This is a genomic window from Nonomuraea mangrovi, from assembly GCF_042681425.1.
GTDB classification, from domain to species: Bacteria; Actinomycetota; Actinomycetes; order Streptosporangiales; family Streptosporangiaceae; genus Nonomuraea; species Nonomuraea mangrovi.
The window spans coordinates 417,327-473,528 of record NZ_JBHUFV010000003.1 but is presented as its reverse complement, the minus strand read 5'-3'; the positions used below and the strand labels follow the sequence as shown (position 1 = coordinate 473,528).

The following is a 56,202-nucleotide window of genomic DNA, read 5'->3' as shown; positions in this document are numbered from 1 at the left end:
GCCAGGACCGACCCGCGCCGCCGCGCCCGCGCCGCCATCGAGATCTACCTCGACCTCATCTCGGCCAACCTCAACCTCTACCGGTTCCTGTTCCACCGGGCCAGCGCCGAGGACACCAGCGTCCGATCCCACATGACGGCGCTGGTGCGCGGTCTCGGCGAGGAACTGGGAGGGGTGCTGGCGGACGAGGAGGTCGTGGCCGACCCCGTGCGCGCGCAGATCCTCGGCCACGCCTTCGTCGGCATGGTCCAGACGACCGGCGACTGGTGGCTCGAACACCCGGAGGTCGAGCGCGCGCAGGTGGTGGACGGGCTGGTCGACGTGATCGTGGCCGCCTTCACCCCGCGGAGCGCGGCCGTCTCCCGCGCGCGACGGACCTGAGCGGCCTGGAGACCGGCCTGTCCCGGGCGGCGGGGGCGGGCCTTGCACGCAGGAGTTCGAGCAGGTCCCACTCGGTCTCGCAGACGCGTCTGCCGATCGCCGCCAGCTCCACCGAACGCGTCGACCCGCCCAGATGGCGCATGGCCTGCGTGACGCAGATGATCCCCCACTTCAGCACGCCGAACATCTCCCACCAGCGCAACGCGTCCCTGTCGACGCGGTGACCTGAGGCCCGCTCGTAGGCGGCGAGCAGGTCGTCGTACTCGCCGAACCCGCCGACGGGCGGTCGCGCGCCGAACCGCCACGCCTTCACGCACAGCCAGCCCAGGTCCTCCACCGGGTCGCCCACGTGGGCCAGTTCCCAGTCCAGCACCGCCCTGAGGCCCTCGGGCCCGACGATGAGATTGCCGTTGCGGAAGTCGCCGTGCACGACGGTGGTCCTGGAGCCGCCGGGCCTGGTGCGGGCCAGCTCGCGGAAGGCGAGCTCGAAGACCGGGTGCGGTTGCCCGGTGAGATCGAGCACCTCCCGCCACGCGGCCAGCGGGTCATCCGGTACGGCCCCGGCCACCGTCTGATCCACGGAAGGGTCCACGGCGTCGAGCGGCATCCTGTGCACCGCCGCGAGCGCCTGCCCGCACTGGGCGGCCAGCTTGGGCCTGGCCTCCCTGTAGAGGTCGTCGCGCAGGATCCTCCTGGGAATCGTCTCGCCCTCGATCCTGCGCATCACCAGGTACGGCCCGGCCGCCGCGACCACCTCGGGCACCGGCACGCCGGCCGCCGCGGCCGCCCGCAGCAGCCGCGCCTCGTCGAGCGGCCCGAGCCCCAGCCCGCCCGCACCCTCCCGAGGCGCGACCGCCGGCCCCTCCGCGGGAGAGAGGACCGTCCCCGCGGTGGCGGGGGAGAGCCGGATGACCAGCTCGTGCAGCCGTCCCGCCGGGTCGCGCACGTCCACCGCCCACATCGCCCTCGACGCCCCGCCCGACAGCCGGGCACGCGCGGGGATCTCGCACCCCCGCCCGAACACCTCCGCCACGATCTGCGCGATCATCGAAGCCCGAACTCCCAGGTCCCCCCGCTCGTGTAGGCCCCCAGGATCCGCCGCCCCACCGAGTCGACGTGCACCTCGTCCGGCCCGTCGTAGATCCGGCCTGCCCTGGCGTGCCGGTACATCCTGTCCAGCGGCGTGTCAGGGGTCAGGCCCGCCGCGCCGTACACCTGGATGGCCCTGTCGATCACGTTGTGCAGCATCCGCGCGCCCACCACCTTGATCGCCCCGATCTCCACGCGCGCGTCCTCGCCCGCGTCCAGCGCGTGCGCCGCGTGCAGCGTCAGCAGCCGCGCCGACTGGATCTCGGCGTAGGAGTCGAAGACATGCCGGCGCATCAGCTGCTTGCGCGCCAGCGGCTCGCCGAAGGCCGACCGCGTGTGCAGGCGCCCGCACATCAGGTCGAAGGCCCGCTGCGCCTGCCCCAGCCAGCGCATGCAGTGGAAGATCCGCCCTGGGCCGAGCCGCCGCTGCGCGATCACGAAACCGTGCCCGCGCGGCCCGAGCAGGCTGGCCGCGGGTACCCGCACGTCGTCGTAGCGGACCTCGCAGTGCCCGCCCGACAGTCCGAGCACCGGAGTCTCGCGCACGATCGTGTACCCGGGGGTGTCCGTCGGCACCAGGATCATCGAGAACGCCAGGTGCGGCGGCGCGCCCTCAGGCTCGGTCCTGCACATCACGGTCGTGTACGCCGCCCGCGACGCGCCCGTGGTGAACCACTTGTGCCCGTTGATCACCCACTCGTCGCCGTCGAGCACCGCCTCGGTGCGCAGCTGGGTCGGGTCGCTGCTGGACACCAGCGGCTCGGTCATCGCGAAGCTCGGCCAGATCTCGCCGCGCACCAGCGGCTCCAGGTACCGCTCCCGCTGCTCGGAGGAGGCGTGCTCGTGCAGCATCAGCGAGTCCTGCAGGGTGAAGGTGCCGAGCACCAGCTGCCCGAACTCGCTGCGCCCCTGCACCTCGTTGACGTAGACGTAGTCCAGGAACGGAAGCCCGCCGCCGCCGAGCTCGCGGGGGTGCCCGAGCGCCCAGAGGCCCTCCTTCTTCGCCTCCCGCTGCAGCCGCGCCAGTAGCGAGCCGTCGTCGTTCAGCAGGCCGGGCTCGGCGGGCTCCACCCGCTCGGTCATGAACGCGTGGACGGCGTCGCGAACCCGCCTGACGCTGTCGGGCACGGCGAAGCTCATGGCAGGATCACAACCGAAATTCGTTGCTCGGTCAATAAGGGGTTCCTTATGAGTGCTCCGCACGACCTGCCCACGGCCGCTCAGCTCGTCGCGGCCGTCCGCGAGTTCCTGCAGGCGGACGTGCTGCCCGCGGTGGAGGGACGGGTGCGCTTCCACACCAGAGTGGCGATCAACGTCCTCGGCATGGTCGAGCGCGAGATCGAGCTCGGGCCCTCGCAGGCCGCCTCCCACGCCGAACGCCTGGCGTCGCTGGGCGTCGCCGACGACGCCGAGCTGGCCAGGGCGGTCCGCGAGGGCGACCTCGAAGGCGACCCCGAAGGCGGAGCGCTGCTCGACGTGCTCGCCGAGATCGTGCGGGACAAGCTGGCCGTGGCCAATCCCGGGCACGCTGAGTAGCCCGATACTCAGGCGCGAACGGCCCGTGTGGCGCACGCTGTCACCATGAACGTGGGCGGGTTCAGAGCGGCGCGAGCGCGCGCGGCCGTGGCGGAGGGGGCCGCGCAGGCGGCGAGGTTCGCGCAGACCGGCGACATCAGGGCACTGGAACGGGCGGCGGCGGCCCTGCGCAGGGCGCTCGCGCTCACCCCCGAGAACGACCCCGGCTTTCCCGAGCGGCTGTCGGATCTGGGGGACATCCTGTCCAGGACCTTCGACTCCACGGATGACAGGGCGCTGCTGGACGAGGCGCTCGCCCTGCAGGCCAGGGCGGTCAGGGCCGCTCCTCCAGGCCATCCGGCGGCGGGCAGGGCGCGCACGAGCAGGGGCATCGTCCTGATGAACGACTTCCGCGTCGGCGGCCCGCCCGAGCACCTCGACCAGGCGGCCGATCTGTTCGGCGAGGCGGTCGCGCTGCTGCCCGACGGCGACCCGCTCGCCGTCCTCGCGCTCAGCAACCACGCGGAGGCCCACAGGCAGCGCTACGTCCGCGACGGCGAGGTGGCCGACCTGCGCGAACACGCCGTGAAGCTGCGCGCGGTGGTGGCCGCCACCCCTGCGGACGACTCCTACTTCCTGTTCAGGACCGCCAAGCTCGCCGCCGCGCTCGTGCTGGTCTCCGACGAGCCGGGCGCGCGGGAGGAACTCGGGCGTGCTCTCGACACCATCCGCGCGGGACTGCCCGGAGTCCCCGAACCGATGCGCAGGGAGATCCATCTGATCGCGGGCGCCCTCCTGTACGGCGAGCCGCCCTCACTCGACGAAGAGCAACTGGCGGCGATGCGCGAGATCTTCGGGTCGCTACGGCAGCAGGGCACCACGGGAGCGGGGCTGCGCGCCGCCGTACTCGGCGATCTGGGGAGCGGGATCGTCGCGCAGGCCATGGAGTCGGGCAGGATCGAGGACGTCGACGGCGCGATCGCCATGCTGCGCGACGCGCTCGCCGAGGCTCCGCAGGGACATCCAGGCAGGCCCGCGCTCCTGACGAACCTCGGCAGGATGCTGGGCCAGCGGATGGAGTGGTCGGGCGAGCTGGGCGGCGTGGACGAGGTGATCGCCGTGCTCGACCAGGCGGTGGACGCCGCGCCCGCCGATCATCCCGAGCGCGGCCTCTACCTGGCCAACCTCGGCAACGCGCTGGCGCTGAAGCACGGTGCCGAAGGCGGCGACGCCCTGCTGAGGCGGCTGACGGACGTCTACCGGCAGGCCGTCGAGCGGACCGCGTCCGACCACCCCGAGCGCGCCATCGCGCTGACCGGGCTGGCCGCCGCCCGGTTCGCCGCCTACGAGCGATGGGGCAGGCGCGCCGACCTCGACGCCTCCGTCGAGGGCGACAGGGCCGCCGTTGACGCCACGCCGGCCGACCACGCCTACCGGCCGCTGTACCTGGCCAACCTCGGCACCGCTCTCGGCCGCAGGCACGAGATGACCGGCTCGGTCGCCGACCTGGACGAGGCGATCGCCGTCATGCGCGAGTGCGTGGCCCTCACCCCGCCGATGCACCCGCACAGGGGCGGGTGGACGTCGGCGCTGGCGACCGTGCTGGTCATGCGGTTCGACAGGACGGGGGAGCGGGAGGCGCTGGAGGAGGCGATCGGCGCCTACCGGCGCGCACTCGAACTGGCGCCCAAGGGCCATGTGCACCGCCACATGATCCTCACCAACCTCGGCAGGGCGCTGACCAGGCAGGACACGCCTGAGGCGCTGCAAGAGGCGGTCGAGGTGACGCGGGCGGCCGCCGCCGCGGCCCCCGCCGCCAACACGGGGGCGGCGATCGGGCTGGCCACCGCGCTCCTGCTGCTGTTCGTGCAGCTGGAGGACGCCACGCTGACGGCCGACGAGCGGCGGGCGCTCACGCTGTCGCTGCTGCGGGACGACGAGCCGCCGTCGGTGCAGGGCCTGGTCGCCAGGCGCAGGCTCCAGCGGACCGAGCTGCTCGACGAGGCCGTCGCCATCCTTCAGGAGCTCGTCCGAAAGGCGCCCGCGGGGACGCGGGCCAGGGCCAGGGCGGCAGGACAGCTCGGCATGGCGCTGCGCCTGCGTTCGCTGCTGACCGGCAAGGGCAGACAGCTCGATCGGGCCGTGCGCGCGCTGCGCGAGGCCGTCGACGGCGCGGTGGAGGACGAGCCCGTGCTGTCGATATCGCGGCTGCACCTGGCCGAGGCGCTGGCCGACAGATGGGAACGTTCGGGCGACGAACGCGACAGGGCCGAGGCGGTCGAGCAGTTCGCCGCGTCCGCCGCCGTCGCCACCGCCGCCCCCGCGTGGCGGGCGGGCGTGGCCATGCGGTGGGGCGCGTTCGTGGCCGAGCACGAGGGCCCCGCCGCCGCGGCCGACGCCTTCGCCACGGCGGTCGGGCTGCTCGACGCGGCGGCATGGCGCGGCATGGCGCGGCAGGACCAGGAGCGGGCGCTGGCCGAGTTCCAGGGGCTCGCCGCTGACGCCGCCGCCTGCGCGATCGCCGCAGGTCGGCCCGAGCGCGCGGTCGAACTGCTCGAGCAGGGCAGGGGAGTGCTGCTCGCCCAGATCATCGACGCGCGCCCGGTCCATGACGAGCTCGAGCGCCGCGCTCCGTCGCTGGCCGCCAGGCTCGTGGAGATCCAGGACGGACTCGACACCGTGGAGGACCTCGACAGGCGTCACGTGCTCGCCCGCGAGCGGGAGGAGACGCTCGCCGAGATCAGGGCGCTGCCGGGGCTGGCCGACTTCCTGCTCCCCCCGCCCTTCGCGAGGCTGCGCGCCGCCGCGCAGGACGGTCCCGTGGTCGTGGTGAACGTCAGCGACCACCGCTGCGACGCCCTCGTCGTCACCGCCGAAGGCGTCGGGCTCGTCCCGCTGCCAGGCCTGCGCGCGCAAGCCGTGGCCGAGACCGCCGCGGCCTTCGTCGAGGCGCTCGACGCCTACGCCCACGACGACGACCCCGACCCAGGCCTCCTCGACCGCGTCCCCGCCACCCTCGACTGGCTCGCCGAACGGGTCGGCCGCCCCGTCCTGGCCGCCCTCGGCCTGCACGCGCAGCCGCAGGGCGCCTGGCCCCGCCTGTGGTGGTGCCCCACGGGCGCACTGTCGCTGCTCCCGCTGCACGCGGTCGCGCTCGACGTCGCCGTCTCCTCCTACACCCCGACCCTGCGCGCCCTCGCGCACGCCCGCGAGGATGCGGGGCCGCACGCCGAGGGCCGCCCGCTGCTGGTCGCGCTGCCGAGCACGCCGGGCGAGGACGACCTGCCGGGCGCCGAGCGCGAGGGCGAGGCGGTACGGCGGATGCTGAGGGACACGCTCCCCCTGGTCGGGGCCGACGCGGTGCGCGCCGCCGTCCTCGACGCCCTGCCCTCCAGCCCGTGGGTGCACTTCGCCTGCCACGCCGAGCAGGATCCCGCCGCGCCGTCGGAGGGGCGGCTGGTGCTGCACGACGGCCCGCTGACGGTCAGGGAGCTGGCCGCCACCCGCCTCGACAGGGCCGAGTTCGCCTTCCTCAGCGGGTGCGAGACCTCGCGTGGCGGCGACCTGCTGGCCGACGAGTGCGTGAGCCTGGCGGCGACCGTGCAGCTGGCCGGGTACCCCAGCGTGATCGGCACGCTGTGGCCGATCGCCGACCTGCACGCTCCGGGCCTGGTGGAGGACGTCTACGCGATGATGACCTCGGGCGGCACCCGCGAACCCGACCCGCGCGCGGCAGCGCTCGGACTCCACCTGGCCGTCAGGGCGCTGCGCGAGCGCCATCCCGACGCCCCCGTCCTGTGGGCGCCGTTCACCCACATCGGCCCATGAAGGTCAGCGGGGCCTGACCAGGTACGGCCCCGCGCCGAAGAAGCCCAGGCCGAAGGCGGGCACGGCCACCGTCCACGTCAGCCAGACCGGCGCCGCGGCGCCCGCGACGAGATGGGCGAGCGTCGCGCAGGCCACCCACGCCAGGGCCGCGCACGCCAGCCCGCCGAACACCCGCACCGCCACCGCGGCCCCGCGACCCTGGTCGGCGGCCCGCCAGAGCGTCACGGTGGCCAGCAGCAACGCCAGCGATCCCAGCATCGCGATCACGGCGGGCGTGACGGGACCCGGCAGCGGCACCCGGTACTCGAACGCCTGGACGGCGGCCAGCACCATCAGCACCGAGCCGATCACGGCGGTCTGCAGCAGGTCGATCCGCTCGCGTCGCCGCTGCACCGCCTCCTCCCTGCGCTGGAGCCGTTCGCGCCGGTCCTGCACGGCCTCGTCGGCCGCCTGGATCGCCTCGGCGAGCGCGTCGCGCACCCGCTCCCGGGTCGCCTCCAGGTACAGCAGGTCGTCGGCCAGCCGCTGCTCCAGCCATCCGGCCAGCTCCAGGTCGCCGCGGAGCGGTCCAGGCTCGCGCTCGAGCCCTGCGGCGGCCTGGCGCATGTTCGCGGCGGCGATCTGCACGGTCCGCTCCATCTCGCGCGTCTTGGTCACGGCGAGCGTGAGACCGTCCGGTCCCGCCAGCAGCGACGACAGGCGCCTGCGCGCGGACACCAGATCGTCGGCCGCGGCGGCGCCGCAGGGACGGCGTCTCAGCGTCTCGTCGGCCAGCCCGAGCAGGCGGTCGGCGTCGAAGCCCTCACGCGTCCTCAGCTGGTGCCTGACCTTGGCCGCGTGCAGCAGGTGCGCGGCCAGAGGGGGGAAGTCGTCGGTGCCGCGCGACCACAGCCACGCGTCCGACGCGGCCCGCTGCTCGTCCGCGGCGACCACGAAGAACCTGCGCAGCGCCCGCGCTTCGGCGCCTGCCTCCTCCATGAGCACCGTGTGCACGCCGGCCGTCAGGCGCACGCCCTCGGCGGCGAAGCCGTCGGGAACCTCGTCGACGGGGGTGTCCAGGCTAGGAGCCACGCAGGTCAGCAGGCGGGCCTCGCCCAGCGCCCACGCCGAGGTGTCACCCGCCACCTCCGCCCACCGCGCCTCCAGCTCGGCCCAGCCGGTCCCGTCCTGGGGCGGCGGCGCCAGCGCCACCAGTAACGCCAGTACGTCGTGCCGGTGCCACACCACCGCCTGGACGATCTCCGACCGCGACCTCGACTGCCGCGCCGCCAGCACGCGGGCGCGGGGCGGACCCGCCAGCCGTGGCTCGTCCAGCCGCAGTTCGTACGGCCCGAGCTCGGGGATCGACCAGGTCATGCCGAGCCGGTCACCGAGGTCGCGCCACAGCCTCTCCAGCGGCCCGGCGGACTGGCCTGCGGGCGCGAACAGGTGGACGACCAGCGCCCGCTCATCCATCCTGCGCGGGCTCCTCGTCCTCATCCGCGCCGAAGGTGAGGATCAGCCGGTTCAGCCGCTCCCTGGTCTCCTCGGGGGCGGGCACCCGCGGCGGGTCGCCGTATCTGGTGCTGATGCGCACGGGTCCGATCAGCGCCAGCTCCCGTACGGCCCGCGCGAGCCGCTCCCGATCCCCGGCCCGCAACGCCTCCTCCATCGCGCCGAGCGCCGTGTCCACGCGCGCCCACCGGGCTTCGGAGAGCCGGTATCGGGCGATGGCCCGCAGCGTCGTCACCACGCTCGCCCGGTTCATGGTCGCCATCGTAGAGCCGTAGATCGTCTGACTCCAGACGAACGCGTGAGGCGGCCACGGATCACGTGGCCGCCTCACCTGTCGCTCACGCGGAGAAGGATCAGTGGGAGCCGGACAGGTCCAGGTCCTTGACCCGCGGGTCGCCCTCGTCGGCGAAGTACTCCGAGGGGGAGGTGGCGTCCTCGCCGTCGGCCACCTTGGCCGCGCGCAGGATCAGCGTGGCCACCGCGGCGACCACGAGGTTGACGGTCAGCGCGATCGCACCCGCGTAGATCGTCATCGTGGTGTCGAAGCCGAAGTTCTTCAGCGGGAACGCCGACCCGCCGAAGTGCAGCTTGCCGTTGGCCGGGTTCGGGATGAGGTAGAGCATCCACATGCCGGCCGCGAGGCCCGTCGCCCAGCCGGCGATGAGGCCGCCCTTGTGGAACCACCGGGTGTAGAGACCCAGCGCCACCGAGGGCAGCGTCTGCAGGATGATCACGCCGCCGATGAGCTGGAGGTCGATGGAGAACTGCGGGTCGAGCAGCAGGATGCACAGCACCGCGCCCACCTTGACGACCAGCGAGACCAGTTTGGAGACCTTGGCCTCCTGCGCGTCGGAGGCGTTCTTGTTGATGTACTCCTTGTAGATGTTGCGGGTGAACAGGTTCGCCGCCGCGATCGACATGATCGCCGCGGGCACCAGCGCGCCGATGCCGATCGCCGCGTAGGCCACGCCGGTGAACCAGTCGGGGAACATCTGGTCGAACAGCACGGGCACGATCGTGTTGGTGTCGGGCTTGCCGGTGGCGGGGTTGACGACCGGCTTGGTGTTCGCCGCGATCGCCATGAAGCCGAGCAGGGCGATCAGGCCGAGCAGGAAGCTGTAGGCGGGCAGCGCCGACATGTTCCGCTTGATGACGTTGCGGTTCTTGGAGGCCAGCACGCCGGTGAGGCTGTGCGGGTAGAGGAACAGCGCCAGCGCCGAGCCGAAGGCCAGCGTGATGTACTGCAGCTGGTTGGCGCCGGTGAGCAGGATGCCGTCGTTCTGCGCCGGGGTCTTGGCGAACTTGGCCGCCGCGGCGTCGAAGATGCTGCCCCAGCCGCCGAGCTTGGCGGGGATGTAGATGACCGCCGCCAGGATCACGACGTAGATCAGCGTGTCCTTGACGAAGGCGATGAGCGCCGGCGCCCGCAGGCCCGACTGGTAGGTGTAGGCGGCCAGGATCGCGAACGCGATGATGATCGGCAGGTGTCCTGTGATGCCCATGGCCTTCAGCACCGCCTCGATGCCGACCAGCTGCAGCGCGATGTAGGGCATGGTGGCGATGAGGCCGGTGATGGCGATCAGCAGCGCCAGCGTCGGGGAGCCGAACCGCGCCCTGACGAAGTCGGCGGGTGTGACGAAGCCGTGCACGTGCGACACCGACCACATGCGCGCCAGCACGAGGAAGACCAGCGGGTAGACCACCACCGTGTACGGCAGGGCGTAGAAGCCGAGCGCTCCGGCGCCGAAGACCAGGGCGGGCACGGCCACGAAGGTGTAGGCGGTGTAGAGGTCGCCGCCCACCAGGAACCAGGTGATCCAGGTCCCGAAGTTGCGCCCGCCGAGGCCCCACTCGTGCAGGCTCTCGATGTTGTCGGGCCTGCGCCACCTGGCGGCCACGAAGCCCATGCCGCTGACCACCAGGAACAGCGCGACGAAGACGACCAGCTCGGTCGTGTGCCCGGTCACTTGGTCATCCTGTAGACGATGGTCGTGCAGGTCACGCCGACGAGGATGAAGGCCAGCTGGAGCCAGTAGAACAGCGGGAAGCCCGCCACCCTCGGCCCGTCGGAGTTGAACAGGAACGTCAGCAGCGGCAGCACGATCGGCACGAACAGCAGCCAGTTCCATGGACTGCGGTCGGTGCGCTTCTGCCCGGATTCGGGGGTGACCAAGAGATCCTCCGGAACGTGAGTAAGATTCCCGCACACTAACGTTTCCCAGTAATTAATCCCAATTACTGAGACATTACGGTTTGGCCTAAACTGGGCCGTCTCACCATGTGGACACGGCGAGGTCCAGGTCGGTGACCGGTGATCGCCCCCGTCGGCGGTGTGCCGATCGGGGCGGCTCGCGCGCGGCCGTCGGGAGCCTTCGCCGCCCTGGCCGCGAGCGTGACGGCGACCGCGGCGACCAGGTCGCGCGGCGTCCGCGGGATGATCACGCGGGTGGGCACCGGCTTGACGGGCGGGGTGAACGGCGCCGCGCCGACGGTCGCGACGCCGCGGCTGACGAAGGCGGGCCGGAGCCGGCAGGGCCGCGGTGATCCGGACGGCCGGGGTCGGCCGGCGTCGGAGCGGAACGTCAGGAGAAGGACGGGGTGACAGCCGATACCAGTGGCTGCGATCGCGGTTGTCGCCGGGCAATGCCTTCTCCCTTCCGTTGCCCGGCACTGTAAATATGTAACTGTTTCGGTCAGGTCTCCTTTCGCCGAACGGTAGAGTCCCCGCGCCGAACGGTCAGCTCGTCGGCGATGTCGCGGGTGCCGTACCCCTCGGGGGCGGGAACCTCGGTGATCGGATCGGGGCGGTCGTCGAACTCCAGCCGCAGCGCCCTGGCCATGGTCGCGTGCATCTCGTACAGACAGGTCACGTAGGTCAGCTCGAGGATCTGCCCGTCGGGCAGGTGCCTCTTCAGTACCGCGAAGACCTCGTCGTGCACACGGCCGCCGTCGAGCACCAGGCCGTCGGTGTAGGCGAGCACGGCCCGCTCCAGCTCGTCGAACACGTCGCTGACCTGCCAGTGCGCGACCGCGCGCACCTTCTCCTCCGGCACGCCGAGCGCGCGCATCTGCTTGCAGTGCTGGGAGTAGACGAACTGCGACTGCCGCGCCCATCCGGCCCTGGTCTGGCCCAGCTCGCGCAGCACCGGGTCCAGCTTCGACTCGCGATAGAGCTGGAAGCCCTTCACGCAGTGCCGGAAGATCGCCGGTTCCTGCGCGAACACCGTCCACCAGTCGCCGGGCGAGCCGGTCGCGGTGCCCTCGGGCGTCAGCAGCCGGTCGTAGAAGAAGGCCACGACCTCGTCGCTCACCTCGTCGCGAGGCACCTGGCGAAGGCGCGGCATCAGACCGTCCTGTCGGCGGCGGTCTTCGGCTCGTGCCGTACGTCGCCCGGGCGGTCGAGCTCGCGCAGCCAGCAGGCGAACTCGATGAGGACCCCGTCGGGGTCCTTGAAGTAGATGGACCTGACGAACACGCCCTCGTGCACGTCGGGAGCGACGCCGAACTCGCTGTCGTCGTGGTTGAGCAGCACGCCGACGTCGACGCCCTTGGCGACCAGCCGGTCCCTGTACTCCTCGATCTTCTCCGGCGGCACGTCGAAGGCGAGATGGTTCATCGACCCGACGGCCGACAGCAGCTCGCCCCTGTCCGGCAGGTTCTTCGGCGCGGAGACGCCCGGAACCCCGTCGGGCGCGTCGGGGAACCAGAAGAACGCCAGCGCGTTGCCGCCGCCGCAGTCGAAGAAGAAGTGCTGCCCCCACCCCATGGGCAGCTCGATCGTCTTGATCAGCGGCATGCCGAGGACGCCGGAGTAGAAGTCGACGGTCTGCTTCATGTCCGAGCAGACCAGCGCGACGTGGTTGACGCCGCGGAGCTCGAATTCGCTGTTCATAGTAATCAACTACTTATCACAGGGGGGCTCGCCGAAAACATGACAGAAGGTGTCGGGCTTTCGCGCGACGATCGTTCCATGAACGGAAAAGTCGCGCTGGTCACGGGCGCCACAAGGGGAACGGGCAGGGGCATCGCCGTCCAGCTGGGAGCGGTCGGCGCCACGGTCTACTGCACAGGACGCAGCACCCGCGAGCGGCGCTCGGAGATGGACAGGGCCGAGACGATCGAGGAGACCGCCGAGCTGGTCACCGAGGCCGGCGGCAAGGGCGTCGCCGTACGGACCGACCACCTGGACCCCGCCCAGGTCAAGGAGCTGGTCGAGCGGATCGATCGCGAGCAGGGCCGGCTCGACGTGCTGGTCAACGACATCTGGGGCGCCGAAGGGCTGTGGGCCTGGGACACCCCGGTGTGGGAGCACGATCTGGACAACGGGCTGAAGCTGTTGCGACTGGCGATCGACACCCACCTCATCACCAGCCACCACGCGCTGCCGCTGCTGATCCGCAGGCCCGGCGGGCTCGTCGTCGAGGTCACCGACGGCACGGCGGACTACAACAGGACCCACTACCGCAACTCGATCTTCTACGACCTGGCCAAGAGCGCGGTGAACAGGCTGGCCTTCGCGCAGTCGCACGAGCTGCGCCCGCACGATTGCGCCGCGGTGGCGATCACGCCGGGCTTCCTGCGCTCGGAGATGATGTTGGAGAACTTCGGCGTCACGGAGGAGAACTGGCGTGATGGGGCCAGGGTCCATGAGGATTTCGTGCTGTCCGAAACTCCGGCTTTCACCGGCAGGGCCGTGGCCGCCATGGCCGCCGACCCCGACGTGATGCGCTGGTCGGGCTCCTCGGTATCCAGCGGAGAGCTGGCCAAGGAGTACGGCTTCACCGACCTGGACGGCAGCAGGCCCGACGTGTGGCGCTGGATCGTCGAGGTCCGCGAGGCCGGCATGACCGCCGACCCCGCCGACTTCCGCTAGCCGGAGGCGGACGGGTTCGGGTCGCCGAGCCCGTACAGGGCCGACAGCCGGCCCGCCGCCTTCGTCATGAGCTCGCGCAGCTCGGCCGGTTCGAGCACCTCGGCCTCGGGACCGAAGGCCAGGACCTGGGTGTAGGCGACGCCCAGCGACTCGACCGCCAGCACCACCGTGCCGTCCTCGGTGGCCGACGCCTGCGCCTCGGCCACCGCGGCGGGGTCGGCCACGTGCCGCAGCATCCGCAGTCCCGTCGGGGACAGGCGCAGCGTGATCCGGGTTCTGAGCAGGGAGCGGGTGAACTGCTCCGACCGCTCGCCCCAGAAGGCGGCCAGGTCGAAGGTGGGGTCGCGCTCGAAGCGGGCGCCCGTCTCGACGCTCACGTCGGTGAAGCGGTCCACCCGGTAGACCAGCAGGCGCTCGCCCGCGCGGCCCGCCAGGTACCAGACACCCGCCTTCAGCACCAGCCCGTACGGCTCGACGGCGCGTTCGGCCCCCTTGTACCTCGCGGTCACCGGATGGTCGCCCCACACCGCCCTGGCCAGCGGCGTGAGCGACGCGGGGGGAGGGGTGTCGCTGGCGAACCAGCCCGGAGCGTCCAGATGGAAGCGCTGGGCGGCGGTGGAGGGCGCGTCGCGCAGGCCCGGCGCGAGCGCGGCGGCGGCCTTCAGCCTGGCGGCGGCGGCGACGTCGCGCAGGCCCATGTCCCGCAGCGCGTCGGGCACGCCCGACAGGAACAGCGCCTCGGCCTCGGCCCTGTCGAGCCCGGTCAGCCTGGTGCGGTACCCGTCGATCAGGCGGTAGCCGCCCGCCCTTCCCCTGTCGGCGTAGACGGGGATGCCGGCCTCCGACAGGGCCAGCACGTCACGGTGGATGGTGCGCTCGGAGACCTCGAGCTCCTGCGCCAGCTCGGCGGCCGTCATCCCGCCCCGTCCCTGGAGCAGGAGCACCAACGACATCAACCGGGCGGCACGCACGCCCCGACTCTACCGACCGGACCCGTCCCCGGCGCGGTCGCGGGAAGGGGCCCGCGCCTGACTCAGGCGCTCACGAGCGGCAGGAGGAGAGCGGAAGGGCGCTCGGGATCGTGGAAGACCTCCACGTCGGCGGGCACCATGGGCCCGTCGAGCCCCAGCGGGTCGCCCGTGCCGGGGTTGCGGGCGATCGTCGGGTAGGCGCCGCTCGCCACGTGCACCCTGATCCGGTGCCCCCTGGCGAACCGGTGCGCGATCGGCCACAGGTCCACCGTCACCTTCCTGATCTCGCCGGAGCCGCCGGGCGCCGGCCGCCGCACGCCCTCGCAGACGTTCATCGACCGCCCGTCGGGATGGACGTCGCACACCCGCACCACCACGTCGACGTGCGGCGTGCTCGACCTGACGTACAGCTCGGCCGACACCGGCCCGATCGCCTCGGTGTCCTCGCGCAGGACCGGCGAGGTGTAGACGAGCACGTCCCTGCGCGCCTCCAGCCTGCGCTGGTCGCGCGGCCTGGAGTCGGCCAGCAGGACGGGGCCGCCCAGCACGGGCGTCGGATGGTCGGGGTGGTAGCGGTAGCCGTCGGGCGCGGACTCCAGCGGACCCTCGGGCCCGAGGCCGAACGCGCGCTGCAGGTGCCACCGCCGGGCGCGCATGCCCGGCACCGGCCAGTCGGGGTAGTCACGCCACTGCTTCGCTCCCGTCACGAACAGCCGCACGGGCGAGTCCCGCAGCCCCGACGGGTCGCCCAGCAGGTGCGCCTTGAACCAGGCGAGCGCCTCGGCCCTGGTCGCCGGCCCGTGCCTGACGTCGATGTGCCACCACGGCCCGATCGTCAGGTACGGCCGCCGCCCGGCCGCCCGCATCGCCAGATAGTCGCGCAGCTGCCACGGCAGGAACACGTCGTACCAGCCGCCCAGCATGGTGACCGCCGCCTCCACCTCCCCGACCGCCGCCGAGAAGTCCCGTCTGTCCCAGTACGGGACGGCCGGGTCGGCGTGATGCGCGAGGAGGTCCCGGTAGAACGGCAGCGCCTGCCCGGCCGAGACCAGGTCGAGCTCGGCCACGGGCCGCCCCGACAGCACCGCCCTTCTGGTCATCCGCGGCGCGGTCCACACCGAGGCGCCGCCGAACCTGCGCGACATGCCGTTGGTCAGCGTGGTCCAGCTCAGGGCCGACTCCAGCGCGAACGCCCCGCCCACGTAGGCGGCGTCCCTGAACTGGGAGGCGGTGATCTGCGTGGCCATCGCCTTCAGCTCGGGCCCGACGTAGGGCGCGATCGCCCATTGTGTGTAGCCGAGGTAGGAGGGCCCGTGCATCGCGAACGTCCCCGGATACCACTCCTGGCGGCGCATCCACTCGACGGTCGCCATGCCGTCGTCGTGCTCGTCGCCGAGCGGGTCGAGCATCCCGCCGGAGCCGAACCCGCCCCTGCAGCTCTGGATCACGACCTGGAAGCCGTGCCGGGCGAACCCGCGACCGTAGGCGAGCCCGAACAGCCCGCGCCTGCCGTACGGCGAGCGGATCAGGATCACCGGCGCCCGGTCCGCTCCGATCGGCTCGTACCTGTCGGCGAGCAGCGTCACCCCGTCGGTCATGGGGACGGGCAGGTCCCTGTGAGCTCGAACTCGCATTACTTACCAGTAACAGACGACACCGAGTCAGGACAACGTGACCCCTGTCACGAACATGACCTGCGTCGCGGCCCCCTTTGTGACAGTCGTCCCGGACCCGCCGGCTACGGTCGCGTAAGGTGATCGCCGCTTGGCAAACTATCCGGTCATGGGACGAATCACTTCGTATGTCGCTTTGGGGGACAGCTTCACCGAAGGGCTTGAGGACCCCGCCGACGTGGGGTACAGGGGATGGGCAGACCGGCTGGCCGAGCACATCGAGGCCGAACAGCCCGGCCTGCGGTACGCCAACCTGGCCGTCCGCGGCCGTCTGATCGACGAGATCGTCGGCGACCAGGTGCCGCAGGCCGTCGCGCTCCGCCCCGACCTCGTGTCGCTGTGCGCGGGAGGCAACGACATCCTGCGCCCGGGCGGCGGGCCCGAGGTGGTCGCGGCCAGGCTGGAGGAGGGCGTGGCGACGCTGAAGGCGGCGGGAGCCAAGGTGATGCTGTTCACCGGCTTCGACCTGCGCCAGGTGCCGGTCATGCGGCTGGCGCACAGCAAGATCGAGATCTTCAACCTGCACATCCACGACATCGCCCGCCGCCACGACGCCTTCCTGGTCGACATGTGGCCGATGGCGGTGCTGCGCGACAGGCGGGCATGGAACGAGGACAGGCTGCACCTGTCGCCCGACGGCCACCGCAGGGTGGCGCTGCACGCCGCCGAGGTGATCGGGCTGACGGTCGCCGAGGACTGGCGCGAGCCGTACCCGCCGCTGCTGCCGCCGCAGTGGACGGACGCCCGCAAGGACGACCTGCGCTGGGCCAGGCAGTTCCTCGGCCCCTGGATCAGCAGGCGCATCCACGGGCGCTCCTCGGGCGACGGCGTCGACCCGAAGCGACCCCAGCTGGCCCCGCTGGACACGGCATCCTGACCGGCGGCTTTCCCGGGGCGGCGCGCCAGAGTGTCGCGTTGCATGATCTCCGATGCGGCGGCTACGCTTGCGGCATGCGAATCCGCTTGCAGCTTCAGTGGTGGCGCCGCTCCTAGGCGGCGCGAGATTCGCATTCCTCAACGGACGGCCGCCCCGGAAGGCGGCCTTTCGCGTCTCCGCCCCCGGGGCTCATGAGCTAGCAAGGGGCTTTGAGTGGAGACGAGCGGATATACCACCGCTGGTGGCGTCAGCGTCGAGCGTGAGGTACGTGAGGTGCCCGAGGCGGCCCTCGAGGAGATCGTGACCGCGCTGGGCGAGCGGCGCGGCGGCGCGTTCTCCTCCGGCATGGACTACCCGGGTCGCTACAGCCGATGGGCGTTCGGCTACGTCGATCCTTGCATCGAGCTCGTGGCCAGGGGCCGCACGATCGCGGCGCGCGCGCTCAACGAGCGCGGCAGGGTCGTGCTCCCCGCGCTGGCCTCCTGCCTGCTGGCGGCGGGCAAACCCGTCTCCCCGCCGACCGACACCCACGTCGAGGTGCACATCGCCGAGCCGGGCGCCGACCCCGGCGAGGTGCTGCCCGAGGAGATGCGCAGCCGCCGCCCCACAGTGTTCACCGCCATCCGCGAGGTCATCGCCGCCTTCAAGGGGGAGGACCCGCACCTGGGCCTGTACGGCGCGTTCGGCTACGACCTCGCCTTCCAGTTCGAGCCGATCCGCCACGAACTGGAACGCCCGGCCGACCAGCGCGACCTGGTCCTCCACCTGCCCGACAGGATCGTCGTCATCGACCGCCAGCGCGAGACGTGCGTGGAGTACCGCTACGAGTTCACCGTGGACGGCGTCTCCACCAGGGGTCTGGAGCGCACCGGCGAGAGCTTCCCGCAGGTCGTCCCCACCGAGATCCCGAAGGACCCGGAGAAGGGCGCCTACGCGACGGTCGTGGCGGCGGCCAAGGAGAGGTTCAAGCGCGGCGACCTGTTCGAGGTCGTGCCCGGCCAGGTCTTCCACGCCACCTGCACCGACCCGTCGGCCTTCTACCGCAGCCTGCGCCACTCCAACCCCGCCCCGTACGAGTTCATCATCAACCTCGGCGACGGCGAGCACCTGGTCGGCGCCTCGCCCGAGATGTACGTCCGCGTCAACGGCGACAGGGTCGAGACCTGCCCCATCTCCGGCACCATCGCCCGCGGCTCCAACCCCGTCGAGGACGCCGAGGCCATCCGCACCCTCCTGTCCAGCGTCAAGGAGGAGTCGGAGCTGACGATGTGCACCGACGTCGACCGCAACGACAAGTCGCGCATCTGCGTCCCCGGCAGCGTGCAGGTGATCGGCCGCCGCCAGATCGAGCTCTACTCCCGTCTGATCCACACCGTCGACCACATCGAGGGCCGCCTGCGCCCCGAGTTCGACGCCCTCGACGCCTTCCTCACCCACATGTGGGCCGTCACCGTCACCGGTGCGCCCAAGACGTGGGCGATGCAGTTCATCGAGGACCACGAGGCCACCACCCGCAGGTGGTACGGCGGAGCGATCGGCTTCATCGGCTTCGACGGCTCCATGAACACCGGCCTGACCCTGCGCACCGCCCAGATCAAGCACGGCGTGGCCACCGTCAGGGCAGGGGCGACCCTGCTGTTCGACTCCGACCCCGAGTCCGAGGAGCGCGAGACCGAGCTCAAGGCCAGCGCCCTGCTCGGCGCCCTGGCCGCGGTCAACCAGCCGTCCTCGGTGGCGCAGGCGCCGGTGCGGGAGCAGCCGGGACAGGGGATGAAGGTCCTGCTCGTCGACCACGAGGACTCCTTCGTCAACACCCTGGCCGACTACTTCCGCCAGGAGGGGGCCGACGTCGTCACCCTGCGCCACGGCTTCCCCGCGGGGATGATCGACAGGATCGCCCCCGACCTGGTGGTCCTGTCCCCCGGGCCGGGATGGCCGTCCGACTTCGGCATGTCCGCCCTCATCGACGAGGTGTACGGCAGGGGCCTGCCGGTCTTCGGCGTCTGCCTCGGCCTGCAGGCCATGGTCGAGCAGGCGGGCGGCACGCTCGAACTGCTCGACTACCCCGAGCACGGCAAGCGCGGCCACGTCTCCAGGCTCGGCGACAGCGCCCTGCTCGAAGGGCTGCCGGCCGAGTTCGTCGCGGCCCGCTACCACTCGCTGCACGCCAAGCGGCCAGGCGTGGTCGGGTTCACCGCCACCGCGCTCACACCCGACGGCAACGTGATGGCGATCGAGGACGTGGCCAACCGGCGCTTCGCCGTCCAGTTCCACCCCGAGTCGATCCTGACGGCCGAGGGCGCGGCGGGTGCGAAGATCATCGCCAACGTCCTCCGGCTGGCCCGAAGGTCCTGACCTGCGGGGACCCCGGCGGCCGCGCCCGCCGGGGTCCCCGCCGCGTGATCGGCCCGTCGCCGGCCTCGTGGTCTGATGCGCCGGCGGACCCGCCCCGGCTTCGGTCCCGCTCCGACGGGCTTCTCGATCAAGAGCAGGGAAAGATCGGCCCTGCCCGACGGAGACTTCCACGTCGGAGATCTTCGCTGTCGGCAAAGTCCCGGTGGGCGGCGCGATCACGCTCTAGAGTCGGGCGCATGCTCCCCGTAGCCCTCCCGGACGCCGTGCGTGAAGCCCTGCTCGCCCCGCTCGTCGACCACCACTGCCACGGGGTGCGCCGCGACGACCTCAGCCGTGCCCAGTTCGAGCTGCTCATCAGCGAGTCGCGCCTGCCGGCCCCGCCCGGCACCACCCACTTCGACACCCCGCTCGGGGCGGCCATCCGCCGCTGGTGCGCGCCCGTGCTCGGCCTCGACCCGCACGTCGCCCCCGCGGTCTACCTGGCCAGGCGGGAGGAGCTCGGCGCGGCCGAGGTCAACAGGCGGCTGCTGAGGGCCGCAGGGGTGGTCGCCTTCCTCGTCGACACCGGCCTCGAGGCGCCCGACCTGCTGTCGGCGGCCGAGATGGGCCGCCACGGCGGCGCTGCGGCCGACGAGATCGTCCGCCTGGAGCAGATCGAGCAGGACATCGCCGAGACCGCGGGCGTCGCCGTCGACTACATGGACAGCCTCGCCGAGGAGCTCGTCGCCAGGGCGGCCCGCGCCGTCGGCCTCAAGTCGATCATCGCCTACCGGTGCGGCCTCGACTTCGACCCCTCCAGGCCCAGCCGCGGCTCGGTCATCGCCGCGGCCAACCGCAGGCTGTCCGACCCCAAGGAGAGCCTCGTCGACCCCATCCTGCTGCGCCACCTGCTGTGGACGGCCGTCGACGTCGCCCGCGAGCGCGGCCTGCCGATCCAGTTCCACACCGGGTACGGCGACGCCGACCTCGACCTGTCGCGTGCCGACCCCGCCCAGATGACCGGCTTCATCAGAGCCCTGCAACCGCTCGGCGTCCCCGTCGTCCTGCTGCACTGCTACCCCTACCACCGGCAGGCCGCCTACCTGTCAGGGGTGTTCCCCCACGTCTACGTCGACGTCGGCCTGGCCCTCACCCACACCGCCGCGGGGTCGGCCGGGGTGCTCGGCGAGCTGCTGGAGCTCGTGCCGTTCCACAAGCAGCTGTTCAGTTCCGACTGCTACGGCGCGGCCGAGACCTGCCACATCGGTGCCCTCTATTTCAGGCGGGGAATGGCGGAGGTGCTGGCCGCGAGGATCGGGTCGGGGGAGTGGACGGCCGCCGACGCCGCCCGCATCGCCCACATGATCGGCTCGGGCAACGCCCGGCGCGTCTACCGCCTCTGAGCCCGGCCGAGACCTCGGCCGCGGCTAGCGGTGGTCGGCCGCCAGCAGGGGAGTGGGCGGGAGGTCGTCGATCGCCAGCGACAGCGACGCGTCGCACTCGCTGTCGCTGCACTCGCAGAGGAAGGGCCGCGCCACCGCGGCGGACTCGGTGGTGTTCCACGGCTTGGCCAGGAACGCGCGGTACTGCTCGGCGACCGCCGCGTTGGCCTCGCGCAGCAGCCGCCAGCGCTCCTGCCTGCCCTCCGCCAGCGGCCCCCTGGCCAGATCGGCGGCGAAGAACCGCTCGACCTCGTCGAAGGCGTCCTCGGCGGTGATGACGGCCACGCCCGCCCGCGCCACCTCGGCCGCGATCAGCTCGCCCAGCGGCAGGTAGAGCCCGGGCACCTCGCCGGGCCCGTGTCTGGCCGTCAGCCGCTCCCGCAGCACCTCCGTGGGCGGTACCAGCCACACCGCCCTGCCGCCGGGCGGCAGCATCGCCGGGACCACCTGCGTCCCCTCGACCACGGTCAACGGCGACGACGGCAGCTCGCGCACGTCGTCGACCGTCATCGGGCCCCGTTCCTCGTGCAGCCACATCGCCAGCTGCTCCTCGACGGGAAGGGCGGCCCGCTGCGCGGGAGTCAGCGACTCGCCCCGCAGCGCCCCGGGAAGGCCGGCCGCGACGGCCCTGTCCCTGTGGGCCCACGTGCGGGTGTCGGAGGCGTACAGGCGCAGGCCGTGACGCCGCGCCAGCCGCCTGGCCACCGTCGACTTGCCCGACCCCGGTGGCCCCCCGATCCACAGCACGTTCACGCCCGAGAGACTAGCCAACCCGCCGGCGCCGTACCTTCCAGCAGGCACGAGAGGCGTACGATGGCGGGCGGCCAGAACGGTGAGCGCAAGGGGGATCCACCAAAGTGAGCGACGAGCCGCGTTTCCTGAACGACGTGACGGTCGAACTCGTCAAGCACAGCGCGTCCGACACCGACGTGCTCTGGGCGGCCAGAGTGTCGACGGCGGGCGAGCAGTCACTCGAAGAGGTCAACAAGGACCCTGAGCGGTCCAAGGGGCTGATCAACTACCTGATGCGCGACCGGCACGGCAGCCCGTTCGAGCACAACTCGATGACGTTCTTCGTCAGCGCCCCGATCCTGGTCTTCCGCGAGTTCATGCGGCACAGGGTCGGCTGGTCCTACAACGAGGAGAGCGGCCGCTACCGCGAGCTCGAGCCCGTCTTCTACGTGCCAGGCGAGCAGCGCAAGCTCGTCCAGGAGGGCAAGCCGGGCCGTTACGTCTTCGTCGACGGCACGCCCGAGCAGCACAAGCTGGTCACCGAGGCCATGGAGGGCGCCTACCGGCAGTCCTACGCCGCCTACCAGGAGATGCTGGAGGCGGGCGTCGCCCGCGAGGTCGCCCGCGCGGTGCTGCCCGTCGGCCTGTTCTCCACGATGTACGCCACCTGCAACGCCCGCTCGCTCATGCACTTCCTGTCGCTGCGCACCAAGAACGAGCAGGCCAAGGTCCCCTCCTTCCCGCAGCGGGAGATCGAGATGGTCGCGGAGAAGATGGAGGCCGCGTGGGCGGAACTGATGCCGCTCACCCACGCCGCGTTCGTGGCCAACGGGCGGGTCGCCCCGTGAAGGTCCTCATCTCCGGCGGGGCCGGATACATCGGCAGCACCGTCGCCTCCGCCTGCCTCGACGCGGGCATCACCCCCGTCATCCTCGACAACCTCGTCACCGGGCGCGGCGAGTTCGCCAAGGGACGCGCCTTCTACGAGGGCGACATCGCCGACGGCGCGCTCGTCGACCGCGTCTTCGCCGAGCACCCCGACATCGAGGCCGTCGTCCACTGCGCGGCGCTCATCGTCGTGCCCGACTCGGTCGCCGATCCCGTCGGCTACTACCGGGCCAACGTCGCCAAGAGCCTCGACTTCGTCTCCCACCTGCTGCGCAACGGCTGCCAGAAGATGATCTTCAGCTCGTCCGCGTCGATCTACGAGACGGGCGCCGACTTCACCGTCGACGAGAGCTCGGGCCTGGCCCCGCAGAGCCCCTACGCCCGCACCAAGGCCGTGTGCGAGGCGATGTTCGCCGACATCTCGGCCACCCAGCCGATCAGGATCCTGTCGCTGCGCTACTTCAACCCGATCGGGGCCGACCCGAAGATGCGCACGGGACTGCAGCTGCGCAGGCCCAGCCACGCGCTCGGCAAGATGATCGAGGCGTGGGAGGAGGGCACGCCGTTCCAGATCACCGGCACCGCGTGGCCGACCCGCGACGGCTCGGGCATCCGCGACTACATCCACGTGTGGGACCTGGCCACCGCGCACGTCGCCGCCCTCGAACGGTTCGACACCTTCACCGAGGACGTCATCAACCTCGGCACGGGGACCGGCACCACCGTGCGCGAACTGGCGGCCGCGTTCAACGAGGTGGCCGACCGGCCCATCGAGGTCGTCGAGACCGGCCCCAGGCCCGGTGACGTCGCCGGCGCCTACACCCGCACCGACCTGGCCAGACGACTGCTCGACTGGGAGGCCAGGCACAGCGTCGCCGAGGGCATCGCGCACTCGCTGCAGTGGGCGCGGCTGCGCGAGGAGATGCTGGGCTAGCCGCGCAGGGGCTCAGATGGCGGTCATGACGTAGACCTCCGCACCCGGCGGAAGGGCGTAGTCGAGCCCTCCGAGCCCCTGGGTGTTCTCACCGCAGACGAACATGCTGATGTGGCTCTTGATCCGGCCGTAGTCGTCGCGTAACCGCTCCTCGAGCGAGGGGTGGGTACGGCGCAGCGTGTCGAGGGCCGAGCCGAGGGTGGGCGGCGTGTCGTGGTCGGGGCCGACCGCGAAGACCTTGACCTCGGCCTGGCCGCTCACCCAGTGGCGTAGCGCGCTGGGCAGCACGAAGACGACGAGCATGGCGGGCTTGGCCATGCTCTAGAGCACCGCCGCCCGCACCGTCAGGACGTCGGGCAGGTGGTCGGCCACCGCGGCCCAGGTCTCGCCGTCGTCGTGCGAGCCGTAGACCGAGCCGTCGCGGGTGCCGAAGAAGACGCCCGCCCTGCCGCCGTCGAGGGCGGTGGCCGTCATCGCGTCGCGCAGCACCGAGGCGTAGACCGGGACTTGGGGCAGCCCCTCGCCGTGAGACTGCCACGTCGCTCCCGCGTCGTCGCTGCGGAAGACCCGGTAGCGGTGGCCGACGGGGGTGCGGTCCATGTCCGCGTGCAGCGGCAGAACGTAGAGCGTGTCAGGCCTGCCGGGGTGGACGACGACGGGGAAGCCGAAGTCGGACGGCAGCGAGGAGCCGATGTCGGTCCAGGACCCGCCGAAGTCGTCGCTGCGGTAGACGCCGAAGTGGTGCTGCAGGAACAGCCGCTCGGGCCTGGCCGGATGCAGGCTCACCTTGTGCACGCACTGCCCGAACTCGGGATACTGCTGGCCCTCCGGCAGGAACGGCGCCCTGATGCCCTGGTTGGCCGCCTCCCACGACTGGCCGCCGTCGCTCGTGCGGTAGAAGCCGCCCGACGAGATCGCCACGCCCATGACCTTCGGGTCGGTGGGATGGGCGAGGATCGTGTGCAGGCACAGGCCGCCGCCTCCCGGCTGCCACTGTGCCCGGTGCGGGTGCTCCCACAGCCCCTCGACCAGGGAGTAGGTGATGCCGCCGTCCTCCGAGCGGAACAGCGCGCCGGGCTCGACGCCGGCCCAGACCACGTCGGGCTCGGACGGCGAGGGCAGCAGCTGCCAGACCTTCTCCAGCGTGGCACCGGTGGACTCGGGGAAGGCGATGGGCGGTTTCTCCGCCTCTTTCCAGCTCTTGCCGAGATCATCGGAGTACATCACGGAGGGGCCGAAATGGCCGTACTCGATGCCGGCCAGCAGCCGCGGCCGCTCGCCCCTGGCGTCGATCGCGACCGAGTGGACCGCGACAGTGGAGAACTGGATCGGCTCGACGTCGAACGAGCCTGCGCCGCTGGACCGGGCGAGGAAGAGCCCCTTGCGGGTGCCGACGGCGAGTAGTACGTCGCTCATGCTGGTCTCCCATGTTGGCTTGCTGGCCATCGTGTCACGCGGTACCGACAACTTCCCTGGACTGCCGGATTTGCGTCGTGCGTCGCCTCTCCGCACCGGTAGGGCGGGCTCGTGCCCGGCGTCTTCGTCGCCCAGCGGACGGCGTCGCCGCGGGCGGTTGCCCCCACGACCACCCCGGTGACCCCGATGACCTCGCCGTCGCCCTCCTCGGCGGGCGCCCGGCTCACCGTCGCCGGCGCCAGGAAGGCCGTGGCGTCCTGGGTGGGCAGGCACAACGCGACGATCAAGGATCGCGACTTGATCTCCAAGGGCATCTACGCCGGCTTCCGCAGCGCCGCCCAGGCGTACGGCTTCCGCACCGAGGACGGCGGCGCCTTCTACGTGTTCAGCCTGCTCGACAACCCTCAGTCGATCTGGCAGGTCCTCACGGTAGGCGTGTCCGTGCCCCGGAACGGCAGGCAGATCAGGGAGATCGGCGGAGACTGGTACGCCTGAGGCGGGCGGCCCCTCCACGCGAAGGATCCGCGCCCCTCACCACAGGCGCCCGGACAGACAGGCGACAGGCGTGAGCCGCGCAGCCCCGCAGGCCCGCCGGCGAGGGGCGCGAGCCGCCACAGCTCGGAGCCCACCGGCGAGATCCGGCGTGCGGGCCGCGGCCCCCGTGCTGACACACTGATGTCACGGAGGTGAGGAAGGGCAGGTCGGGGGACATGATGGCACTCGTGCTGGCCCTCGTGGTCGGTGCCACGGTGGTGTCGGCATTGGCCAGGCGGCTGGGGGTGCCGCCGCCGATCGCGCTGGTGATCGCTGGGATCGTGGTCAGCCTGGTGCCGGGTCTGCCCCATTACCAGCGGTCGGCTACGCCGCGCACGCGCTGGTGCCAGGGCTGCCGCTGGAGGCAGGGTTCGTGCTGGGCGCGATCGTGGCGCCGCCGGACGCGCTGGCGGCGGCGGCGATCGCGAACCGGGTGGGGCTGCCTCGCCGGGTGGTCACGCTCCTCGAAGGGGAGAGCCTGCTCAACGACGCCACCGCCCTGGTGGCCTACCGCATCGCCATCGCGGCGGTGGTCACCGGCGCCTTCTCCTACGGCCATGATCGCGTACCTGTTGCAGTGCGTCGTGTTCGCGCTCATCGGTCCGCAACTGCGGCACATCCTGGCGGGGTTGCACGGCTACTCGGCCGCCGAGCTCGCGCTGTACGCCGGTGCGGTGACCTTGACGCTGGTCGTCGTGCGCATCGTGGGGGTGTTCCCGACCACGTACCTGCCCCGCCTGCTCTTCCCCCGCATCCGCGCCCGCGATCCCGGCGACGCTGGTGTTGCAGGGGCTGACCCTGCCGTGGGTCAGCCGCCGGCTGCGCATCGCGGGCATGGACGACGACCTGCCCTCGCTGGAGCAGGCGACGGCCGAGCACACCACGGCCCGGCTGGCCCTGATACGCCTGGACCAGATGGCGGCGAAGGGCGCGCTGCCGGCCGAGGTGGAGCAGCGCCTGCGCAGGGATCTGGAGGAGCGGGCCCGCAAGGCGCACGCGGTGCTGGGCCCGGGGGCGGACGACGAGCACCTGCCGGAGCTGGTCGAGGGAGCGGTCAGCGCCGCGGCCAGCTACGCCGAGGCCCGCAGGGAGCTGCTGCGGCTGGAGCGCGAGGAGGCCGTGCGCCTGTGGCAGCGGGGCGAGATCGGCGACGAGGCGCTGCAGGCCCTGCAACGCAGGCTCGACCTGGAAGAGCAGCAGATCCTCTGACGGCGGCGGGCCACGTGACAGCGTTCAGGACTGTTCCTCCAGCATGGCGGCGAAGCCGTCGAGATGGCGGGCGAGGCGGTACTCGAACAGCCCGTCCAGGTCCGACACCGTTTCCGCGGGAACCGTGGCCAGCAGGGGGAATCGTCCGCTGCCGAGGAGTTCGTCGGCCCGTTCCCGCTGGGCGAGAAACCACCCGGTGAGCGTCACGCCGGTCTCCTGCTCGGCTTCGCGTTCGTCGGCCATGGACAGGGCGACGGTGACGACCAGGGCGTGCAGGGTGAGCGCCTCTCGAATCCGTGTCGTCATGGGCAGCCCGAGCCCGTCGAGCGCGCGCAGGGTCCACTCGGTGTGGGCCATCATGTTGGGGACGAGCAACGGGCGGGTGAACGAGACGGCCCTGGACAGCCAGAGGTGCCGCCGCCCCAGCTCCCATTGCAGGCGGGAGATCAGTTCAAGTTTGGCTCGCCACCCCTCCGGCCCAGGGGTGGGGAGCTCTGGGCCGCCGAAGACCTCGTCGACCATCTGCGTCACCAGTTCGTCCTTGTTGGCCACGTGCCGGTACAGCGACATCGGGCCGACGCCGAGTTCGGCCGCGAGTCGCCGCATGGACACGGCGTCGAGCCCCTCGGTGTCGGCGATCTCGATGGCGGTGCCGAGAACGTGCCTCTGGTTCAGCGCGCGCTTGGGGGCGCCGGCCTGTCGCGGGCTCGATGACGTGGCCGGGCTGACCTGCTGCCTGTGACCCGCGCGCGCGCTGACCACCGTGCCGGAACCGACCTTCGCCTCGACCAGCCCCTCGTCGCGGAGGACCGCCATCGCTCTGGTCGCGGTCGCGACCGCGACGCCCCATCGCTGGGCGATCTGCCGAATGGAGGGCATGCGATCGCCTGGCCGCAGGTCGCCGGTCAGAATCCGGGCATGGAAGTCCGCGACGATCCGCCGGTATGGCGGATCCGGCCGTTGGGTTGACGACGGCATGGGGAGCCCCGATTCCTTCGGTGTCGTATGTCGCCGGTAAGTGTACTAGTTCAATTTCTGCCGTACTAGTGCACTTTGTCAGGATGAACAGCGAATCTTCTTGTTGTTATTCGCGTTCTGACTACGATGTACGCATGACACTGAATACACCGTACGCAGACCTGCGTCGGCTTCTTCCTGGCACCACCGCGTGGTGGCTTGCTCCCGTGATGCTCGGCACAGCCTCCATCGGCATGGACGGCGCGGGATCGGAGTCCGTGTGAGCCGGTTGGGGGACGCCTCGTCCATCTCGTTCGCCGAGGTCCGGTTGTGGCACCGACCGTTGATGGTCATGGTGGCGGGCATGTGCGTGCTCGTCGTCGTCGCGGGCTTCGGTCTCCTCGTGGACGGTCGTGAGCTCATGCGGCAGTCGATCTGGGCGAAGCCGTTGAAGTTCGGAGTGTCGTTCGTCATCTACGGCGCGACGCTCGCATGGCTGTTGCCGAAGCTTCGCCGGGCACGGCGCACGATGTGGACCCTCGGAACGGCCTTCGCCGTCGCCGGGCTGGTCGACGTCGGTTTCATCGCGGTACAGGCCGCCCGCGGCACCTACAGCCACTTCAACACCAACACCGATCCGTTCAACCAGATCGGTCAGCAGGTCTTCTCCTCAGGCGTGATCGGGTTGTTCGGGGTGAGCCTGATCATCACGATCATGCTGCTGTTCCAGCGGGTCGGTGACGCGGCGCTCACCTGGGCCCTGCGTGCCGGGATCGGGCTGGCCGTCCTCGGCATGGCGTTGGCCTCCTTCTGGGTCGGGTGGGCCGCGACCGAACCCCGGACGGTCGAGGACGCCTACGGGAACCCGGTCTCCCTGGTGGGCCAGCACGGGGTGGGCGCACCGGACGGCGGCGGCATGCCGATCACGAACTGGAGCACCGTGGGTGGCGACCTGCGCGTTCCGCACTTCATCGGGTTGCACTCCATCCAGGTGTTCGTGCTCGCGGTGCTGGCTCTCACCGCCCTCGCGGCCAGGATCGGCTGGCTGCGCGGCGAACGCGTGCGCGCCCAGCTGATCGGGGTCGTCATCCTGGGCTACACCGCGCTGTTCGCCATCACGGCATGGCAGGCGCTGCGTGGTCAGTCGCTGGTCCATCCCGACGCGGCCACGTGGACCGCGCTCGCGGTGTCGGTTGTCGTGACAGCGCTGTGGGCGGCTCAGGCCGTCTCAGTGGCCCGCCGCAGCGAGGGGCGCAGTGCCGGCGGCTGACCACCTCGTTGGAGTAGGAACCAGAGCAGGCAGGACAGCTGGCCGAGCTCGCCGCGCACCACGTTCCCGGGTGCCTGACGGGCTCGGGGCCGGCACCCGCCATCATGGAGGGCCGACAATAGGTGACGTGCCCTTTGCGACGACAAAAGATGGCGTGAAGCTGTCCTACCAGGTGAGCGGCGACGGATACCCGCTGATGCTGCTCCCCGGCCAATCCAACGACCACCACTGGTGGGACGGCGTGCGGTCGGACTTCGAGGCCGTCTACCGCACCGTAACCTTCGACTACCGCGGCACCGGGGACAGCGACAAGCCCGACGAGCCCTACACGACGCGCGGCTTCGCCCTCGACGCTCTGGCCGTACTCGACGAGCTCGGCGTGGAGCGCGCGCACGTCTATGGCACCTCCATGGGCGGCCGGGTCGCCCAGTGGCTGGCCGCCGACCACTCGGAGCGGCTGACGGCGCTCGTGTTGGGTTGCACGTCTCCCGGAGGCGCCCACGGGGTGGAGCGAAGTCAGGAGGTGCGCCGCTCGCTGGCCGTGCGTGACCGGGCCGCCGCCGAGCGGGCGCTGCTCGAGCTGATGTACACCCCGGAGTGGCTGGCCACCCACCCCGGCCCGTTTCGCACGACCGGCGATCCCGGTATGCCCGCCCACGCCCGCCGCCGCCATCTCGCCGCCAGCGCGAACCATGACAGCTGGGACGTCCTTCCCGGCATCGTCGCGCCCACCCTCGTGATTCACGGCGCCGACGACGTCCTCAACCCAGCCGCCAACGCACCGCTGCTGGCCGGCCGCATCCCTGGAGCGCGACTGCATCTCATCCCGGGTGCGCGGCACGCCTACTTCGAGGAGTTCCGCGAGGTCGCCGGCCGGGTGGTCGTCGATTTCCTTGCCGGCGTGACCGGCTGAGGACTCGTGCCGGTCGTCCTGCCGCCGTGGACAACCGGCACGGGATGTCGCCCGCGAGGTCACGGCAGGCGGACGATGCGGGTGATCTCCGCGGCGCCGCCCAGCCGGACCAGTGGGCCCGACCGGCTGTGCCGGGTGGTGGCGGTGATCGTGGAGGGGGCGCGGAGGGAGTCGCCCATGTCGACAGCGAGGTCGGTGTCGCCCTGACCGGCCAGGTGCGCAGCGAGGCAGGCGGTGCTGTTGGCGTTGGCGATGTCCTCCGCGACACCGATCGACGGGGCGAACATGCGGGCCGCGACCCGCCCGGTGTGTGTCGGAGTGGAGTAGACGTAGCAGCCCAGGAGACCGAGTCGATCGCAGGCGGCGCGGAGCCGTGCGAGATCCGGGACCAGCGCGGCCAGAGCGGAGCGCGTGGAGACGGGGACCAGCAGCCGAGGCCGCCCCATCGCGGCGACGCGGGTGCCGGGGGCGAGCGTGTCGGAGGTGACGCCAAGCGCGCGCAGAACGAGGTCGCACTCGATCGCGGTGGGCTCGCGCAGGCTGACGGGCCCGGCGTCGAAGGCGGCGTCGACCCGGTCGTTCTCCCGTACGGCCCGGCCGGCGAAGGCGCGCCTCGACGTGTGGAGGGCAGCCCGGTAGTCCTCGACTCCGGCGCGCTCGGCGAGGAAGGCCAGGGCCGCGATGGTCCCGTGACCGCACGCGGGTAGCTCTCCCTCGGCGGTGAAGAAGCGCAGGGAAGCCGCGGGATCTTCGGATCGGCCGTGGTGAGCATGGACGAAGACCGCGTGAGAGGTTCCCATCAGGACCGGTATGCGGCGGCGCTGGTCGTCGGTCAAGGGCGCTTCCTCCATGACCGCGGTGGGGCTGCCGCCGCCGCCGTCGCGCAGGCAGGCGCGGACGATCGTGACGGGCAGGCCGTAGCCGCTCATCGACAGTCCCCTCCGCGCGATGCGGGGAGGCTTCCGTGAGAGGCCGGGAAGGGAGTGCCCCAGGGCTCCTCCCGCAGCAGGAGTCCGTTCGCCAGGTGGCTGATGGTCCGGTACCAGCCGGTCAGCACGAGGAATTCGAGCAGCTGCGCGTCCTCGTAATGGATGCGCAGGGCGTCCCAGGCAGGCTGCGACAGCCGCGCGGTCTCGTGCAGCTCGTCGACCGCGTCGAGCAGGGCCGCGTGGCGCGGCGGCCACGAGGCGTCGACGCCCGGAACGGCGGTCGCGCGCAGTTGCTCCAGACTGAGACCGGCCTGCTGGGCGAGGGTCGCGGCGTGCACGCCCCACTCGTAGCCGCAGCCGGCGCGGGCGGTCACCCGGGCGATGACGATCTCCCTGTCGACGGCCGGCAGGAGCCCGTGGCCCAGCAGCCCGGCCCCGAGTGCGAACATCCGCGAAGCCAGCTCCGGATGGCGATGCAGCACCCGGAACAACGTGAGCGGCTCGTACGGCACGCCGGGCGGCATCCAGCGGCGCAGCGCCTGTTCGACGGACGGGGGATAGGGCGGGCTGAGCGGTTCGATGCGCGACATTCGATCTCCTGCTTCGATTTTCGAACCACTATGCTGCTTCGACAAACGAAGCACAAGGAAGCGACATGGAAGCCGGAGCACCTCGCACGACGGCGGCTACCGCCTCATCCGGCTCGGCGAGGACCTCGTCGAGGCGCTCGGGCCGCTGAACGCCTGAAGCCTGCGATGGGCCGGGGAGACGGGCGGCGACACCGCGGAATGACCGCTCATCAGCCGGGGGCCCGGGGGGATCGGGCCGGCTCGACGAAGTCGATCCGGGCGAGCACCGCGCGCCAGGCCGCACGCGACGGCGTGATCCGGACGAGGACGCCGGCGCGGCCTGATATTAATTGATCATCACGGGGAGGGAAGGGGCCATGCGGATCGATCGCCGCCCGCTGCGCGAGCAGATCAAGGGCGAATTACTCAGGCGGCTGGAGCGGGGCGAGTTCGGCCCCGAGGAGTCGCTGAACGAGGGGCAGATTGCGGCCTCGATGGGTGTCAGCCGCACACCGCTGCGCGAGGCGCTCATCGCGCTGGAGATCGAGGGGGTGATCCGCAGCGAGCAGGGCAGGGGGTTCAGGTTCGCGCCGTTGAGCGCGAAGGAGTTCAGGGAGCTCTCGCAGGTGCTGTCGGCCATGGAGGCGCTGGCGCTGCGACTGTCCGACCCCGCTGACTTGCGCAGGATCGCGTCCACGCTGCTGGAGAAGGCGCGTGACTTCTCCGCGCTCGGCACCGGGGAAGGCCTCTCCGAGCGCTACGACGACGAGTGGCATGACCTGATGCTCAGCTGCTGCCCCAACGAGCGGCTGGTCGAGCTGATCGCCAGCCTGAAGCTGGGCATCCGCAGGTACGTGCGGCTTGTCGGGGGTGACGCCGACGTGCTCGAGCGCATGGCGGAGGAGCACGAGCGGATCGCCGAGTGCCTGCTGCGTGACGACGTGGCGGCCGCGGTGGCATCGCTGCACGCCAACTGGAACAGCGGGGCTGATCGCGTCCTCGAACGCCTCCCGTACCTCGCCCCACGTGATGGCGGCCGGTACGGCCTGCGCACCTGAGGGAGAGCATGCCTCGGGCGGAGAGGCCGGCCCACCCCGGCCCGCATTAATTCGATAGATCCGCATTTCTCGGCGCTTGTACAGTGACGCCAGTCGTCAGGGGGAGGGATCATGCGCGTGCACTATCCGCGTACCCCTCATCTGCCCTGGTCGCCCGGTGCGACAGCGGACGACGTGCGCGCAGGCGAGCTGTCCGGGCTGCGCGGGCGTGAGGTCGTGGTCACCGAGAAGCTCGACGGGGAGAACACCACGTTGTACCCCGACGGGATGCACGCGCGGTCCCCTGACTCGGCCCACCACCCCTCCCGGGCGTGGGTCAAGGGGCTACAGGGACGGATCGGCGCGCGGATCCCGGCGGGATGGCGGGTGTGCGGGGAGAACGTGTACGCCCGGCACTCCATCGCCTACCAGGAGCTGGAGAGCTGGTTCTACGGGTTCTCGGTCTGGGCCGGTGATCGCTGCCTGGACTGGGACCGAACGGTCGCCTTCCTGCGGGAGCTGGGCGTTCCTGCGCCGCCGGTGTTGTGGCGTGGCGTCTTCGACGAGCGGGTGCTGCGAGGGCTGCGACTGGACACACAGCGGCAGGAGGGGTACGTCGTCCGGACCGTCGAAGGGTTCGGGCGGGAGGAGTTCGCCGGGCGCGTGGCCAAGTGGGTGCGCAGGGAGCACGTACGAACCGACACCCACTGGATGCACGCCGCCGTCGTGGCCAACGGCCTGGGGCCGGCCGCGGCGCTGTGGTCGGTGCGTTCGGGAGCGGACGCCGACGCGGCCGCCCTGCTGTCCGCGGTGAAGGTCGCCGGCAAGGACCCGGCCGGAGCCTGCGCGGCGGTGGCCGAGGTGGCGAGCAGGCTCGACGCGATCGGGCGGTACGGGGACGCCCGGCTGGCGGGGGTGCTCGCCGCCGCGCTGCACGCCATGCCGCGTGCCTGGCTGGCGGCACGGTTGACGGGGCCGCTGGGCATGCCGCTGGCGCGGCGGGTCGCGGACCTGGTCGGGTTGCACGCCGGCCTGCGCCGGCCCTATCCGGACGAGGATCGACGCGCAGGCTTGGTCCGCATGGCGTCCGCCGCCGATCTCGGGGTGCTGCACGCCGTCGCCGCGTCCGTGCCGGCAGGAGAGGCCGACGACGAGGCGCGCGAGCAGGTCGAATGGTCGGCGCTGCACGCCGAGGAGGCCGGGCTGCTCGGGCCGGGGCCGCTGGAGCCGCTGCGGACCGGCCTGCGGGAGGCGCTCACCGGGCTCGGGAGGGAGGCCGCCGACCGGTGCTGGGCGGAGACGCGCGAGGCGTACGCCGGCGGACGGATCGCCACGGTCGAGGAGGCCGTGGCGGCGACCTGGCGGTGGCGGTCCGGACGGTTCCCCCGGCTGGTGCACCTGGTCGGGCCCTCGGGCAGCGGGAAGAGCACATTCGCCGCGGGCCTGTCAGGGATCGACGTGCGCCTGTCCCTGGACGAGCTGCGCGAGGCCCGGGGCTCGCGGGCGGGCCAGCGGGACAACAGGGAAGTGCTCGGCGAGTGCCTGGACCGGCTGGACGCCGCGCTGACCGGCGGCGCCACGGTGGTGTGGGACGCGACGTCGCTCAACCAGCACCAGCGCTCCGTGGTGCACGCCGTGGCGCGCCGCCGCGACGCGCTGACGACGTACGTGGTCATGCTGGTGGAGGAGGACGAGTTGCACCGGAGAAACGAGCGCCGCGAGCACCCGGTGCCGCCGCACGTGCTCGCCGCGCAGGCACGCCGGTTCGTCCCGCCGTATCCCGGCCAGGCCCACCGCATCTGGTACGTCGGCGCGTCCGGAACCGTCGAGGACGTGGTCGGCGCCGTGGACGCGGAGGAGGCGTGATGCGTACCAGTGAGGAGATCTACCACCGGGTGCGCTGGGATCCGCGGTTCGACCCGTCGCGTTTCGTGCTGGGCGTCGGCCAGCGGGGAGCCGCCCCCAAGCGGATCCCGCTGCCCGCCTTCGCCCCGGGCGGCGACATTCCCTGGCATCGGGTGCTGTTCGTCGAGGCGGACGGCGAGCTGGTCTGGGACCGCGCCACCGGTCTGGATCGCGTCGACACCTGCGACGCCGGCCGGGCGCGGGAGCCGCGCCGTCTGCGGGCGCCGTTCTTCACGGCGAGGACCCCGCACGCTTGGGACCAGGTGGGCGGCTGGCGCCCCGGCTCAGGACAGGGGACGCCCGCGACGCACGGCCTGCGGGTCCTGACCTGGAACACGCTGTGGGACCGCTACGACAGCGAGCGCATCGACACCACCCGGCGCCGGCGGCTGCTGCTGGAGGCGCTGGAGGAGGCCGACGCGGACGTCATCGCACTGCAGGAGGCCGAGCCCGCGCTGCTGTCCATGCTGCTGGCGGCCCCGTGGGTACGTGCCCGCTACGCCATCGGGACCGGCCCGGACGGCGCCGACGTCGACGACAGCGGGCTGCTGCTGCTCAGCCGGCTGCCCGTGCGGGAGGCGGCATGGCACGGGCTCGGGCCGCACAAGGCCGTGGCCGCCATCGTCGTGGACACCGCGGCCGGTCCCCTCGTGGTCGCCGCCACCCACCTGACCAGCGACCGCACCGACGACAGCGCCGCCAGACGGCAGGCCGAGCTGGCCGCCATCGCCGAAGGACTGGCCGGTGTGGACGGCGACCTGATCCTGCTGGGCGACTTCAACGACGGCACGGACGCCCCCGCGGCAGCGCTCGGGCTCCGGGACGCCTGGACGGAGGTGCACGGACCGGAGCAGACTCCGACCTTCGATCCGCGTGCCAACCCGCTCGCGGCGCTCTCCTCGCTGACCGGGCGGGCCGCGCGGCTGGACCGGGTCCTGCTGCGCGGCCGGCCTCGGGTGGTCTCGGCGGCCTTGCGCGGTGACACGCCGTCCCCGGAAGGGCTGTACATCTCGGACCACTACGGGGTGGAGGCGGTCCTCGACCTCGCGGGGACCGCGCCCGCCGGGGTACTCGACGTGCCGCCGACCGCGCGCACGGCGGTGGCGTGGGTGCCGCCACGGGAGCTGTGGCCGCCCATCCAGGACGTCCGCCGCGAGCACGATCCGGGGGTCGACCGCTGGCCGCCGCACGTCAACCTGCTCTTCGGTTTCGTGCCGGAGTCGGAGTTCGAGGCGGCGGCGCCGTTGCTGGCCGCGGCGGCCGCGGAGGTGGAGCCCTTCACCGCCCGGCTGGAAGGAGTGCGTGCCTTCCGGCACCGGAACGACGCGACCGTCTGGCTCGACCCCGCCGCTGACGGCCAGGAGCCGTGGGCCCGCCTTCGCCGGGCGCTGGAACCGCGCTTCCCCCGATGCGGAGGACGGACGGAGGGGTTCACGCCGCACCTGACGCTGGGCCGCGTCGCGGATCCGGGCCGGCTCGCCGCCCGGCTCGACGGGATGACGGCGCGGGTCGGGGAGATGGTGCTGCTGTCGCGCCGCGGGGACGAGCCCATGCGCCCGCGCGCGGTGATCACTCTGGGAACGGGCGAGGTCCGCTGGATGGCCGGCGAGGCGGGCGAGCCGCCAGGTCCCGGCACGGCCGCCCTGGCCGGGGAGGTCACGGAGCGTCTGGCGGAGGCGCTGCGTCCGGGGATCGTGCACGTAACGGGATCCCGGCGGATGGGATGCGAGCTCGCGGCCGCCGACCTGGACCTGGTGGCGGCGCTGCCCGGCGAGACGGACATGGAAGACGTCCGGACGCGGGTACGAGCGGCCGTGCCCGGCGCTTCCAGGGTGCGGCAGGTGATCGGCGCCAGGGTGCCGGGCCTGCGGTTCCACGCGACCGGCCTGGACGTCGACCTGACCGTGGTGGCCACAGGGACGCTTGCTCCCGCGCAGGCCCCGGCCCGCCGCGCCGAGCTGGGCCAGGCGGCCGCGATCGCCTTGAGCGCGGTCAGCGACGCGGACACGATCCGCGCCGCCGTCGGTGCCGAACACGCCCGTTTCGCCCGTCTCGCCAGGCAGGTGAAGGCATGGGCGCGAGCCCGCGGCCTGGACTCGGCCCCGTTCGGCGGGCTGCCGGGCGTGGCCTGGGCGGTGCTGGCCGCGCGCACCGTACGTGAGAGCGACGACCCCGACCTCCTGTCCCGCTTCTTCAGCACGTGGGCCGCCTGGGACTGGCGGGACCCGGTCGCACTCACTCCCGCCGCCACCCCGGGGGAGCCGGCCCCGATGACGGTGATGACGCCCAGCGACCCGATGCGCAACTGCGCGCGCCAGGTCACCGTCGGCGGCCGGGACCTGCTCACGCAGGAGCTCTACCGGGCATGGGAGCTCCTGGAGGACGGCCGGCGCGCCGAACTGCTCTCGCCGCCGCCCCTCCACCGCCGGCACGCGGCGTGGGCCGTGCTGACCCTGCACCGCGAACGGGCCGAGGAGTTCGACGCGACGCTGGGGCGCGTCAGGGGCCGGATGCTGGAGTTGCTCACCGCGCTGGAGGAGGCCGGCGTGCCCGACGCGCACGCCTGGCCCCGCCCGTTCGAGACGGCGCCCCGATCGGCACGGTATGCCATCGGACTGGGCCGCACGCCGCCGGACGCTGCCCGGCTCGCCGAGATCGCCGGTGGATGGGTCCGCGGCCTGCCCGGGGTCAGGGTCGAACGCGCCGAATGCGGTGCCGTACCGACGCTGGCCTGAGGACGCGCGGCGACCTGGGGCCGTCGGCTCCCTGGATCGGCCCCCGTGACCAGCAGGGGCTCAGAGCAGGACGCGCTCGTCGGACCGGGGAACCACGGAGTGCCAGCCGAGCTCCTCGCTGATGCGGTCGCGGAGGGTCTGGGCGGCGTCGGGTTCGCCGTGGACGACGTAGGTGACAGACGGCGGCCGGTCGATGGTGGACAGCCAGGCGAGGGTGCCGTCGGCGTCGGCGTGGACCGAGAAGCCCGGGAGATCGACGATCTCGGCGTGCACGGGGACGTAGTGGCCGTGGATCTTGAGGGAGGTGGCCCCGTCGACGAGGTCGCGGGCTCGGGTGCCGAGCGCGGCGAACCCCACGATCAGCACGGTCATCCGCGGGTCGGGCAGCATGTGGCGGAGGTGGTGCAGGACACGGCCGCCTGAGGCCATGCCGGAGGCCGAGATGACGACACAGGGATGGCGTGGCTGGTTGACGGTCATCGACTCCTCGGCGGTGACGAGTTCTCGCACCCAGCTGGGGTCGATGTCGTCACCGGTCACGCCGTGGCGCAGTTCGGCGTCGTGCGCGTGGATGGCGTCGAGGTAGACGTCCCTGGCGGCGAGCCCCATAGGGCTGTCGACGTAGACCGGCAGCCGGGGGATGCGCCCGGCGTCTCTCAACTCGCGCAGCCGGTAAATGATCACTTCAGTGCGGTCGACGGCGAAGGCGGGGATGAGCACGGACCCGCCGCGGTCCGCGGTCCTGGTGATGGCCCGCGCCATGTCCTGCATGGTCGTGCTGTCGTCGTGGTGCCGGTTGCCGTAGGTGGATTCGACGAGCAGGACGTCCGCATGCGACAGCGCCTCGGGCGGCCGGAGCAGGGGATGGACAGGCCTGCCGAGGTCGCCGCTGTGCACGAGCGTCCGCCCGTCGTCGAGGACCAGCTCGGTCCAGGAGGAGCCGAGGATGTGGCCGGCCCTGTGCAGTCGCAGCCGGGCACCGCGCAGCCGCACAAACTGGCCGTGCTCGACCGGCGCCAGTCGTCGCAGCGCGCGGGTGACGTCCTCGTCGTCGTAGAGGGGGAGGGCCAGGTCGTGGACGGACCAGCCGAAGGCGTTGGCGTTGTCGGCCTCGTCGGCCATCAGCCTGGCGCTGTCCCGCAGCACGATCGAGGTCAGTTCCGCGGTCCGGGGCGTGGTGTGGACGGGGCCGTTGAAGCCCTGCCGTACCAGAGCGGGCAGGTAGCCGCAGTGGTCGAGGTGGGCGTGGCTGAGCACGACCGAGGAGATGGTCGAGGGCGGGATGGGGAAAGTGGCCCAGTTGCGGCGTCTCAGCTCGCGCTGCCCCTGGAACAGGCCGCAGTCCAGGAGCAGGCGTTCGTCGTCGGGCAGGTCGAGCAGAAACTTGCTGCCCGTGACCGTGCCGACGCCGCCGAGGAACGTCAAGCTGGCTCCGCGCATGTCGCGGCCCTCACTTTCCTGATGGATGCAGGATCCTGTCCAGGCGTGCGGCGGCGTAGCCGAGGACCGACAGCGCCGTGACGACGAGGAGATCGCCCGCGGCCAGTGGCTCGGTGCCGAGGAGCTCCCGCAGGGGCGGCAGGTACAGTCCGGCCAGTTGCAGGACGAACGCGCCCGCGACGGCGAGCAGCAGCATGGGGTTGGCCAGCGAGCCGGGCCTGGTACGCGAGCCGAGGGCGACACCGAGCTGGGCGGCACCGAGAGCGAAGAAGATCATGCTCTGCCACGGCCGGCCGGTCTCGTGGGCCCACAGGCCGACGCCCAGGGAGACGGCGGTGAGCACGACGGCGATACGGATGACGCGCTGCCACAGCCCGGCGCCCAGGATGCTCTGGGAGGGCGGCCGGGGCGGGGCGGCCATGGTCTCCGGGATGGCGGGCTCGCCGCCCAGGGCCACGCCTGGAAGGCCGTGGGTCAGCAGGTTGATCCACAGGATCTGGGCGGGCAGCAGGGGGAGCGCGAGGCCGGCAAGCGGGCCCAGCAGCATGACGGCGATCTCGGCCGCCCCGCCGGACAGGCCGTAGACGAGGAAGCGGCGGATGTTGGTGTAGACCCGGCGTCCTTCCTCGACCGCCGCCACCACGGTGTTCAGGTCGTCATCGGCGAGCACGAGATCGGCGGCCTGGCGGGCGACCTCGGTGCCGCGCCTGCCCATGGCGACCCCGATGTCGGCGCGGCGCAGCGCGGGCCCGTCGTTGACGCCGTCCCCCGTCATGGCGAGGATCTGGCCGCGATCGCGCATGCTCTGGATGAGGACGAGTTTCTCCTCTGGTGTGGCTCTGGCGTAGACAGCGGCGTCCTGCTCGTCGAGTTCGCCGGCGGCGCGGCAGTCGACCACGAGGTCCGCAGGTCCGATGATGCCGACGTCGGTGGCGATGGCGCGGGCCGTACCAGGATGATCGCCGGTGATCAGGACCGGTCGGATGCCCGCCCGCTTGCACGCGGCGATGGTCGCCGCGGCCGCGGGGCGTGGCGGGTCCATGATCGCGATGAGGCCGAGCAGGGACAGGCCGCTCTCGTCGGCGACCGCAGGGAGGTGGGCCGGCCGGGCGCCGGCGACGGCCAGGACCCGGTAGCCGGCCTGAGCGAGTTCGCCGGCCCGCTCGCTCGCGCGGGCCATCAGGGCAGGGTCGTCCAGGAGGACAGGAGGGTGAAGCAGCGCCTCAGGGGCGCCCTTGCACAACACGATGCCGCCTTCGCCTGCCGTTCGGTGCACGGTGGTCATGCGCTTGCGCCCGCTGTCGAAGGGAACCTCGGCATTCCTGGGGAATCTCCGTTCCAGCTCAGGACGATGGAGGCCCGCCTTGGCGGCGGCGGCGAGGAGCGCCGCTTCGGTGGGATCGCCGATCGCGGTCCACTCACCCTCGTCGCCCATGGACAGCGTGGCGTCGTTGCACAGCGCGGCCGCGGTCAGCAGCTCCATGAGGCTCCGGTCGTCGAGGGTTCCGTCCCCGGTGATCTCGCCTTCCGGCGCGTAACCCGAGCCGGAGATCGTCGCCTCGCCTGCGGGTGTCCACAGCCGCCTGACCACCATGCTGCCTTCGGTCAGCGTTCCGGTCTTGTCGGTCGCGAGCACGGTCACCGAGCCGAGCGTCTCCACGGCGGGCAACCTTCGCACCAGCGCGTTGCGAGCGGCCATCCGGCGTGCACCCAACGCCAGGCTCAACGTCACGACCGCGGGAAGTGACTCCGGGACCGCCGCGACCACCAGGCTGATCGCCGTGATCACCATCAACTCGACCGGCTGCCCGCGAACCAGTCCGAGGACCAGCACCAGCGTGCACAGCAGGACGGTGACGCCTGCCAGCAGGCGGCCGACGCCCATCAGGCGCCGCTGCAGGGGCGTGAGGCCCGATCCCTTGGCCATCAGGGCGGCGATACGGCCGGTGGCGCTGGCCACGCCGACCGCGATGACCACGGCGCGTCCGCGTCCTCTGACCACGATCGTTCCGGACGACACCGGCTCGTCGCGAGCTTTCTCCACGGGGACCGACTCGCCGGTCAGAGCGGACTCGTCGACGAGCAGGGCCGCCGACTCCGTCACCGTGGCGTCGGCGGGCACGATGTCACCCTCGGCCAGCACCAGCAGGTCACCCACCACCACGTCGGCGGCGGGAATCCGCCGGTCGATGCCGTCCCTGATCACTCTCGCCACCGGGGCGGTGAGCCGCGTCAGCGCCGTGATGGCCCGGTCGGCCCTGATCTCCTGTCCCACGCCGACCGCGGTGTTGACCACGATCACGAGCATGATCACCGCTGTGTCGCTCCAGTCGCCTGTGACGACGGTCAAAAGGCAGGCCGCGAGCAGGACCAGGATCAGGGGGTCACGAAGCTGGGTGAGGATGCGGTGCCACAGTGGCACCGGAGGTTTCTCCGGTAGGAGGTTCGGCCCATCGCGATCGAGCCGAGCTGCCGCCTCGGCGGATGAGAGGCCTCTGGGAGCAGGAGTGGTCGTCGACATCCGCTCGTCCTCTGTTCCCTCCGGTGAACCCATGGTCCGTGATCTCAGTCTTCGTGGTGACCGCGCAGCCTGAACAGGGCCGAAGGTCCTCGATGCGGCCCTCGGCCCGGCATGATGCGGTGCGACCGCCCGTGCCAGGAGAACCGACCTCCGCTTCCCGCCACGAGCAGGCTCGCCCGCCGTCGGGCGCCGCGTCCCTGTCGAAGGAGATGAAGTGGACGGGGACCTCCCATGCGTGCACGACACGCAGCGGCCGGCCGCGCAGCCCGGCCTCGGCGAAGGCATGCGCCGGCGCGGCAGCGGATTCGGCGGCCGTGGCGGCAGGTGGATGTGCTGGGGCATGCTGGAGTCATGGCTGATGATCAGGTAGCTGCTGCTGTCCGTGAATTGATCGATCAGTACGACCCCGAAGGTCTGTTGGCCATGGGGGCTCCTGAAGACGAATACGACCCCGAGGTGAGAGATCTCACCGCTCTCGTGCGCGGCGAGGACGAGATCACCGCCGGGGCTGTCGGCTCTGTCTGGAACCGATGGTTCAACGGTGTCTCCGATTGGTGCACCCGGGAACCTGAGCAGGTCGATGAGGTTGCGGCCGTGCTGGAGAGACTTCGGGGCCGGCGACAGCGCTTGGATCTCCGCTGACGGTGCGCTCGGGGTCGGTCTCCTCCTGCGCGCATTGGTTGAGCAGCTCGACCAGCCCACGCCGTGCCCCCAGGAAGTAGGGCCGCCTGCCTGCGGGTCAAAGATCTTCGGCGGCCTGGGCGGTGTGCTGCAGCAGCAGCGCCCTGCCTGCCGGGTGGCGGCGGGCAGGTCCCGGGTCCAGGAGTGGCAGATCGTGACGGTGGCGTCGCGGGCCACCAGCAGCTGTGCCAGCGGCTTGCCGACCACCAGAGACCGGCCGACGACCGCGACCTGCTTGCGGTCAGTGGCACCTGGTGGTGGTCCAGCAGGGCCAGCACCGCGGCGGCGGTGGCGGAGGCGGGCAGCCCGGCCGTCAGGCGGCCGAGCGAGAGCGGGTTGGCGCCGTCGACGTCCTTTGCCGGGGCGATGGCGGCCGCCAGATCCTGCAGCCGGGCGCCAGACGGCAGAGGGGTCTGCAGGATGATGCCGTGCACGGCCGGGTCATCGCTGAGCTTTGCCAGCCGGATGACCGTCGCCTCTGACGGCCGGCTGGAGTCAGTTGACCTCGCCCGCCGGCATCAGGATCGCGGCAAGAGGGCACCACCACGCTGGGCCAGGGCCTTCGGACCTGCCCGCGCCGGGACTTTCGCCCCTGTCGCGACGCGAGCGGCCGCCGTGGGATGGGAGGGACGAAGGAGGAGCCATGATCATTGCTGGGTTCGACGGCTCGGCGGCCGCCAAGGCCGCCGTGGAGTGGGCCGCCGATGACGCGCTGCGGATGGGCATGCCGCTGCGGATCGTGCACGCGGTGGATCGCTGGCCTTACCAGATCGCGGCGCTGCCGGTCCAGGAGTGGCCGGACACCATGGCCCGCGCGGGGGAGAAGCTGCTGGCCGACGCCGAGGCGATCGCGCGAGCGCGCCAGCCCGCGGTTGCGGTGGACACGCGACTGGTCCAGGGTGCTCCGGCGGCCGTCCTGCTCGAAGCGGGGGGAGAGGCCGCCGAGGTCGTCGTCGGCAGCCGTGGCCTGGGCGGGTTCGCGGGCATGCTGCTCGGGTCGGTCAGCATGCACGTGGCGGGCCAGGCCCGCTGTCCCGTCGTCGTGATACGTGGCGCGCAGGGGCCGGTCCGGGGCGAGATCGTGGTGGGCGTCGAGGACACGCCGAACTGCGTACCCGCGCTGGCGTACGCCTTCGAGCAGGCGAAGCTGCGTGGCAGCATGCTGCGCGCGCTCCATGCCTGGCAGTTGCCGGTGCACCTCTACTCTCCCGGGTTCGTCTACGACATGGACGACATCAGGAACAGGCAGTTGAAGGTCGTGGCGGAGACGATCGCCGCCTGCCGGAAGGAGTACCCGGACGTGAAGGTCGTCGAGGACGTCCGGCAGGCGCACCCGGTGGAGGCGCTCACCGAGGCGTCGGCCGTGGCGGATCTGGTGGTGGTCGGCAGCCACGGCAGGAACGCCCTGGAACGGTCGCTGCTCGGCTCGGTCAGCAGGGGTGCGCTGCACCACGCTCGCTGTCCGGTCGCCGTCGTGCCCACTGCCTAGGTCAGCCAAGGCTCGGGTCCTCCAGAACGGTGTCGACCGCTGCCGATCGCGTGGAAGGCCTCGGTCATGCCTGGCGCGCAGCCGGGCCAGGAGATGGCCGAGGCCGCCCATGTCCGCACCCGCGAGCACGGTGAGGATGGTGCCCGAAATCCGGGACCTATGGCCTGACCTGGCAGGACGTTCGCCGGTGCCCTCGCGGGCCGGGGGCCAGCAGGCTGGGAGGTGAACCTGAGGAGGTCATCATGTCCGTTCAAGTCCAGGACGTCATGGGACGGGTAGCCATCGCGGTGCTGGAGAACGCGTCGTTCGCCGACATCGTGGAAGCGATGAAGCGCTATGCGGTGCAAGCGGTCACCGTCATCGACACCGACCGCCGTCCGGTGGGCGTGGTCTCGCAGGACGACCTGATCCTCAAGGAGATCGACACGGCACGGCACCCGGTCACCGTCTTCGAGAGCCCCAGGACCCGTGCCGAGCACAGAAAGGCGGCGGCGAGGACGGCCGCCGAGCTGATGACCACACCCGCGATCACCGTCACGCCCGGCACGCTCATCAGGGACGCCGCCCGGACGATGTACGACTGCCGGATCAAGCAGCTCCCCGTCATCGACGACCTCACCGGCCGCATGATCGGCACTCTGCACGAGGCGGACGTGCTGCGGGTCTTCACCCGCCCGGCCGAGGAACTTGAAGCCGACATCAGGCAGCTGATCGGCAGCAGTTTCTCGATCGTTGTCGACAAGGGCGTCGTCACGATCGGCGGTCACGTGGAAAGCGCCTCCCGGGCTGTCGCGCTCGTGGAGCGGATCAGGCAGCTGGAGGGGGTCGTGGACGTGGCCTGCGAGCTGACCTACTCGAGGGACGACCTCTTCCTCATGCCGCCGATCATGTGAACGGCGTCCAGCACGCCCCGTCAGCGTGTCGAGCCGCCGGTCAGGCGATCCGCCGTCGGTCAGCGTGGGCGTCGGGACTCTGCTCGACCGCCCGCGCCGGGCACCGGGTCCCGTGGACATGGTGCCCGTGTAAGGCGGCGCGCCAGATCGTCGGCGCGGATCAGCGCGGTCGAACCGCCGGCATCAAGGAAATGACGTCACGCAGGTTGAGAACGACATCGTGACGTGACCGGCTGCACGTCGACGAGAAGCCGCTCAAGCCAGTCCTGCCGTGGCGAATACCGACCTCGCCGCGGCACCTGACCGTGGTGATCCCGTCGTCAGGTCGAGGTGACAGCCGACCGGTCGGGTTCATTCTCAGTCGGAGTGCGCGATACATGTCACGAACCGGTCAGCTCCGATGGAGGCCGGCGGCTTCCAGCTCGCGTCTCAGCGATTCCACCTGCTCCTCCAGCCTGCTCACGCGTTTCCTCAGCACGGCGAGCTCCGCTTCGAGAGGGTTGAAGAGCTGATGGCCGATCGATCGTGGCATGACGTGGTCACCTCTCCTTGAACGTGCGTCCGAGGCGCCGAAGTGCTCGGACATCTCTCGGGTCCTTCAGCTCCAGCGTGCTTGGTGGTCGGCGTGAAGGAGCAGGGCCGAAGGTCCCTCGACGTCCGCCGGTGGGCCCTTCGAAGGCTCGGGGGGCACCACGAGGGCGTACCCAAGTCCCGGCGCGGAGAGGTCAGGCTGACATCTGTGGCGCAGGAGGAATCAGCCGTGCGAATCGGCATAGGACCTGCCGATCGAGGACCAAGGTCCCTATCGGCGCGGTGATAGATCATGGAACGTCGGGCATATGACGGCAATGCAGCGAATCGACGCCTACTGGCGTGCGGCCAACTACCTGTCCGTGGGCCAGATCTACCTGCTCGACAACCCGTTGCTCACAGAACCGCTCAGGCCCGAGCACATCAAACCACGCCTGCTCGGCCACTGGGGCACCACGCCCGGGCTGAACTTCTGCTTCGCGCACCTCAACCGGATCATCGCCGAGCGCGACCAGGACATGATCTACATCGCCGGCCCAGGACACGGTGGTCCCGCGGCGGTCGCGCATGCCTGGCTGGAGGGTTCCTACTCCGAGCGCTACCCGGAGGTTTCGCAGGACGCCGAGGGCATGCGCAGGCTGTTCCGCCAGTTCTCCTTCCCCGGTGGCGTCCCCAGCCACGTCGCCCCGGAGACGCCGGGCTCCGTTCACGAGGGTGGCGAACTCGGCTACTCCCTCGCCCACGCCTACGGCGCGGCCTTCGACAATCCGGACCTGGTGGTGGCCTGCGTCGTCGGTGACGGTGAGGCCGAGACGGGGCCGCTGGCGGCAAGCTGGCATTCCAACAAGTTCCTCGACCCCCGCCGCGACGGCGTCGTCCTGCCCATCCTGCACCTGAACGGCTACAAGATCGCCAACCCGACCGTCCTGGCCAGGATCCCGGAAGAGGAGCTGGTCAAGCTCATGGAAGGGTACGGCTACCGCCCCCATCTCGTCGGCCCCGCCCACCAGGAGATGGCGCGGGTGCTGGACGAGGTCTTCGACCAGATCGCCGCCTACAAGGACGGCAGGGAGCGCAGGCTTCCGATGATCGTCCTGCGGACACCGAAGGGCTGGACCGGGCCGCACACGGTGGACGGTGTGCAGATCGAAGGCACGTGGCGAGCCCATCAGGTGCCGCTCGCACAGGTCCGCGAGAACCCGGCGCACCTGGCGATGCTGGAGGAGTGGATGCGCTCCTACCGGCCGGAGGAACTGTTCGACGCCGAGGGCCGGCCGGTGCCCGACGTGTTGCGGAGCCTGCCGGACAGGTCGCTGAGGATGAGCGCCAGCCCGCACGCCAACGGCGGGGAGATCCTGCGCCCGCTGGTGCTGTCGGACTTCCGCGACCACGCGGTCGAGGTGAAGGCGCCCGCGACGCAGTCGAGCGAGCCGACACGCGTCCTGGGCGGCTTCCTGCGCGACGTGATCGCCGCGAACCCGCAGAGCTTCCGCCTGATGGGCCCGGACGAGACGGCCTCCAACCGGCTCTCGGCCGTCTTCGAGGCCACCGACCGGGCCTGGAACGCCGCACTGGAGCCGACCGACGAGCACCTGGCTCCGGGCGGGCGGGTCATGGAGGTGCTGTCGGAGCATCTGTGCCAGGGCTGGCTGGAGGGTTATCTGCTGACCGGCAGGCACGGGCTGTTCAACTGCTACGAGGCGTTCATCCACATCATCGACGCCATGTTCAACCAGCACGCCAAGTGGCTGGAGTCGTCGAAGAAGATCCCGTGGCGGCGCCCGGTGGCCTCGCTGAACTACCTGCTGTCCTCGCACGTGTGGCGGCAGGACCACAACGGTTTCAGCCACCAGGACCCCGGCTTCCTCGACGTGGTGGTCAACAAGAAGGCCGACGTGGTGCGCGTCTACCTGCCGCCGGACGCCAACACGCTGCTGTCGGTGACCGACCACTGCCTGCGCTCCCGCGACTACGTCAACGTGATCGTCGCGGGCAAGCAGCCGGTGCTCGACCTGTTCACCTTGGACGAGGCCATCGCCCACTGCACCCGCGGCCTCGGCATCCTGCCCTGGGCCTCCACCGACGAAGGCAGGGAACCCGACGTCGTGATGGCCTGTTCGGGCGATGTGCCCACGCTGGAGACGCTGGCCGCGACCGCCATCCTGCGCGAGCGCCTGCCCGAGCTGAAGGTCCGCGTGGTCAACGTGGTGGACCTCATGCGGCTCCAGCAGCCGTCCGAGCACCCGCACGGGATGTCCGACGCCGAGTTCGACGCACTGTTCACCACCGACAAGCCGGTCATCTTCAACTACCACGGCTACCCCTGGCTGATCCACCGGCTCACCTACCGCCGGCACGGCCACCACCACCTCCACGTGCGCGGCTACAAGGAGGAAGGCACCACGACCACGCCCTTCGACATGGCCATGCTCAACGACATCGACCGCTACCACCTGGTCATGGACGTCATCGACCGCGTCGAAGGTCTCGGCGCCGCCCAGGCGCATCTGCGCCAGGAGATGGCCGACACCCGGCTGAAGGCTCGTGCCCACACCCGCGAGTACGGCGAGGATCTGCCCGAGATCCGCGATTGGACCTGGGCATGAGCGTCCTGGTGCTGAACACGGGCTCCTCCACCGTCAAGTACGAGCTGATCGACGTGCAGACCGGCGAACGCCGGGCCAAGGGCCTGGTCGAGCGCATCGGCGAGGAGGAAGGGCGGTTCACCCACGACAGCGGGACCGTCAAAGGCTGCTTCGCCGACCACGAGGCCGCGCTGAAGGCGATCCTGCAGGTCCTCGGCGACATCTCGCCGGAGGCCGTGGGCCATCGCGTGGTCCACGGCGGGGAGCGCTTCCGCGCAGCGGTGGTCGTGGACGAGGAGGTGATCGCCGCCGTCGAACGGCTCGCTCCGCTTGCTCCGCTGCACAACCCGGTCAACGTCACCGGCATCAGGGTGGCCCAGCGCGCCTTCCCCCGCGTGCCCCAGGTCGCGGTGTTCGACACCGCCTTCCACCACACGCTCCCGCCGCACGCCGCCACCTACGCCGTGCCGCGCGAGTGGCACGTGCGCCGCTTCGGCTTCCACGGCACCTCATGTGCCTACGTGGCCGAACGGGCCGCCGCCCTGCTCGGCAGCGACCTCTCCGAGGTCAACCTGATCGTCCTGCACCTGGGCAACGGCGCCAGCGCCACCGCCATCCAGGCAGGGCGCAGCGTCGACACCTCCATGGGGCTGACGCCCATGGAGGGCCTGGTGATGGGCACCCGCTCCGGCGACGTCGACCCGGGCCTGGCCGGATACCTCGCCAGGACCCGAGGTGTCGACGCCGACGAGGCGCTCACCAGGGACAGCGGCCTGCTCGCGCTGGCAGGCGTGGCCGACATGCGTGCCGTACGGCAGCGCGCCGAGGACGGCGACGAGGATGCCCGCCTCGCCCGTGAGGTCTACTGCCATCGGATCCGCAAATACGTCGGCGCCTACTACGCGGTGCTCGGCAGGGTGGACGCGATCGCCTTCACCGGGGGAGTGGGCGAGCACGACTCCGGCGTGCGCGCGCTGTCCATGACCGGGCTCGACCGCCTGGGCATCACCATCGACCCTGGACGCAACGAAGCGCCGTCGAACGATGAGCGGGCGGTCTCCGCCGCGGACAGTGAAGTCGCCGTCCTGGTCGTCCCTACCGACGAGGAATGGGAGATCGCCCGCCAGACCGTCGCGGCGATCACAGGCGTGTCGGCCCGGTGACGCCGGCGATTCGGGTCCGACGTGGCCACGTCGGCCACGTCGGTCACGACGTGCTCGGCGGCCGCGCCGGTGAAGGCCGTAGGCGGCCGGGCCTTGTCGATCGGCTTACCCGATGATGACCTGCGCGCGAGCGTCGTTCCGAACCTTCTGTGGTCATGATGGGGACCATGAGGTCGGATGGGCGTTTTGACGCGTTTCGTGCGTTGGCCGCCCGGCGTGGGCGTCCTGGCATTCGGCTCGTGGAGTCCCTGTCCGAGACGGTGAAGAGCAGGCCGGAGGGTCCCGGTGCGTGGGTGTCCGAGATCGCCGAACGCTTCGGGTTGCCGGCCGCGGAAGTGCTCGGGCCGGCCACCTTCTACGCCGACCTGGTCGCCCGGCACGGCCGCCGTCATGTGCGGGTCTGCACCGCCGCCTCCTGCTTCGCCGCCGACGCGGGCCGGCACGTGCCCGAGGTGGAGAACGCGCTGGGCGTCGCCGCCGACTCGGCCGGCCCCGACGGGGAGGCGTCGCTGCAGTCCGTGCGCTGCCTCGGCTACTGCTACGCGAGCCCCGCGTGCCTGGACGGTGACACGCCCTGCACGGGGCCGGCGCTCGCCGATCAGCTTGCCGGCCGTGCGGAACCACAGGCGCCGCCGATCCCCGCCGCCGACGCCACCGGCGATCCGATCGTGCTGGCCGGCGTCGTGGCAGGGGAGGCCGCCTGGCGGGTGTGGCCGGAGGTCGTGCGCGCGGCCACGCCGGAGCAGGTCCGTGCCGAGGTGGCGGCCTCCGGGCTGCGCGGGCGCGGTGGCGCGGGGTTCAGGGTGGCCGCCAAGTGGGCCGCCGCGCTCGGGCAACCCGACCCGGTGGTGGTGGCCAACGGCGACGAGGGCGATCCGGGATCGTACGCCGACCGGCTGCTGATGGAGGAGGATCCGGGGCGGGTGCTGGAAGGACTGGCCCTGGCCTGCTTCGCCTGCCGAGCCCGCCGCGGGATCGTCCTGGTGCGTTCCGAGTACCCGCGGGCGCTGGCACGGATGCGGGCCGCGGCCGAGCAGGCACGCGCCGACGGGCATCTGGGGCGAGGAGTCCACAGGAGCGGCGTCGAGCTGGACATCGAGGTCGTCGAGGGAGCCGGATCGTACGTCGCGGGCGAGGAGACCGCCCTGATCGCGGGGCTCGAAGGCGGGCGCGGAACCGCGCGCCCCCGCCCGCCGTACCCGACACAGCAGGGCTTGTGGGACGCGCCGACCGTGGTCAACAACGTCGAGACACTCGCCGCGGTTCCGTGGATCGTACGGCAGGGCGGGCACGCCTACGCCCGGCGCGGTACCAGGTCTGAGGCCGGCACGAAGCTGGTGTGCCTTTCGGAGAGGTTCGCCAGGCCCGGCTGCTACGAGGTCGAACTCGGCACGCCGGTGGCCGCGATCGTCACCGAGCTGGGCGGCGGCCTGCGGGATGGCGCCGAGCTGAGCGTCCTGCAGGTGGGCGGGCCGCTGGGCGGGTTTCTCGCCCCGAGCCGGCTGGATGTGCCGTTGACCGACGCCGATCTGGCCGCCCATGGTGCCGCGCTGGGCCATGCCGGGCTGGTCGCCTTCGACGAGCGCCTCGAACCGGAGCAGGTGCTGCGGCACGTGTGGGAGTTCGCCGCCGCCGAGAGCTGCGGGGCCTGCTCTCCCTGCAGGGTCGGTTCCCTGCGAGGTCTGGAGCTGGTGACGGGCCGCCCGCCGACCGGGCAGGAGTATGCGCGGCTGCTGCGGGTGATGGAGGGCGCCAGCCTGTGCGCCTTCGGCAGGCGGGTTCCCGCCGCGGTGCGCAGCCTGGTGCGCGCCTACGGTGAGCGGCTGCGGGGGTGGGACGCGTGAGAGTCACCGTTGACGGGATGGTGGTCTCGCTGGCCGACGACGGTGCGTCCCTGCTCGACGCGGTGCGGGCGGCCGGCGTCGAGCTGCCCACCCTGTGCCATGACGATCGCATGAGCCCTGCGGGCTCATGCCGTATCTGCCTGGTGAGATCCGGCGGCACCGTGGTGGCCGCCTGCGTGACCCCGGCCGTTGACGGCGCCGTCGTGGAAGTCGCCACGGAGGACGTGGCGACGCTGCGCCGCGAGTCGCTGGAGCTGATCGTCTCGGCCTTGCCGCCCTCCGCTCTGGACGGCGCGGAGGACGGCACGACCGAGCTCGCCCGGGTCTGCGACTCGCTGGGAATCCCGCCCGAGACGGCCAGGGGACGGGGCGGCCGGGGCCGTGACGACAGCCACCCCTACGTCCACCTCGACCGGGATCTGTGCATCGCCTGCGGGCGATGCGTGCGGATGTGCGCCGAGGTGCAGGGGACCTTCGCCCTGACACTCGTCGGCCGGGGCTCCGACACGGTGGTCGCGCCCGGCACCGGCGGATCGTGGGCCGAGTCCGACTGCGTGTCCTGCGGCGGCTGCGTCGACACCTGTCCCACCGGGGCGCTGACCGAGCCGGGACTGCCGATCGGCGGCGCGAAGCCCATCGCCACGCGGACTCGCACGACGTGCGGCTACTGCGGTGTCGGCTGCTCACTGGAGGTGCTCACCAGGGACGGCGAGGTGGCTGCGGTCCTGCCCGACCGTGACGGCCCGCTCAACCGCGGCCACGCCTGCGTCAAGGGCCGCTTCGCCCACGGCTTCCTCCACTCGCCCGAACGACTCACCCGGCCCCTGCTGCGGCGCGGCGGCCGCCTGGAGCCGGTGAGCTGGGCCGAGGCGCTCGACCACGTGGCCCGCGGCCTGCGGGACGCCATCGCCGCGGGCGGCCCCGACGCGGTGGCGGCCATCTCCTCCGCGCGGGCGACGAACGAAGAGAACTACCTGATCCAGAAGTTCATGCGGGTCGCGATCGGCACCAACAACGTCGACAACTGCTCCCGGCTGTGCCACGCCCCCTCCGCCGCCGGGCTGACCGCCGCGTTCGGACTGTCAGGCGGCACCGACAGCTTCGACGACGTCGAGAAGGCCGACTGCCTGCTGGTGGTGGGCGCGAACCCGGTCGAGGCCCACCCTGTGGTCGGAGCGCGCCTGCTCCAGCGGGTCCTGCGAGGCTCACGCCTGATCGTCGCCGACCCGCGCTCGGTCGGCCTGGCCCGCCACGCCGACGTGCATCTGCGCCCCAGGCCCGGCACCAACGTCGCCCTGTTCCACGGGCTGGCGCACGTGCTTCTCACCGAAGACCTGGTCGACGCGGAGTTCCTGCGCCACCGCGCGGACGGACTGGCGGAACTCACCGCACTGCTCGCCGACTACCCGCCTGAGCGGGTGGCCGCCGTCACCGGCGTCCCCGTCGGCGAGCTGGTCGCCGCGGCCCGCCTCTACGGGCGCGCCGAACAGCCGGCGATCGTCTACGGGCTGGGCGTCACCGAGCACCTCCACGGCACCGACGGGGTGCGAGCCCTGGCCAACCTGGCGATCCTGCGCGGTGCGGTCGGGACCGACCACGGCTTCGGGGTCAACCCGCTGCGCGGTCAGAACAACGTCCAGGGTGCCTCCGACATGGGCGCTCTGCCCGACCTCCTGCCCGGATACGGCAAGGTCATCGATCCGGCCGCCCGGGTCAGAGCCGAGACCGTGTGGGGTGTTCCCGTCCCTGACCGGCCGGGCCTGCGCATCCCGGAGATGTTCGCGGCCGCGCGCGAGGGCACGCTGAGGGCGCTGTGGGTCATCGGCGAGGACGTGTGCGCCACGGACCCCGACGCCACCCGCGTCGCCGAGGCGCTGGAGGCCTGCCCGCTCGTCGTCTGCAACGAACTGTTCCTGTCCGAGACCGCCCAGCGCGCCGACGTCGTCCTGCCGGTCGCCTCCTGGCTGGAGAAGGACGGAACCTTCGTCAACTTCGACCGCCGCTTCCAGCGGGTGCGCCCCGCCCTCGACCCACCGGGACAGGCCCGCACCGACTTCGCCGCCGTCCACGCTCTCGCGGCGGTCCTCGGCGTCGACCTCGGCTGCCGAACGTCCGCAGCCGCCTTGGCCGAATGCGGGCGGCTCGCGCCCATCTTCGGCGGACTGTCCCACGAGCGCCTGGACCGCGAGGGCGCCATTCCGTGGCCGTGCCAGGACCCCGGCCACCCGGGGGAGGCGAAACTCTACCGAAAGCGGTTCGCCACCCCTGACGGACTCGCCCACCTGTCCGCCTGCCCCTATCTGCCACCGGGCGAGACGCCCGACGACGACTACCCCCTCATCCTGGTCACCGGACGCCGATGGGCGCACTACAACTCCGGCAGCATGACCCGCCATACCGGCAACATCCGGCTCGACCCGGTGGACCGGCTCGATCTGCACCCCGCCGACGCGGCCAGGCACGGCTTGCACGACGGCGACCCCGTCACGGTCGAGAGCCGCCACGGCCGCGCCGCGCTCACCGCTCGGGTCAGCGACGAGACGGCACCAGGACAGGTCTTCTGCGCCTTCCACTTCCCGTCCAGCGGGGTGAACACCCTGACCTCCGACCGGGCGGACACCGTGACGTCGTGCCCCGAGTACAAGGTCACCGCCGTGCGCCTGCGGCCCCTGGCGTAACCCTTCTCAGGGCCGGACCACGATGACCGCCGCGCTCGCGTGGTGCAGGACGGCATGGACGGTCCCGCCCAGATCGAGGATGCCGCCATGCGCTCCGACGATGACGAGGTCGACCTCTCTCGACGCCTCGACCAGGGCCTTCGCCGCGTGCTCGTGCACGACCTGCTCGCTGACCGTGACGTCGGGGAACTTCTCCCGCCAACCGGCGACAGCCTCGGCGAGGAGGCGCGCTTCCTCCTGTCCGATGCCTTCGACGTCGTACACGAGCGGCTGCATGTCCCCCGGCGCGCGCGTGGCCGGATGCACCCAGGCGTGCACGGCACGCAAGGTCGCGCGGCGCAACGCGGCCTCGCGGAAGGAGAAGTCGAGGAGTCGCTCCTGACCCCGGCCTTCCGCGATGCCGACAGCGATCTCACCGCGGTCGCCGGCCGGCGACCGCCGGATGACGGCCACCGGACAGGGGGATCGGGCGGCGACGTGCCTGCTCACGGAGCCCAGCAGCAATTCGGCGAATCCGCCGCGCCCCCGGCTCCCCACGACGATCAGCTCCGCCCCCTCCGCGGCGGCCACGAGCGCATCCTGCGCCCCGCCGTCGAGGATCTCGGTGGTGACCTCCAGCTTGGGCCTGCCGGCTCGCGCCTCCTGGGCCGCCTGACGGAGCATCTCCCCGACCGCGGCCTCCGCGTCCACCGTCCAGGAGGGCGGTTGCGGGATGAGCGGGACGTCGTAGGTCCATCGCGACGTGGCGTGCACGAGACGAAGGGGAGCGCCACGAATCACGGCCTCCTCTGCCGCCCACCTGACCGCCTGAAGGGAAGGCGCCGATCCGTCGACGCCTGCGATGATCGCTCTCGTCATGATTGCCACCTCGCATGTTTCCGCGCCGGAGCATGACGACCTGACGCCGCCAGACGGCATCGTCTCGGGGCTGCCACAGGCGGTGACCGGTACCGCGCTCACCGCGTCAGCGGCGAGGACCTCAGCGATGTCCCTGAACGGGCGCTCCCGTTGACCCACGAGACGTCACGCACCGTGACACGCATGGCCGATGCCCCTACCGTCCCCGTCATTCCACACGTCGAGCGATTTCTCCGATAGGGGCGAAAGTCCTCACGGTGCCCGCCGCAGCGCGAGGTGTCGTCCGTGTCCCGCGCACCACCAGGACCCGCTCGTCGGGCCGGCGATGGTCGTCATCGCCTGCCCAGTTCCGCGGTGACGGCGCCTTCCACCAGCTCCCGGGCACGGTCCAGGGTTGCGGAGGAGCTCAGCGGCTCGCGCAGGTCGGGGTCGAACACCGCGCTCGCCCGCAGCTCACCCCACGCCGCGCTGTTCTCCCGGACCGTGGGGGTGTCCTGCAGTTCCAGGAGCAGGAGCAGTTCGAGCTGGGCGCGGGGATCCTCGCCGATCTCCCTCGCCTCGTCGGTGTACCGGCCGGCCCGCTCGTTGACGAACTCCAGGGTTCGGCGCATCAGCCCGGCCCGGTCGCCGAAGTGGTAGTAGATGAACGCAGTCGACACTCCGGCCTCCGCGGCCAGCTTCTCCACGCGTAGCCCACGAGATCGTGCGGATGCCTGCCGAATGGGCCGCACACGACGGATGCCTCATGGCCTGGCCGACCAGGGACGAGCTGTGGAAGGACCTGCTCGGACAGGCGCGGGAGGAGTACGCCGCCGTCGCTCGGACCATCGCGCGGTTCGAGCCCGTGACGATGGTCGCGCTGCCCGGCCAGGGAGAGCAGGCGCGCGCCCTGTGCGGCGACGCGGTCGAGGTGGTCGAGCTGCCCATCGACGACTCGTGGCTGCGCGACTCCGGGCCGATCTTCGTGCTCGGCCGCGACGGCGCCCGCGCCGCGGTATCCCCGACGCGAGATCGTCCAGATGCCCGTCGACACCCTCGGCGAGGGTGGCGGCGGCATCCACTGCTCCACCCAGCAGATGCCCAAGCGCGCCTGAAGGTGTACCCAGGCAAGATCAGGCGATGCTCAGGCGACCTCCTCCAAGATCATGTGGAGTTCCCGCAACGCCGTCGTCTCGCCGTACCGCACATGCACGCCGGAGAGATTCACAGCGATCTCGTCGGCGCCGGCGTCGGCATGTCGGCGCAGTTGCTCGCGGACGTCGGCGAGACCGCCGCCGACGAACGCGCCGCCCTTGATCAACGCCGTCGCCGCGGCGCGGGGGTCGGCGGTGTCGATGTCGATACCGCACCTTCGCAGCATCGCGGCGTAGTGCGGCAGGCGGAGGTGGCTGGAATGCCCGGCGATCACCAGATCGGGCAGGTCGCGTCCGTCTGTGTCGAGGGCCACAGGGACGAGGGACACCAGGCGGGGTATCGGACGTCCGGCCGCCTCGGCGCCCTCGCGAAGCGCGGGGACGATCACGTCCCGGAGATGGGCGGCGGGGACCAGCCAGGTGATGGCCACGTCGGCCAGTTCGCCGGCGACCCGGGCCATCGCCGGTCCGAGCACCCCCACGCCGACTTCGACCGGCGGGCTAGGGACGGGTCGCAGGGCGAAGCGGCACGAGAAGTACTCCCCCTCGTGCTCGACCCTCTCCCCGGCCAGCAGCCCGCGCATGATGGTCAGGTACTCGCGCGTGGCGGTCAGCGGGCTCCGATACGGCATGCCGAGCAAGGCGTGCTGGAGGGCCTCGGCGCCCGGACCGTAACCGGCGACGACCGGGTGGCCCATGGTCATCGCCAGCGTCTGGGCGAGTTGCGCCGCGGTGGCGGGGTGACGGTTCGGCATGAGCAGCACGCCCGTCCCGACCGGGACGCGGAAACCTGACGCCGCCGCGAACACGAAGGTCTGGTTCGGATCGCTGATGTCGGCCTGTCCCTGCCACAGGCGGTACGCCTTGCTCCATTGGGTGAGCGCGGCGTAGGGCAGGATCTGCTGGGGACGCGCAGGGGCGAACGGCATCATGATGGAGTAGGTGGTCATGCGCGACCGCCTGGGGCAGGCGCGTCGGGATCGGGAGACCCGGCCGCGGCCTCCGGCGCCGGGACCTTCAGCCGGGCCAGCAGGAGCGTCAGGGCCCACAGCAGCCCGGCGAAGATCAGCAGGCCCGTGCCGCCGGACAGGCGGTCGAGCATCAGGCCGGCCATGGTCGGGCCGAGTGCCGCGGCGAACTGAGTGAGGTGGAAGACACTGTTCACCCGTCCCTGGAAGTCGTCGGGCGTCCGCAGCAGCCGGGTCGTGGTCAGGACGCTTCCGGCGATGGACATGACGACCATGGCCAGGGCGAGCAGGGCGGCCAGGGCGATCCGGTCGCGGGCGGTGGTCATGACCACGACCAGGCAACCGGTGACCGCGGTGGCGCCCATGACGAGTCGTACGGGCGGGAACCTGTCTCCGGCGATGGGGGCGAGCACGGTGCCGACCAGGGCTCCTGCGGTGGCGGCGGACACGATGAAGCCGACTGACGGCCCGCTCGCGCCGCGCTGCGCGTTGACCAGGATGACCAGCAGCAGGATGCCCTGGAGGATCAGGCCGAGCGCCATGGTCGTCAGCAGGCAGGTCCGCTGGAGCCTCTCCCTCCACACGAATCGGAATCCGGCGGTGAGGTCGTTCAGGAACCGGGATCCGGTGGCCGGGGTGGCTCGCAGGGACCTGCGCACCGCGAACACGCACACCCCGGATATGACGAACGAGCAGGCGTTGAACCAGAACGGGGCACTGGGCGACACACTGAACAGGAAGCCGCCGGCGATCGGGCCGATCAGATTCGCGGCCTGGATACGCCCCAGCGTCACCGACACGGCCGCGGACAGCCGTGACCCGGGAACGAGCTGGCGGAGCGAGGCGAGGACCGCGGCGTTGGACGGTGCGCCGAGGAAACCCAGGACGACGCCCACACTCAAGAGGATCCAGA

Annotated in this window: 49 protein-coding genes and 3 pseudogenes (2 of these 52 running past the window's edge); 29 read left to right on the top strand and 23 right to left on the bottom strand. The window is 71.7% G+C overall.

The window, feature by feature from the left end:
- Positions 1 to 381 carry the 3' portion of a TetR/AcrR family transcriptional regulator gene (locus ACFSKW_RS02400; RefSeq protein WP_379568600.1) on the top strand. It extends 225 nt beyond the left edge of the window, so 381 of the gene's 606 nt are visible here — the last part of the coding sequence; the start codon falls outside the window, past its left edge; it ends in the stop codon at positions 379 to 381.
- Here the strand turns inward: ACFSKW_RS02400 and ACFSKW_RS02395 are convergent.
- Together ACFSKW_RS02395 and ACFSKW_RS02390 are read right to left on the bottom strand one after the other, a co-directional pair.
- Positions 338 to 1,429 carry a phosphotransferase family protein gene (locus tag ACFSKW_RS02395; RefSeq protein WP_379568598.1) on the bottom strand — a complete coding sequence of 364 codons (1,092 nt, stop codon included), beginning with the start codon at positions 1,427 to 1,429 and terminating at the stop codon, positions 338 to 340. The two genes, ACFSKW_RS02400 and ACFSKW_RS02395, sit on opposite strands and share 44 nt — an antisense overlap.
- Positions 1,426 to 2,610 carry an acyl-CoA dehydrogenase family protein gene (locus ACFSKW_RS02390; protein WP_379568597.1) on the bottom strand — a complete coding sequence of 395 codons (1,185 nt, stop codon included), beginning with the start codon at positions 2,608 to 2,610 and terminating at the stop codon, positions 1,426 to 1,428. The genes ACFSKW_RS02395 and ACFSKW_RS02390 overlap by 4 nt, the downstream gene beginning before the upstream one ends.
- 48 nt (positions 2,611 to 2,658) lie before the next feature.
- On the opposite strand from ACFSKW_RS02390, the gene ACFSKW_RS02385 reads away from it, so the two are divergent.
- Together ACFSKW_RS02385 and ACFSKW_RS02380 are read left to right on the top strand one after the other, a co-directional pair.
- Positions 2,659 to 3,006, top strand: coding sequence for a DUF6285 domain-containing protein (locus ACFSKW_RS02385; RefSeq protein ID WP_379568595.1), 348 nt, complete (start codon positions 2,659 to 2,661; stop codon positions 3,004 to 3,006).
- Between the two features lie 45 nt (positions 3,007 to 3,051).
- On the top strand, positions 3,052 to 6,813 hold the full coding sequence (locus ACFSKW_RS02380) for a CHAT domain-containing tetratricopeptide repeat protein (RefSeq protein WP_379568593.1): 3,762 nt from the start codon (positions 3,052 to 3,054) through the stop codon (positions 6,811 to 6,813).
- A 3-nt stretch (positions 6,814 to 6,816) separates the two neighbouring features.
- Here the strand turns inward: ACFSKW_RS02380 and ACFSKW_RS02375 are convergent, their stop codons facing one another.
- The 4 genes from ACFSKW_RS02375 to ACFSKW_RS02360 all read right to left on the bottom strand — a co-directional run bounded on the left by ACFSKW_RS02375 (position 6,817) and on the right by ACFSKW_RS02360 (position 10,480).
- A complete protein-coding gene (locus tag ACFSKW_RS02375; RefSeq protein ID WP_379568592.1) occupies positions 6,817 to 8,268 on the bottom strand; it encodes a CATRA conflict system CASPASE/TPR repeat-associated protein in 1,452 nt (483 codons plus the stop codon).
- Positions 8,261 to 8,560, bottom strand: coding sequence for a CATRA system-associated protein (locus ACFSKW_RS02370; RefSeq protein ID WP_379568590.1), 300 nt, complete (start codon positions 8,558 to 8,560; stop codon positions 8,261 to 8,263). The genes ACFSKW_RS02375 and ACFSKW_RS02370 overlap by 8 nt, the downstream gene beginning before the upstream one ends.
- 100 nt (positions 8,561 to 8,660) lie before the next feature.
- Positions 8,661 to 10,274: a monocarboxylate uptake permease MctP gene (gene mctP, locus ACFSKW_RS02365; RefSeq protein WP_379568588.1), complete on the bottom strand. Its 1,614-nt coding sequence runs from the start codon at positions 10,272 to 10,274 to the stop codon at positions 8,661 to 8,663.
- Complete coding sequence (locus ACFSKW_RS02360; protein ID WP_379568586.1) at positions 10,271 to 10,480, bottom strand: DUF3311 domain-containing protein; 210 nt, start codon at positions 10,478 to 10,480, stop codon at positions 10,271 to 10,273. Before ACFSKW_RS02360 ends, mctP begins: the two co-directional genes overlap by 4 nt.
- Positions 10,481 to 10,618: 138 nt before the next feature.
- Between ACFSKW_RS02360 and ACFSKW_RS02355 the strand changes: the two genes are divergently transcribed.
- Positions 10,619 to 10,909, top strand: coding sequence for a hypothetical protein (locus ACFSKW_RS02355; RefSeq protein WP_379568584.1), 291 nt, complete (start codon positions 10,619 to 10,621; stop codon positions 10,907 to 10,909).
- Positions 10,910 to 11,000: 91 nt separating this feature from the next.
- Here ACFSKW_RS02355 and ACFSKW_RS02350 read toward each other — a convergent pair whose 3' ends face one another.
- Positions 11,001 to 11,651: a carboxymuconolactone decarboxylase family protein gene (locus tag ACFSKW_RS02350; RefSeq protein WP_379568582.1), complete on the bottom strand. Its 651-nt coding sequence runs from the start codon at positions 11,649 to 11,651 to the stop codon at positions 11,001 to 11,003.
- Complete coding sequence (locus ACFSKW_RS02345) at positions 11,651 to 12,199, bottom strand: VOC family protein (protein WP_379568581.1); 549 nt, start codon at positions 12,197 to 12,199, stop codon at positions 11,651 to 11,653. The genes ACFSKW_RS02350 and ACFSKW_RS02345 overlap by 1 nt, the downstream gene beginning before the upstream one ends.
- A 78-nt stretch (positions 12,200 to 12,277) precedes the next feature.
- Between ACFSKW_RS02345 and ACFSKW_RS02340 the strand changes: the two genes are divergently transcribed.
- A complete protein-coding gene (locus tag ACFSKW_RS02340; protein WP_379568579.1) occupies positions 12,278 to 13,180 on the top strand; it encodes an SDR family oxidoreductase in 903 nt (300 codons plus the stop codon).
- On the opposite strand, the gene ACFSKW_RS02335 is transcribed toward ACFSKW_RS02340, so the two are convergent.
- Both ACFSKW_RS02335 and ACFSKW_RS02330 read right to left on the bottom strand, forming a co-directional pair.
- Positions 13,177 to 14,151: a helix-turn-helix transcriptional regulator gene (locus tag ACFSKW_RS02335; protein ID WP_379568578.1), complete on the bottom strand. Its 975-nt coding sequence runs from the start codon at positions 14,149 to 14,151 to the stop codon at positions 13,177 to 13,179. The two genes, ACFSKW_RS02340 and ACFSKW_RS02335, sit on opposite strands and share 4 nt — an antisense overlap.
- A gap of 62 nt (positions 14,152 to 14,213) precedes the next feature.
- Positions 14,214 to 15,785: a CocE/NonD family hydrolase gene (locus ACFSKW_RS02330; RefSeq protein ID WP_379568576.1), complete on the bottom strand. Its 1,572-nt coding sequence runs from the start codon at positions 15,783 to 15,785 to the stop codon at positions 14,214 to 14,216.
- Between the two features lie 148 nt (positions 15,786 to 15,933).
- On the opposite strand from ACFSKW_RS02330, the gene ACFSKW_RS02325 reads away from it, so the two are divergent.
- The 3 genes from ACFSKW_RS02325 (at position 15,934) to ACFSKW_RS02315 (ending at position 20,438) form a co-directional block, all read left to right on the top strand.
- Positions 15,934 to 16,701 (top strand): SGNH/GDSL hydrolase family protein, encoded by a 768-nt coding sequence (locus ACFSKW_RS02325; protein WP_379568574.1) that lies wholly within the window; start codon positions 15,934 to 15,936, stop codon positions 16,699 to 16,701.
- 213 nt (positions 16,702 to 16,914) lie between these two features.
- Positions 16,915 to 19,056 (top strand): anthranilate synthase component I, encoded by a 2,142-nt coding sequence (locus ACFSKW_RS02320; protein WP_379568572.1) that lies wholly within the window; start codon positions 16,915 to 16,917, stop codon positions 19,054 to 19,056.
- Between the two features lie 236 nt (positions 19,057 to 19,292).
- Complete coding sequence (locus tag ACFSKW_RS02315) at positions 19,293 to 20,438, top strand: amidohydrolase family protein (protein WP_379568570.1); 1,146 nt, start codon at positions 19,293 to 19,295, stop codon at positions 20,436 to 20,438.
- Between the two features lie 24 nt (positions 20,439 to 20,462).
- Here ACFSKW_RS02315 and ACFSKW_RS02310 read toward each other — a convergent pair whose 3' ends face one another.
- A complete protein-coding gene (locus ACFSKW_RS02310; RefSeq protein ID WP_379568568.1) occupies positions 20,463 to 21,230 on the bottom strand; it encodes an AAA family ATPase in 768 nt (255 codons plus the stop codon).
- Between the two features lie 104 nt (positions 21,231 to 21,334).
- Between ACFSKW_RS02310 and thyX the strand changes: the two genes are divergently transcribed.
- The gene (gene thyX, locus ACFSKW_RS02305) at positions 21,335 to 22,057 is read left to right on the top strand and encodes an FAD-dependent thymidylate synthase (RefSeq protein ID WP_379568566.1); all 723 of its coding nucleotides are present in this window, start codon (positions 21,335 to 21,337) and stop codon (positions 22,055 to 22,057) included.
- On the top strand, positions 22,054 to 23,031 hold the full coding sequence (galE, locus tag ACFSKW_RS02300; RefSeq protein ID WP_379568564.1) for a UDP-glucose 4-epimerase GalE: 978 nt from the start codon (positions 22,054 to 22,056) through the stop codon (positions 23,029 to 23,031). Before thyX ends, galE begins: the two co-directional genes overlap by 4 nt.
- Positions 23,032 to 23,043: 12 nt before the next feature.
- Here galE and ACFSKW_RS02295 read toward each other — a convergent pair whose 3' ends face one another.
- Together ACFSKW_RS02295 and ACFSKW_RS02290 are read right to left on the bottom strand one after the other, a co-directional pair.
- Positions 23,044 to 23,349, bottom strand: a complete 306-nt coding sequence (locus ACFSKW_RS02295; protein ID WP_379568562.1) for a ubiquitin family protein — start codon at positions 23,347 to 23,349, stop codon at positions 23,044 to 23,046.
- 3 nt (positions 23,350 to 23,352) lie between these two features.
- Entirely contained in the window at positions 23,353 to 24,447 is a 1,095-nt protein-coding gene (locus ACFSKW_RS02290) for a WD40/YVTN/BNR-like repeat-containing protein (RefSeq protein WP_379568560.1), read from the bottom strand.
- A 111-nt stretch (positions 24,448 to 24,558) separates the two neighbouring features.
- Between ACFSKW_RS02290 and ACFSKW_RS02285 the strand changes: the two genes are divergently transcribed.
- From ACFSKW_RS02285 to ACFSKW_RS02275, 3 genes and pseudogenes are all read left to right on the top strand, one after another.
- Complete coding sequence (locus tag ACFSKW_RS02285; RefSeq protein ID WP_379568558.1) at positions 24,559 to 24,942, top strand: hypothetical protein; 384 nt, start codon at positions 24,559 to 24,561, stop codon at positions 24,940 to 24,942.
- Positions 24,943 to 25,324: 382 nt separating this feature from the next.
- Positions 25,325 to 25,471: pseudogene (locus ACFSKW_RS02280) on the top strand (cation:proton antiporter domain-containing protein); the annotation flags it as partial.
- A 290-nt stretch (positions 25,472 to 25,761) separates the two neighbouring features.
- Complete coding sequence (locus tag ACFSKW_RS02275; RefSeq protein WP_379568557.1) at positions 25,762 to 26,190, top strand: cation:proton antiporter; 429 nt, start codon at positions 25,762 to 25,764, stop codon at positions 26,188 to 26,190.
- Positions 26,191 to 26,214: 24 nt separating this feature from the next.
- On the opposite strand, the gene ACFSKW_RS02270 is transcribed toward ACFSKW_RS02275, so the two are convergent.
- Positions 26,215 to 27,168 carry a GntR family transcriptional regulator gene (locus ACFSKW_RS02270; RefSeq protein WP_379568555.1) on the bottom strand — a complete coding sequence of 318 codons (954 nt, stop codon included), beginning with the start codon at positions 27,166 to 27,168 and terminating at the stop codon, positions 26,215 to 26,217.
- A 134-nt stretch (positions 27,169 to 27,302) separates the two neighbouring features.
- Between ACFSKW_RS02270 and ACFSKW_RS02265 the strand changes: the two genes are divergently transcribed.
- The 3 genes from ACFSKW_RS02265 to ACFSKW_RS02255 all read left to right on the top strand — a co-directional run bounded on the left by ACFSKW_RS02265 (position 27,303) and on the right by ACFSKW_RS02255 (position 29,330).
- Positions 27,303 to 27,431 (top strand): hypothetical protein, encoded by a 129-nt coding sequence (locus tag ACFSKW_RS02265; protein WP_379568553.1) that lies wholly within the window; start codon positions 27,303 to 27,305, stop codon positions 27,429 to 27,431.
- Positions 27,428 to 28,417, top strand: a complete 990-nt coding sequence (locus ACFSKW_RS02260; protein ID WP_379568551.1) for a hypothetical protein — start codon at positions 27,428 to 27,430, stop codon at positions 28,415 to 28,417. Before ACFSKW_RS02265 ends, ACFSKW_RS02260 begins: the two co-directional genes overlap by 4 nt.
- 127 nt (positions 28,418 to 28,544) lie before the next feature.
- Positions 28,545 to 29,330: an alpha/beta fold hydrolase gene (locus ACFSKW_RS02255; protein ID WP_379568549.1), complete on the top strand. Its 786-nt coding sequence runs from the start codon at positions 28,545 to 28,547 to the stop codon at positions 29,328 to 29,330.
- A 59-nt stretch (positions 29,331 to 29,389) separates the two neighbouring features.
- Here the strand turns inward: ACFSKW_RS02255 and ACFSKW_RS02250 are convergent, their stop codons facing one another.
- A complete protein-coding gene (locus tag ACFSKW_RS02250) occupies positions 29,390 to 30,259 on the bottom strand; it encodes a PhzF family phenazine biosynthesis protein (RefSeq protein WP_379568547.1) in 870 nt (289 codons plus the stop codon).
- Complete coding sequence (locus tag ACFSKW_RS02245) at positions 30,256 to 30,849, bottom strand: carboxymuconolactone decarboxylase family protein (RefSeq protein ID WP_379568545.1); 594 nt, start codon at positions 30,847 to 30,849, stop codon at positions 30,256 to 30,258. Before ACFSKW_RS02245 ends, ACFSKW_RS02250 begins: the two co-directional genes overlap by 4 nt.
- A 356-nt stretch (positions 30,850 to 31,205) precedes the next feature.
- Here ACFSKW_RS02245 and ACFSKW_RS02240 point away from each other — a divergent pair, with 356 nt between their 5' ends.
- The 3 genes from ACFSKW_RS02240 to ACFSKW_RS02230 all read left to right on the top strand — a co-directional run bounded on the left by ACFSKW_RS02240 (position 31,206) and on the right by ACFSKW_RS02230 (position 36,505).
- Complete coding sequence (locus tag ACFSKW_RS02240; RefSeq protein WP_379568543.1) at positions 31,206 to 31,886, top strand: GntR family transcriptional regulator; 681 nt, start codon at positions 31,206 to 31,208, stop codon at positions 31,884 to 31,886.
- A 111-nt stretch (positions 31,887 to 31,997) separates the two neighbouring features.
- Positions 31,998 to 33,731: an RNA ligase family protein gene (locus ACFSKW_RS02235; RefSeq protein ID WP_379568541.1), complete on the top strand. Its 1,734-nt coding sequence runs from the start codon at positions 31,998 to 32,000 to the stop codon at positions 33,729 to 33,731.
- The gene (locus ACFSKW_RS02230) at positions 33,731 to 36,505 is read left to right on the top strand and encodes a poly(A) polymerase (RefSeq protein WP_379568539.1); all 2,775 of its coding nucleotides are present in this window, start codon (positions 33,731 to 33,733) and stop codon (positions 36,503 to 36,505) included. The genes ACFSKW_RS02235 and ACFSKW_RS02230 overlap by 1 nt, the downstream gene beginning before the upstream one ends.
- Positions 36,506 to 36,565: 60 nt before the next feature.
- Here ACFSKW_RS02230 and ACFSKW_RS02225 read toward each other — a convergent pair whose 3' ends face one another.
- Positions 36,566 to 37,945 (bottom strand): MBL fold metallo-hydrolase RNA specificity domain-containing protein, encoded by a 1,380-nt coding sequence (locus tag ACFSKW_RS02225; protein ID WP_379568537.1) that lies wholly within the window; start codon positions 37,943 to 37,945, stop codon positions 36,566 to 36,568.
- 10 nt (positions 37,946 to 37,955) lie between these two features.
- Positions 37,956 to 40,466 (bottom strand): cation-translocating P-type ATPase, encoded by a 2,511-nt coding sequence (locus tag ACFSKW_RS02220; RefSeq protein WP_379569174.1) that lies wholly within the window; start codon positions 40,464 to 40,466, stop codon positions 37,956 to 37,958.
- 214 nt (positions 40,467 to 40,680) lie between these two features.
- Between ACFSKW_RS02220 and ACFSKW_RS02215 the strand changes: the two genes are divergently transcribed.
- The 4 genes from ACFSKW_RS02215 to ACFSKW_RS02200 all read left to right on the top strand — a co-directional run bounded on the left by ACFSKW_RS02215 (position 40,681) and on the right by ACFSKW_RS02200 (position 43,529).
- Complete coding sequence (locus tag ACFSKW_RS02215) at positions 40,681 to 40,836, top strand: hypothetical protein (RefSeq protein ID WP_379569201.1); 156 nt, start codon at positions 40,681 to 40,683, stop codon at positions 40,834 to 40,836.
- Positions 40,818 to 41,108 (top strand): hypothetical protein, encoded by a 291-nt coding sequence (locus tag ACFSKW_RS02210; RefSeq protein WP_379569199.1) that lies wholly within the window; start codon positions 40,818 to 40,820, stop codon positions 41,106 to 41,108. The genes ACFSKW_RS02215 and ACFSKW_RS02210 overlap by 19 nt, the downstream gene beginning before the upstream one ends.
- A 682-nt stretch (positions 41,109 to 41,790) precedes the next feature.
- Complete coding sequence (locus tag ACFSKW_RS02205; RefSeq protein WP_379568535.1) at positions 41,791 to 42,636, top strand: universal stress protein; 846 nt, start codon at positions 41,791 to 41,793, stop codon at positions 42,634 to 42,636.
- 242 nt (positions 42,637 to 42,878) lie between these two features.
- Positions 42,879 to 43,529, top strand: a complete 651-nt coding sequence (locus tag ACFSKW_RS02200; protein WP_379568533.1) for a CBS domain-containing protein — start codon at positions 42,879 to 42,881, stop codon at positions 43,527 to 43,529.
- Positions 43,530 to 43,920: 391 nt separating this feature from the next.
- Here ACFSKW_RS02200 and ACFSKW_RS02195 read toward each other — a convergent pair whose 3' ends face one another.
- Positions 43,921 to 44,115, bottom strand: coding sequence for a hypothetical protein (locus ACFSKW_RS02195; RefSeq protein WP_379568531.1), 195 nt, complete (start codon positions 44,113 to 44,115; stop codon positions 43,921 to 43,923).
- A 253-nt stretch (positions 44,116 to 44,368) separates the two neighbouring features.
- On the opposite strand from ACFSKW_RS02195, the gene ACFSKW_RS02190 reads away from it, so the two are divergent.
- The 4 genes from ACFSKW_RS02190 (at position 44,369) to fdhF (ending at position 52,330) form a co-directional block, all read left to right on the top strand.
- On the top strand, positions 44,369 to 46,666 hold the full coding sequence (locus ACFSKW_RS02190; protein WP_379568529.1) for a phosphoketolase family protein: 2,298 nt from the start codon (positions 44,369 to 44,371) through the stop codon (positions 46,664 to 46,666).
- A complete protein-coding gene (locus tag ACFSKW_RS02185; protein ID WP_379568527.1) occupies positions 46,663 to 47,808 on the top strand; it encodes an acetate/propionate family kinase in 1,146 nt (381 codons plus the stop codon). The genes ACFSKW_RS02190 and ACFSKW_RS02185 overlap by 4 nt, the downstream gene beginning before the upstream one ends.
- A 239-nt stretch (positions 47,809 to 48,047) precedes the next feature.
- Positions 48,048 to 49,652: an NAD(P)H-dependent oxidoreductase subunit E gene (locus ACFSKW_RS02180; RefSeq protein ID WP_379568525.1), complete on the top strand. Its 1,605-nt coding sequence runs from the start codon at positions 48,048 to 48,050 to the stop codon at positions 49,650 to 49,652.
- Positions 49,649 to 52,330 (top strand): formate dehydrogenase subunit alpha, encoded by a 2,682-nt coding sequence (gene fdhF / locus ACFSKW_RS02175; RefSeq protein WP_379568523.1) that lies wholly within the window; start codon positions 49,649 to 49,651, stop codon positions 52,328 to 52,330. Before ACFSKW_RS02180 ends, fdhF begins: the two co-directional genes overlap by 4 nt.
- 6 nt (positions 52,331 to 52,336) lie before the next feature.
- Here fdhF and ACFSKW_RS02170 read toward each other — a convergent pair whose 3' ends face one another.
- On the bottom strand, positions 52,337 to 53,188 hold the full coding sequence (locus ACFSKW_RS02170; protein ID WP_379568521.1) for a universal stress protein: 852 nt from the start codon (positions 53,186 to 53,188) through the stop codon (positions 52,337 to 52,339).
- Between the two features lie 332 nt (positions 53,189 to 53,520).
- Positions 53,521 to 53,874, bottom strand: a complete 354-nt coding sequence (locus tag ACFSKW_RS02165) for a TetR family transcriptional regulator (protein WP_379568519.1) — start codon at positions 53,872 to 53,874, stop codon at positions 53,521 to 53,523.
- Between the two features lie 23 nt (positions 53,875 to 53,897).
- Between ACFSKW_RS02165 and ACFSKW_RS02160 the strand changes: the two are divergent.
- Both ACFSKW_RS02160 and ACFSKW_RS02155 read left to right on the top strand, forming a co-directional pair.
- Positions 53,898 to 54,155: pseudogene (locus ACFSKW_RS02160) on the top strand (agmatine deiminase family protein); the annotation flags it as partial.
- Between the two features lie 24 nt (positions 54,156 to 54,179).
- Positions 54,180 to 54,282, top strand: a pseudogene (locus tag ACFSKW_RS02155) (agmatine deiminase family protein); the annotation flags it as partial.
- Positions 54,283 to 54,311: 29 nt separating this feature from the next.
- On the opposite strand, the gene ACFSKW_RS02150 reads toward ACFSKW_RS02155, so the two are convergent.
- Both ACFSKW_RS02150 and ACFSKW_RS02145 read right to left on the bottom strand, forming a co-directional pair.
- The gene (locus ACFSKW_RS02150; protein WP_379568517.1) at positions 54,312 to 55,271 is read right to left on the bottom strand and encodes an LLM class flavin-dependent oxidoreductase; all 960 of its coding nucleotides are present in this window, start codon (positions 55,269 to 55,271) and stop codon (positions 54,312 to 54,314) included.
- On the bottom strand, positions 55,268 to 56,202 hold the 3' portion of the coding sequence (locus ACFSKW_RS02145) for an MFS transporter (RefSeq protein ID WP_379568515.1). Its footprint extends 355 nt past the window's final position; the window shows 935 of its 1,290 coding nt (coding positions 356-1,290); the start codon falls outside the window, past its right edge; the stop codon is at positions 55,268 to 55,270. Before ACFSKW_RS02145 ends, ACFSKW_RS02150 begins: the two co-directional genes overlap by 4 nt.

Coding starts and splice junctions, on each gene's coding strand:
- ACFSKW_RS02395 (WP_379568598.1), bottom strand. CDS start 1,429: ATGATCGCGCAGATCGTGGCGGAGGTGTTCGGGCGGGGGTGCGAGATC.
- ACFSKW_RS02390 (WP_379568597.1), bottom strand. CDS start 2,610: ATGAGCTTCGCCGTGCCCGACAGCGTCAGGCGGGTTCGCGACGCCGTC.
- ACFSKW_RS02385 (WP_379568595.1), top strand. CDS start 2,659: ATGAGTGCTCCGCACGACCTGCCCACGGCCGCTCAGCTCGTCGCGGCC.
- ACFSKW_RS02380 (WP_379568593.1), top strand. CDS start 3,052: ATGAACGTGGGCGGGTTCAGAGCGGCGCGAGCGCGCGCGGCCGTGGCG.
- ACFSKW_RS02375 (WP_379568592.1), bottom strand. CDS start 8,268: ATGGATGAGCGGGCGCTGGTCGTCCACCTGTTCGCGCCCGCAGGCCAG.
- ACFSKW_RS02370 (WP_379568590.1), bottom strand. CDS start 8,560: ATGAACCGGGCGAGCGTGGTGACGACGCTGCGGGCCATCGCCCGATAC.
- ACFSKW_RS02350 (WP_379568582.1), bottom strand. CDS start 11,651: ATGCCGCGCCTTCGCCAGGTGCCTCGCGACGAGGTGAGCGACGAGGTC.
- ACFSKW_RS02345 (WP_379568581.1), bottom strand. CDS start 12,199: ATGAACAGCGAATTCGAGCTCCGCGGCGTCAACCACGTCGCGCTGGTC.
- ACFSKW_RS02340 (WP_379568579.1), top strand. CDS start 12,278: ATGAACGGAAAAGTCGCGCTGGTCACGGGCGCCACAAGGGGAACGGGC.
- ACFSKW_RS02330 (WP_379568576.1), bottom strand. CDS start 15,785: ATGCGAGTTCGAGCTCACAGGGACCTGCCCGTCCCCATGACCGACGGG.
- ACFSKW_RS02325 (WP_379568574.1), top strand. CDS start 15,934: ATGGGACGAATCACTTCGTATGTCGCTTTGGGGGACAGCTTCACCGAA.
- ACFSKW_RS02315 (WP_379568570.1), top strand. CDS start 19,293: ATGCTCCCCGTAGCCCTCCCGGACGCCGTGCGTGAAGCCCTGCTCGCC.
- ACFSKW_RS02295 (WP_379568562.1), bottom strand. CDS start 23,349: ATGGCCAAGCCCGCCATGCTCGTCGTCTTCGTGCTGCCCAGCGCGCTA.
- ACFSKW_RS02290 (WP_379568560.1), bottom strand. CDS start 24,447: ATGAGCGACGTACTACTCGCCGTCGGCACCCGCAAGGGGCTCTTCCTC.
- ACFSKW_RS02270 (WP_379568555.1), bottom strand. CDS start 27,168: ATGCCGTCGTCAACCCAACGGCCGGATCCGCCATACCGGCGGATCGTC.
- ACFSKW_RS02265 (WP_379568553.1), top strand. CDS start 27,303: ATGACACTGAATACACCGTACGCAGACCTGCGTCGGCTTCTTCCTGGC.
- ACFSKW_RS02250 (WP_379568547.1), bottom strand. CDS start 30,259: ATGAGCGGCTACGGCCTGCCCGTCACGATCGTCCGCGCCTGCCTGCGC.
- ACFSKW_RS02245 (WP_379568545.1), bottom strand. CDS start 30,849: ATGTCGCGCATCGAACCGCTCAGCCCGCCCTATCCCCCGTCCGTCGAA.
- ACFSKW_RS02240 (WP_379568543.1), top strand. CDS start 31,206: ATGCGGATCGATCGCCGCCCGCTGCGCGAGCAGATCAAGGGCGAATTA.
- ACFSKW_RS02235 (WP_379568541.1), top strand. CDS start 31,998: ATGCGCGTGCACTATCCGCGTACCCCTCATCTGCCCTGGTCGCCCGGT.
- ACFSKW_RS02230 (WP_379568539.1), top strand. CDS start 33,731: ATGCGTACCAGTGAGGAGATCTACCACCGGGTGCGCTGGGATCCGCGG.
- ACFSKW_RS02225 (WP_379568537.1), bottom strand. CDS start 37,945: ATGCGCGGAGCCAGCTTGACGTTCCTCGGCGGCGTCGGCACGGTCACG.
- ACFSKW_RS02220 (WP_379569174.1), bottom strand. CDS start 40,466: ATGTCGACGACCACTCCTGCTCCCAGAGGCCTCTCATCCGCCGAGGCG.
- ACFSKW_RS02210 (WP_379569199.1), top strand. CDS start 40,818: ATGGCTGATGATCAGGTAGCTGCTGCTGTCCGTGAATTGATCGATCAG.
- ACFSKW_RS02205 (WP_379568535.1), top strand. CDS start 41,791: ATGATCATTGCTGGGTTCGACGGCTCGGCGGCCGCCAAGGCCGCCGTG.
- ACFSKW_RS02200 (WP_379568533.1), top strand. CDS start 42,879: ATGTCCGTTCAAGTCCAGGACGTCATGGGACGGGTAGCCATCGCGGTG.
- ACFSKW_RS02195 (WP_379568531.1), bottom strand. CDS start 44,115: ATGTCCGAGCACTTCGGCGCCTCGGACGCACGTTCAAGGAGAGGTGAC.
- ACFSKW_RS02190 (WP_379568529.1), top strand. CDS start 44,369: ATGACGGCAATGCAGCGAATCGACGCCTACTGGCGTGCGGCCAACTAC.
- ACFSKW_RS02185 (WP_379568527.1), top strand. CDS start 46,663: ATGAGCGTCCTGGTGCTGAACACGGGCTCCTCCACCGTCAAGTACGAG.
- ACFSKW_RS02170 (WP_379568521.1), bottom strand. CDS start 53,188: ATGACGAGAGCGATCATCGCAGGCGTCGACGGATCGGCGCCTTCCCTT.
- ACFSKW_RS02150 (WP_379568517.1), bottom strand. CDS start 55,271: ATGACCACCTACTCCATCATGATGCCGTTCGCCCCTGCGCGTCCCCAG.